48 protein-coding genes, 1 tRNA gene and 2 pseudogenes (2 of these 51 running past the window's edge) are annotated in these 57671 nt (G+C 61.3%); 16 read left to right on the forward strand and 35 right to left on the reverse strand.

Features of this window, described 5'->3' with window-relative positions; genetic code table 11:
- From NKI17_RS16445 to leuD, 4 genes are all read right to left on the reverse strand, one after another.
- Positions 1–128, reverse strand: partial view of a VOC family protein gene (locus tag NKI17_RS16445; RefSeq protein WP_352782312.1) — the beginning only. 226 nt of this gene lie to the left of the window's left edge; 128 of the gene's 354 nt are visible here — the first part of the coding sequence; the start codon lies at positions 126–128; the stop codon falls past the left edge of the window.
- Between the two features lie 48 nt (positions 129–176).
- Positions 177–560: a RidA family protein gene (locus tag NKI17_RS16450; protein WP_352470853.1), complete on the reverse strand. Its 384-nt coding sequence runs from the start codon at positions 558–560 to the stop codon at positions 177–179.
- 110 nt (positions 561–670) lie between these two features.
- Positions 671–1582, reverse strand: coding sequence for an Ivy family c-type lysozyme inhibitor (locus tag NKI17_RS16455; protein WP_352906343.1), 912 nt, complete (start codon positions 1580–1582; stop codon positions 671–673).
- Positions 1583–1638: 56 nt separating this feature from the next.
- Positions 1639–2244 carry a 3-isopropylmalate dehydratase small subunit gene (gene leuD, locus NKI17_RS16460; protein ID WP_352906344.1) on the reverse strand — a complete coding sequence of 202 codons (606 nt, stop codon included), beginning with the start codon at positions 2242–2244 and terminating at the stop codon, positions 1639–1641.
- A gap of 167 nt (positions 2245–2411) precedes the next feature.
- Here leuD and NKI17_RS16465 point away from each other — a divergent pair, with 167 nt between their 5' ends.
- From NKI17_RS16465 to NKI17_RS16480, 4 genes are all read left to right on the forward strand, one after another.
- Positions 2412–2837, forward strand: coding sequence for a GNAT family N-acetyltransferase (locus NKI17_RS16465; RefSeq protein ID WP_023680525.1), 426 nt, complete (start codon positions 2412–2414; stop codon positions 2835–2837).
- Positions 2838–2929: 92 nt separating this feature from the next.
- Positions 2930–3241, forward strand: coding sequence for an ArsR/SmtB family transcription factor (locus tag NKI17_RS16470; RefSeq protein WP_031213186.1), 312 nt, complete (start codon positions 2930–2932; stop codon positions 3239–3241).
- Positions 3241–3687: an SRPBCC family protein gene (locus NKI17_RS16475; protein WP_023680523.1), complete on the forward strand. Its 447-nt coding sequence runs from the start codon at positions 3241–3243 to the stop codon at positions 3685–3687. The genes NKI17_RS16470 and NKI17_RS16475 overlap by 1 nt, the downstream gene beginning before the upstream one ends.
- A 38-nt stretch (positions 3688–3725) precedes the next feature.
- The gene (locus NKI17_RS16480; RefSeq protein WP_023680522.1) at positions 3726–4214 is read left to right on the forward strand and encodes an SRPBCC family protein; all 489 of its coding nucleotides are present in this window, start codon (positions 3726–3728) and stop codon (positions 4212–4214) included.
- Between the two features lie 29 nt (positions 4215–4243).
- On the opposite strand, the gene NKI17_RS16485 is transcribed toward NKI17_RS16480, so the two are convergent.
- The 4 genes from NKI17_RS16485 to NKI17_RS16500 are packed head-to-tail and all read right to left on the reverse strand — an operon-like array spanning position 4244 to position 9262.
- Positions 4244–5410 carry an NAD(P)/FAD-dependent oxidoreductase gene (locus tag NKI17_RS16485; RefSeq protein ID WP_023680521.1) on the reverse strand — a complete coding sequence of 389 codons (1167 nt, stop codon included), beginning with the start codon at positions 5408–5410 and terminating at the stop codon, positions 4244–4246.
- A gap of 30 nt (positions 5411–5440) precedes the next feature.
- The gene (locus NKI17_RS16490; protein ID WP_023680520.1) at positions 5441–7027 is read right to left on the reverse strand and encodes an ATP-binding protein; all 1587 of its coding nucleotides are present in this window, start codon (positions 7025–7027) and stop codon (positions 5441–5443) included.
- Positions 7015–7707 carry a response regulator transcription factor gene (locus NKI17_RS16495; protein ID WP_023680519.1) on the reverse strand — a complete coding sequence of 231 codons (693 nt, stop codon included), beginning with the start codon at positions 7705–7707 and terminating at the stop codon, positions 7015–7017. The genes NKI17_RS16490 and NKI17_RS16495 overlap by 13 nt, the downstream gene beginning before the upstream one ends.
- Positions 7708–7711: 4 nt before the next feature.
- Positions 7712–9262: a DUF4153 domain-containing protein gene (locus tag NKI17_RS16500; RefSeq protein ID WP_352570058.1), complete on the reverse strand. Its 1551-nt coding sequence runs from the start codon at positions 9260–9262 to the stop codon at positions 7712–7714.
- A gap of 278 nt (positions 9263–9540) precedes the next feature.
- On the opposite strand from NKI17_RS16500, the gene NKI17_RS16505 reads away from it, so the two are divergent.
- Positions 9541–10422 (forward strand): HpcH/HpaI aldolase/citrate lyase family protein, encoded by an 882-nt coding sequence (locus NKI17_RS16505; RefSeq protein ID WP_352570060.1) that lies wholly within the window; start codon positions 9541–9543, stop codon positions 10420–10422.
- 28 nt (positions 10423–10450) lie between these two features.
- A complete protein-coding gene (locus NKI17_RS16510) occupies positions 10451–10657 on the forward strand; it encodes a DUF1737 domain-containing protein (RefSeq protein ID WP_352458330.1) in 207 nt (68 codons plus the stop codon).
- A gap of 243 nt (positions 10658–10900) precedes the next feature.
- Here the strand turns inward: NKI17_RS16510 and NKI17_RS16515 are convergent, their stop codons facing one another.
- The gene (locus tag NKI17_RS16515) at positions 10901–11323 is read right to left on the reverse strand and encodes a metallopeptidase family protein (RefSeq protein ID WP_023680515.1); all 423 of its coding nucleotides are present in this window, start codon (positions 11321–11323) and stop codon (positions 10901–10903) included.
- Positions 11324–11556: 233 nt separating this feature from the next.
- On the opposite strand from NKI17_RS16515, the gene NKI17_RS16520 reads away from it, so the two are divergent.
- From NKI17_RS16520 to NKI17_RS16535, 4 genes are all read left to right on the forward strand, one after another.
- Positions 11557–12309, forward strand: coding sequence for a DUF3800 domain-containing protein (locus NKI17_RS16520; protein ID WP_352570062.1), 753 nt, complete (start codon positions 11557–11559; stop codon positions 12307–12309).
- Between the two features lie 171 nt (positions 12310–12480).
- Complete coding sequence (locus NKI17_RS16525; RefSeq protein ID WP_352906345.1) at positions 12481–13563, forward strand: ImuA family protein; 1083 nt, start codon at positions 12481–12483, stop codon at positions 13561–13563.
- Positions 13496–14974, forward strand: coding sequence for a DUF6504 family protein (locus NKI17_RS16530; RefSeq protein WP_352570065.1), 1479 nt, complete (start codon positions 13496–13498; stop codon positions 14972–14974). The genes NKI17_RS16525 and NKI17_RS16530 overlap by 68 nt, the downstream gene beginning before the upstream one ends.
- Complete coding sequence (locus NKI17_RS16535) at positions 14971–18279, forward strand: error-prone DNA polymerase (protein ID WP_352906346.1); 3309 nt, start codon at positions 14971–14973, stop codon at positions 18277–18279. The genes NKI17_RS16530 and NKI17_RS16535 overlap by 4 nt, the downstream gene beginning before the upstream one ends.
- A gap of 42 nt (positions 18280–18321) precedes the next feature.
- On the opposite strand, the gene NKI17_RS16540 is transcribed toward NKI17_RS16535, so the two are convergent.
- The 4 genes from NKI17_RS16540 to NKI17_RS16555 all read right to left on the reverse strand — a co-directional run bounded on the left by NKI17_RS16540 (position 18322) and on the right by NKI17_RS16555 (position 21176).
- On the reverse strand, positions 18322–18561 hold the full coding sequence (locus NKI17_RS16540; protein WP_023675986.1) for a Trm112 family protein: 240 nt from the start codon (positions 18559–18561) through the stop codon (positions 18322–18324).
- Positions 18562–18765: 204 nt separating this feature from the next.
- Complete coding sequence (locus NKI17_RS16545; protein ID WP_352450238.1) at positions 18766–19437, reverse strand: LON peptidase substrate-binding domain-containing protein; 672 nt, start codon at positions 19435–19437, stop codon at positions 18766–18768.
- A 163-nt stretch (positions 19438–19600) separates the two neighbouring features.
- Positions 19601–20593, reverse strand: a complete 993-nt coding sequence (trxA, locus tag NKI17_RS16550; protein WP_352458335.1) for a thioredoxin — start codon at positions 20591–20593, stop codon at positions 19601–19603.
- Between the two features lie 85 nt (positions 20594–20678).
- Positions 20679–21176, reverse strand: coding sequence for a prolyl-tRNA synthetase associated domain-containing protein (locus tag NKI17_RS16555; RefSeq protein WP_352570069.1), 498 nt, complete (start codon positions 21174–21176; stop codon positions 20679–20681).
- A gap of 229 nt (positions 21177–21405) precedes the next feature.
- On the opposite strand from NKI17_RS16555, the gene NKI17_RS16560 reads away from it, so the two are divergent.
- A tRNA-Gly gene (locus NKI17_RS16560) sits at positions 21406–21480 on the forward strand.
- Positions 21481–21612: 132 nt separating this feature from the next.
- On the opposite strand, the gene NKI17_RS16565 is transcribed toward NKI17_RS16560, so the two are convergent.
- The 6 genes and pseudogenes from NKI17_RS16565 to NKI17_RS16590 form a co-directional block, all read right to left on the reverse strand.
- Complete coding sequence (locus NKI17_RS16565; RefSeq protein WP_352906347.1) at positions 21613–23838, reverse strand: mechanosensitive ion channel family protein; 2226 nt, start codon at positions 23836–23838, stop codon at positions 21613–21615.
- Positions 23839–24277: 439 nt separating this feature from the next.
- Positions 24278–25348, reverse strand: coding sequence for an adenylate/guanylate cyclase domain-containing protein (locus NKI17_RS16570; protein WP_352906348.1), 1071 nt, complete (start codon positions 25346–25348; stop codon positions 24278–24280).
- Positions 25349–25351: 3 nt separating this feature from the next.
- Positions 25352–25843: a Rab family GTPase gene (locus NKI17_RS16575; RefSeq protein ID WP_254818889.1), complete on the reverse strand. Its 492-nt coding sequence runs from the start codon at positions 25841–25843 to the stop codon at positions 25352–25354.
- A 15-nt stretch (positions 25844–25858) separates the two neighbouring features.
- On the reverse strand, positions 25859–28429 hold the full coding sequence (locus tag NKI17_RS16580; protein WP_352906349.1) for an OmpA family protein: 2571 nt from the start codon (positions 28427–28429) through the stop codon (positions 25859–25861).
- A gap of 94 nt (positions 28430–28523) precedes the next feature.
- Positions 28524–29189 (reverse strand): DUF3450 domain-containing protein, encoded by a 666-nt coding sequence (locus NKI17_RS16585; RefSeq protein WP_031211579.1) that lies wholly within the window; start codon positions 29187–29189, stop codon positions 28524–28526.
- A 612-nt stretch (positions 29190–29801) separates the two neighbouring features.
- A pseudogene (locus NKI17_RS16590) lies at positions 29802–29947 on the reverse strand (IS110 family transposase); the annotation flags it as partial.
- A 161-nt stretch (positions 29948–30108) separates the two neighbouring features.
- Here NKI17_RS16590 and NKI17_RS16595 point away from each other — a divergent pair.
- Positions 30109–33081 (forward strand): trifunctional glycosyltransferase/class I SAM-dependent methyltransferase/polysaccharide deacetylase, encoded by a 2973-nt coding sequence (locus NKI17_RS16595; RefSeq protein ID WP_352906351.1) that lies wholly within the window; start codon positions 30109–30111, stop codon positions 33079–33081.
- An 85-nt stretch (positions 33082–33166) separates the two neighbouring features.
- Here the strand turns inward: NKI17_RS16595 and NKI17_RS16600 are convergent, their stop codons facing one another.
- Both NKI17_RS16600 and NKI17_RS16605 read right to left on the reverse strand, forming a co-directional pair.
- Positions 33167–33847, reverse strand: a complete 681-nt coding sequence (locus NKI17_RS16600; protein ID WP_023675975.1) for a redoxin domain-containing protein — start codon at positions 33845–33847, stop codon at positions 33167–33169.
- 19 nt (positions 33848–33866) lie between these two features.
- The gene (locus NKI17_RS16605) at positions 33867–37166 is read right to left on the reverse strand and encodes an adenylate/guanylate cyclase domain-containing protein (protein WP_352906352.1); all 3300 of its coding nucleotides are present in this window, start codon (positions 37164–37166) and stop codon (positions 33867–33869) included.
- Positions 37167–37369: 203 nt separating this feature from the next.
- Here NKI17_RS16605 and NKI17_RS16610 point away from each other — a divergent pair.
- Positions 37370–37598 (forward strand): annotated as a pseudogene (locus NKI17_RS16610) (adenylate/guanylate cyclase domain-containing protein); the annotation flags it as partial.
- Between the two features lie 97 nt (positions 37599–37695).
- Here the strand turns inward: NKI17_RS16610 and NKI17_RS16615 are convergent.
- The 3 genes from NKI17_RS16615 to NKI17_RS16625 all read right to left on the reverse strand — a co-directional run bounded on the left by NKI17_RS16615 (position 37696) and on the right by NKI17_RS16625 (position 40707).
- The gene (locus tag NKI17_RS16615) at positions 37696–39081 is read right to left on the reverse strand and encodes a hypothetical protein (protein ID WP_352906354.1); all 1386 of its coding nucleotides are present in this window, start codon (positions 39079–39081) and stop codon (positions 37696–37698) included.
- A gap of 203 nt (positions 39082–39284) precedes the next feature.
- Positions 39285–39809, reverse strand: a complete 525-nt coding sequence (locus tag NKI17_RS16620; protein ID WP_352906355.1) for a GNAT family N-acetyltransferase — start codon at positions 39807–39809, stop codon at positions 39285–39287.
- 91 nt (positions 39810–39900) lie between these two features.
- On the reverse strand, positions 39901–40707 hold the full coding sequence (locus tag NKI17_RS16625; protein ID WP_352577334.1) for a hypothetical protein: 807 nt from the start codon (positions 40705–40707) through the stop codon (positions 39901–39903).
- Positions 40708–40911: 204 nt separating this feature from the next.
- On the opposite strand from NKI17_RS16625, the gene NKI17_RS16630 reads away from it, so the two are divergent.
- Complete coding sequence (locus NKI17_RS16630; RefSeq protein WP_023675969.1) at positions 40912–42327, forward strand: adenylate/guanylate cyclase domain-containing protein; 1416 nt, start codon at positions 40912–40914, stop codon at positions 42325–42327.
- A 37-nt stretch (positions 42328–42364) separates the two neighbouring features.
- On the opposite strand, the gene NKI17_RS16635 is transcribed toward NKI17_RS16630, so the two are convergent.
- The 8 genes from NKI17_RS16635 to NKI17_RS16670 all read right to left on the reverse strand — a co-directional run bounded on the left by NKI17_RS16635 (position 42365) and on the right by NKI17_RS16670 (position 53183).
- Positions 42365–42844, reverse strand: coding sequence for a class I SAM-dependent methyltransferase (locus tag NKI17_RS16635; protein ID WP_023675968.1), 480 nt, complete (start codon positions 42842–42844; stop codon positions 42365–42367).
- 207 nt (positions 42845–43051) lie between these two features.
- Entirely contained in the window at positions 43052–44233 is a 1182-nt protein-coding gene (locus NKI17_RS16640) for an ABC transporter permease (RefSeq protein ID WP_352594339.1), read from the reverse strand.
- Complete coding sequence (locus NKI17_RS16645; RefSeq protein WP_352570080.1) at positions 44230–45228, reverse strand: ABC transporter permease; 999 nt, start codon at positions 45226–45228, stop codon at positions 44230–44232. The genes NKI17_RS16640 and NKI17_RS16645 overlap by 4 nt, the downstream gene beginning before the upstream one ends.
- Positions 45229–45230: 2 nt before the next feature.
- Entirely contained in the window at positions 45231–47129 is a 1899-nt protein-coding gene (locus NKI17_RS16650; protein WP_352620940.1) for an ABC transporter substrate-binding protein, read from the reverse strand.
- Positions 47126–49021: an ABC transporter ATP-binding protein gene (locus tag NKI17_RS16655; protein ID WP_352570082.1), complete on the reverse strand. Its 1896-nt coding sequence runs from the start codon at positions 49019–49021 to the stop codon at positions 47126–47128. Before NKI17_RS16655 ends, NKI17_RS16650 begins: the two co-directional genes overlap by 4 nt.
- Positions 49022–49169: 148 nt before the next feature.
- Entirely contained in the window at positions 49170–50510 is a 1341-nt protein-coding gene (locus tag NKI17_RS16660) for an adenylate/guanylate cyclase domain-containing protein (RefSeq protein WP_352906357.1), read from the reverse strand.
- A 45-nt stretch (positions 50511–50555) separates the two neighbouring features.
- Positions 50556–51899: a nucleotide sugar dehydrogenase gene (locus tag NKI17_RS16665; RefSeq protein WP_352570084.1), complete on the reverse strand. Its 1344-nt coding sequence runs from the start codon at positions 51897–51899 to the stop codon at positions 50556–50558.
- Between the two features lie 105 nt (positions 51900–52004).
- Complete coding sequence (locus NKI17_RS16670) at positions 52005–53183, reverse strand: DUF3095 domain-containing protein (RefSeq protein ID WP_352457190.1); 1179 nt, start codon at positions 53181–53183, stop codon at positions 52005–52007.
- Between the two features lie 74 nt (positions 53184–53257).
- On the opposite strand from NKI17_RS16670, the gene NKI17_RS16675 reads away from it, so the two are divergent.
- Together NKI17_RS16675 and NKI17_RS16680 are read left to right on the forward strand one after the other, a co-directional pair.
- Complete coding sequence (locus NKI17_RS16675) at positions 53258–54346, forward strand: glycosyltransferase family 4 protein (RefSeq protein ID WP_352570085.1); 1089 nt, start codon at positions 53258–53260, stop codon at positions 54344–54346.
- Positions 54343–55167: a polysaccharide deacetylase family protein gene (locus NKI17_RS16680; RefSeq protein WP_352570086.1), complete on the forward strand. Its 825-nt coding sequence runs from the start codon at positions 54343–54345 to the stop codon at positions 55165–55167. Before NKI17_RS16675 ends, NKI17_RS16680 begins: the two co-directional genes overlap by 4 nt.
- Position 55168: 1 nt before the next feature.
- Here the strand turns inward: NKI17_RS16680 and NKI17_RS16685 are convergent, their stop codons facing one another.
- The 3 genes from NKI17_RS16685 to NKI17_RS16695 all read right to left on the reverse strand — a co-directional run.
- A complete protein-coding gene (locus NKI17_RS16685; protein ID WP_352570087.1) occupies positions 55169–56023 on the reverse strand; it encodes an MBL fold metallo-hydrolase in 855 nt (284 codons plus the stop codon).
- Positions 56024–56145: 122 nt separating this feature from the next.
- The gene (locus tag NKI17_RS16690; RefSeq protein ID WP_023675957.1) at positions 56146–56595 is read right to left on the reverse strand and encodes a cyclic nucleotide-binding domain-containing protein; all 450 of its coding nucleotides are present in this window, start codon (positions 56593–56595) and stop codon (positions 56146–56148) included.
- A 157-nt stretch (positions 56596–56752) separates the two neighbouring features.
- Positions 56753–57671 carry the 3' portion of an ABC transporter transmembrane domain-containing protein gene (locus NKI17_RS16695; protein WP_352570088.1) on the reverse strand. 1796 nt of this gene lie beyond the right edge of the window, so the window shows 919 of its 2715 coding nt (coding positions 1797–2715); the start codon falls outside the window, past its right edge; it ends in the stop codon at positions 56753–56755.

The raw sequence follows: 57671 nt of genomic DNA on the forward strand, positions 1-57671 counted from the left end.
GAGCCGTAGGTAGCGATCCAGCCCATATCCATCTTGAGATCGAGGCCGAGCACATCCTGATAGAAGGGTTTTGCCGCCGCGATATCTTGCGTGTCTATGTTTGCAACGATGCGCCTGACCTTAACCATGGGCCGATCCTCGTGCTGACCGTGTCGTTGTCGCAACCGTGACAGGCATCAGGCTGTGCGCCGCAGCGCCGTCACCTCGATCTCGATCTTCATCTCCGGCTTGTTGAGCTGGCACACGATCATCGTTGCCGCCGGCCTGATCTCGCCAAAGGCCTCGCCGAGGATCGGGAACACCACATCCACGAAAGCCGCATCGGTGATATAGTAATGTGCCCGCACCACATCGGCCATCTCGAAGCCGCCGTCCCCGAGCGCCTTGGCGATCGTCGCCAGGCAATTGCGCGTTTGTGCCTCTACAGTCTCCGGCATCGACATGGTCGCATAATCGTAGCCGGTCGTTCCGGACACGAAACACCAGTCGCCCTGCACCACGGCGCGCGAATAGCCGGCGGTCTTCTCGAAGGGCGAACCGGTGGAGATCAGTTTTCGCATAGGTCCTCTTTTTTTGCAGCGTAGGCGGTTTGGCGAAAGCAGCGGTGACGGCCGATCTCCCCCCAAGCGGGGATGTCCGGGGCGCGCGAAGGATCGCGGCAGAACGATTTCTAATTCGCCGACCCCAGCGCCTTGTCCAGCGCTTCCTTGACGTCGGCCGGCCATGTACTCACCGCCGGCCACGCGTCCGGCTCGGGCTTGTCGCCGCGGCGGGCGAAATACAGCTTGTGCTTGACCGGGTCGACCGCCATGAAGCCGTCATTGCCACCGCAATCATGCGGCACGCAGCCGCTGGCAAAGAAGGCACCCGACGCGGTTTTTTCCGTGCCGCCGCCGACCAGCAGGCTGGTCGCCATGTCGGGCATGTCCTTGCCGAGCAGCGTCTCGGCTAGCCTGTAGACGGCCTCGTTGTGAAAGGCATCAATGATGTTGTCGTATTTCGACGGATCGATGTCTTTCCAGTCGGTGCCCGGCTCCGGCATGTAGGTCAGATTACCGGACGTCGTCAGTCCGTCCGTCGGCGACCATTGCAGCGCCGGCTTGGAATCGCCCGGCAGCAGATAGGGTACGAAATAGACGGCGCTGTCGGAGATCGCGGCCGGCGGCGCGCCGCATTCATCCTGCTCGACCGTGGTCGTCTGGATCGCACCGCCCTCCGGCTTCCACACGATCACCTTGGCCGGGCCGCACTGGTTGCCGCCGTCGCCGACATCGACCAGCGCCACCTTGACGCCGCCGACCTCGACGATCTTGTCGAAGAAGACGTCGTAATTGCGCGCCAGTTCCTTGCCGTCGAAGGCGAGTACCCGTTCCCCGTATTCTTCCTCCTGGGTGATGGTCAGCTGGCCGCCCTCGAACGGGATCGGCGCCTGCTTGTCATCGTCGGCGGCGGCTGTGTCGCTGGCGCCTTGATCTGCCGCTGGCGCTTCCGTGGCGGGCGTCTGCGTCTGGGCATAGACGCTCGCCGGGGGCAGCAGCATCAGCGGCAGTCCGCAGGCAGCGGCAACAAGCAAGCGTGTCATCACATCCCTCCCCGGACACTTGGCGTAGAGGCTGACCGTCGGCGCGGCTTTAGAGCCTATGCCCAGGGCCGCAGCTCGGCGTTCTTCTTCTCGAACGAAGCGATGGCGCCGGCCTTCTCCATGGTCAGGCCGATATCGTCGAGGCCGTTCAAGAGGCAGTGGCGCTTGAATTCGTCGAGGTCGAACTTGACCACGCCGCCGTCCGGCCCGCGGATTTCCTTGGCTTCGAGATCGACCGACAGCGTCGCGTTGGAACCGCGCGAGGCATCGTCCATCAGCTTCTCCAGGTTTTCCGGGCTGACGGTGATCGGCAAGATGCCGTTCTTGAAGCAGTTATTGTAGAAAATGTCAGCGAACGAGCTCGAGATGACGCAGCGGATGCCGAAATCGAGCAGCGCCCACGGCGCATGTTCCCGGCTCGAGCCGCAGCCGAAATTGTCGCCGGCGACCAGGATCTGCGCCTTGCGGTAGGCCGGCTTGTTGAGCACGAAGTCCGGGTTTTCCGAGCCGTCGTCCTTGTAACGCATTTCGGCGAACAGGCCGGTGCCGAGCCCCGTGCGCTTGATCGTCTTGAGATAATCCTTGGGGATGATCATGTCGGTGTCGACATTGACGATCGGCATCGGCGCGGCGACACCGGTGAGCTTGGTGAATTTTTCCATGGTTCTTGCCCGTCTTCTTCTCGTTGCGGGGAATTGCTGGCGCTCGGTTTACACAATGCCGCGGGCAAATAAAAGACGGCTGTTTTTGGACTTCCGTCGTCGATCGAAACACAAAATCGGTACAAAACAGCTTCAAAACCACCAGCCCATGGTGCACTTTTGTCGACATGACAACGCGATCCACGATCCTTTACGCCAGCGAACCGGGCCTCGGCATCACCGAGTTCCGCCGCGTTCTGGTGGAATCCGGCCTCGGCGAGACACGGCCCGTCGATGATCATGCCCGTTTGAAGGCGATGCTCACGAGTGCCGCCCTGGTGCTCACCGCGCGCATCGATGCACCGGGCAAGCCGCTGGTTGGTGTCGCTCGCGGCGTCACCGACTTTTCCTGGGTCTGCTATATCTCCGAGCTCGCTGTTTCTGCATCGGCGCAAGGGCTGGGTATCGGCAAGGGCCTGATGGATGAGGCACGCCGGCAACTCGGACCTTCCGTTGCCATCAGCCTGATCTCCATGCCCGACGCCGTCGGCTTCTATGAGCGTATCGGCATGGAGCGCATGCCCAACGCATTCTGGTTCGGCCGCAAGCGCTGAAATCCACTCCCAGCGACCTCAACCCGCGCATTCTTGGCTAGGGTTCTGCCTCTTGACATGCAACCAAATGGTTGCATATTAGAGTCATGAGCATGGATGCCGTCTTTCGCGCCTTGGCCGACCCGACACGCCGGCGATTGCTGGACAGCCTTCATGCCAGGAACGGGCAGACGCTGAACGCGCTGTGCGGTGAGATGGACATGACGCGCCAGGCGGTGACCAAGCATCTGGCGATCCTGGAAGAAGCAAACCTCGTCACCACCATCCGCAAGGGACGCGAGAAGCAACATTATCTGAATCCGGTTCCCATCAACGAGATCGCCGAACGCTGGATCGGCAAATTCGAGCGGGGACGACTGGGCGCCCTCAGCGATTTGAAGAAACGCCTCGAAAGGGAAGACTGATGAGCAACATTTTCGTTTATGTCACCTACATCCGCACCTCGCCCGAAAAACTCTGGCAAGCACTGACCGAGCCGGAGTTCCAGCGGCAATATTTCCTCGGCGCCCAGATGCTAAGCGACTGGAAACAAGGTTCGGCGTGGAAGATGGTTTACACCGACGGCCGCGTCACCGACAGCGGCGAGGTCCTCGAGATCGATCCACCCAAGCGCATCGTGCTCAAATGGCGCAACGAGTTGATGCCCGAGGTCAAGGCGGACGGCTACACACGCTGCACCTTCGCCATCGAGCAGGAGGGCGAGATGATGAAGCTCGCCATCACACACGAAGCCGATGGACCGCACAAGCTGCTTGGCCATGTGGCGAACGGCTGGCCGCTCATCCTGTCCAGCCTGAAGAGCTTGCTCGAAACCGGCAAAGGCCTGTCGCGCCCGGCATCGAAGGCTTGAGGTCGTTTCGATAGCGAAACGTTTCTGGAGGACAGGTAATGCACGGTTCCGCGGTGCACAGCATGACCAATGGCGAGACCGTCATGGCGAGCGCCGATGTTTGCGCGCCGCCCGAGCGGATATTTGACGCGCTCGTTACACGCGAGGTCGAGCGCTGGTGGGGGTCCGCCAGGACCTACCGGATGACCGGATGGGCGGCCGACCTCCGCGTCGGCGGCCGCTGGAGCGTCACCGTCGAGACGGCGGCCGGCAGACACCTGCCCGCCAGTGGCGAATTCCTGGAGATCGAAGAGCCGCGCCGGATCGTGCAGACGCGCAGATACGACTGGGATCATCCGACGCTTGGCCGCCGCGAAACCAAAGTCGCCTGGCTGCTGGAGCCGATCGCCGGCGGCACGCGCGTCACCATCTGCCATGGCGGCTTTGCCGGCCTCGCTGACGCTGCAACAGAGCACGCGGAAGGCTGGGGTAGGGTGCTGGGCTGGCTTCAGGCGTATCTTGGTGCAGGCGGCTTGGTGGCGGCCTAACCCAACGGTAGCATCCCTTCGCGCAAGCGTTAAATTACATTCAATTCCCGGAACGGCCGCCCGTCGGCGATCCGGCTGTACCCGAACGCCGAGCAATCCACCGTGCGATAGCCGCCATGCACGATCAGTTCGGCCAGCGCCTTGCCGACCGCCGGAGCCTGCTGCAAGCCGTGGCCGGAAAACCCGTTGGCGAAGAGGAAATTGCCGACCTCGGGATGCGGGCCGATCACCGCGTTCTGGTCGAGCGTGTTGTAGTCGTAATGGCCGACCCAGGCGCGCGTCGGCTTGATCGCCTCGAAGGCTGGAATGCGGCCCGCCAGCACCGGCCAGATCACCTCTTCGAACAGCGGCCAGTCGGCGTCGAAGTCGGCGGGGTCGGCCGGTCCTTCGCCCTCTTCCGGCTCGGCGCCGCCGGTGATGTAGACCGAGCCCTCCGGCCGGACATAGATGCCGCTCGGGTCGACCAGCAGCGGCATGTCCTCATATTTTTCGCGCGCCTCGAAAACGAAGACATTGCGCTTGCGCGGCTCCACCGGCAGCGCCAGCCCGGCCATTGCCGCCACCTTGCCGGCATTCGGCCCGGCGGCGTTAACGACGGTGCCGGCCTCGAGCCGCTCGCCATTGTCGAGGGTCACACCGGCGACGCGCTTCCCCTGCCGCTCGATACCGGTCACCGACGCCGTGATGAAATCGATGTTCTTGCTTCGCAGTGCCTTGCGGAACAGCATCAGCATCGCATGCGCGTCGAACCAGCCTTCGCCGCTGCGGCCATAGGCGCCGGCGGAAATGCCCTCGACCGACAGCCACGGAAAGCGGCGGACGAGCGCCTCCGCATCCTCGAGCAGGATGTCGGCGCCCTCGGCCATCTGCGCTTCGTGGTTGGCCCGCAGGATAGGCAGCCCGTTTTCGCCGGCAAGGATGAGATAACCGCCTTCGCGAAAGCCGATATCGGCGTCCGCGCCAAACTCTTCCTTGAGCCGCCGGAACAGTTTCAGCGTGAATTGCGACAGACGGATGTTTTCCGGGATCGAAAACTGCTGGCGGATGGAGGCGCAGGACAGCGTCGTCGCGGCATGAGAAAATTGCGGGTCGCGCTCGACAAGCGCGATCGAGCCCGAAAACCCTTCCTCGCGCAGATAATAGGCGACCGAGGAGCCGACGATGGCTCCGCCGATGATGACGATGTCGTAATGCACCTTTTCGCCCTTCCGATCTGAACCGCCGAGTCACGCCGCCGGCAGGATGATCTCGAAGCGCGTGCCGCTCGCCGAGTCAACCTGCCGGATCGTGCCATCATGCGCTTTCAGGAGGGCCAGCACGATGCCGAGGCCCATGCCGGTGCCGCCGGAATCGCGGCGCGTGGTGAAGAACGGCTCGAAGATGCGGCCTCGGTTGCTGGGCGAAATGCCGGCGCCGTCGTCAGCGACCACGATGGTGGCCTTGCCGTCCGCTTTTGCGGCTGTGACCGATACCAGCGTCGCGCCGTGCCGCGCCGAATTGTCGATGAGATTGGCCAGCACGATCGCAGCGTTTTCGGCCGATATGCGCAGACCGATCTCGGTGCCCGCATCGACGCGCACCGCCAGCCTGTCGTCGGCCGGCAGCAGCGCCAGTGCCGCACCGAGCGACGTGTTTTCGCCGCTCGGCTCGAGATTTTCGGCGCGCGCCAGGTCGAGCAGGCGGCGCACCAGAAGGTTGAGCCGGCCGGCATCGGTGACGATATTGTCCGAAAACCGCCGCCGCTCGGCCTCGTCCATCGCGCTGCCCGAATCGCGCAGCAGTTCGGCGGCCCCCTGGATCGCCGTCAGCGGCGATTTGAGCTCGTGCGAGACGTGGGTGGCAAAGGTCTGGATGCCGTCGGAGCGTGCGTGCAGCTTTTCGGCCATGTCGAGGAAAGCAGCAGAGAGTTCACCCATTTCGCGCGTGCCGTGGTGATCGAGCGGCCTGATCGCCGCGCGGTCGCCGGCGGCGATGCGTTTCGTGCGTTCCATCAGCGCATAGATCGGACGGCTGACGGCGCGCAGGAAGACCAGCCCGATCAGCAGCGCGCCGCCGAGGATGGCGATTGCCGCCAGCGCCACCTTGCCGCGCTCGCCATAGAGATGCTTGACGATGTTGTTCGGCGTCCGCGACAGATAGACGACGCCGGCGACCTTGCCGGAGACCGCAACCGGCATGGCGACGAAGACGCGAACCTTGGTGCCGCGGCTGACCGAATAGAGCGGCGGCGACGGCTGGTCGGGAACCCGCAGCCTGAGCGCGCTGGCGTAGCGGCCGGCAAGCGCTGCGCGAACCTCTTCGACAGCCGCGAGCGACAGGCCGGCCTCCTCACGGCCGGCGATGACCACGCCCCTGGGATCGAGCAGCCGGAAGCCGGCGAGCGTGGTCTTCTGCGTCTCGGCAAGAATGCCCCTCAGGCGTGCGCCGATTGCAGCGAAGGCGGGATCGGCGCTGGCCGCGGTGGCCGCGGGCCGGGTCGGCAGGATCCTGTCGGACGCAAGATCGAGGCGCGGTTCGATCGGCTGGTAGGGAGAAGCCCGATCGCTGGTGTTGGGTGAAGGCACGGGTGCGCCGAGCTTTTCCGGGGCAAGGCCGGCCTCACGGACCTCTTGCGCATAGATCGCGCCAAGGGCGGCACCTTGTGCGATCAGCTCGGCCTCGGTCTGCCTGATCAGCTGGTTCTCGTAGAGCCGGAAGAAGAACAGGCCGGCCAGCGGCAGCGCCATCACCATGATCAGGATGGCAATGACGACCGTGGCAAGCCGTGGCCGCCATTTGCTGCCAATCCATTTTTGGGCGCTCAACTCCCGCATCGGCCGAGCCGGAAGCCGACGCCATGCACGGTCTCGATCGCATCAACGCAGCCGACGGCCGCCAGCTTGGCGCGGATGTTGCGGATATGACTATCGACGGTGCGGTCTGCGACATGGATATTGGCCGCATAGGCGTTGGCCATCACCATGTCGCGGCCAAGCACATGCGCCGGCCGCGCCAAAAAGCCTTTCAGGATCGCGAATTCGATCGACGTCAGCGCCAGCGGCTTGCCGTCGAAGCTGGCTGTATGGCTTGCCGGAACCAGCAACAGTCTGCCATGCGAGAATTGCCGGTCGTCGGCTGGTTCCGGCGTGGGCCGAGCGCGGCGCAGAATGACGTTGACGCGGGCGACCAGCTCGCGCGGGCTGAACGGCTTGATGACATAATCATCGCCGCCCATCTCCAGCCCGAGGACGCGGTCGATCTCTTCATCCCGCGCGGACAGGAACAGCACCGGCAGGTCGGATGTGTGGCGCAGCCGCCGGCACACTTCCAGCCCGTCCATTTCCGGCATGCCGATGTCGAGCACGACGAGATCGGGCGCATGGCGCTCTATCGCCTGCAAGGCAGCCGCGCCGTCCGGCACCGCCAGCGTTTTCATGCCGGCCTTTTCCAGCGCGAAGCAGATGATTTCGCGAATGTGCGGGTCGTCGTCGGCGACCAGTATGTGGTGCGGCATCAAATCAGCGGCCCGGCATGAAGGGTTCGGACATCGGAGGAACCACGAACGGGCCACGCCTGTCGAGGGCGCGGTTGAGCCGCCAGTCACGAAAGCTCCAGCCCCGCCAGTTTTCCTGACCGGCGCGGAAGCGTGCTTCGTCCTGTGCATACCAGCCGGCGAGTTCGCGGATGGAGGCATCCTCCGCGGAAACCGTCCTGCTCTGGTGCCGGACGAAGCGATCGAGCGCCGGCAAGGCGCCGGGCCCGAGCGAGCGCAGGTACCAGACGTCGAGATGGGTGCCTTGGCCGGTCATTTCGAAGCAATGGTCGACATTGTAGTTGGCGATCAGCGCGGCAAAGTTGATGAACGAGCAGGCATAGAGCGTCGCCGATAGCGTCAGAAGATTGGCGGAAAGCAGCCATTCGTTGGACTTTTCGCGCGCGATGCGGGCTATGATCAGGACAAGGCCCGCCGCCACCAGCCCCATCCAGACGAAGGCGGCGACACGCCAATAGGTCAGCGCATAGATACCGATATAGAGATCGAGCCGCAGGATCGACGAGATCACCAGGAGGATGTTCTGCGCCACCCAGGCATAAACCAGCCGGCGGATGAGCGGATCACCGGAGGTCGCACTTCCCGGCCGCAGCGCCGCCAGCACGAAGCCGGCGGCCAGCAGCGCCGTGACGATCAGCGGATAAGCGCCGCGATGCGCGTAGGTGGCATAGGTCAGCCCGTCGGGAAGCGCGATGCCGCCCCACAGATAGGTGGCGTCGAGTGCGCTCTGCACCGCGAACAGGATGTTGAAGACGACGAGCGCGCGGAGGATAGCGGCCTTGCCGAAGACGATGTCCTCGATGGTGGGACTTATGGCTGGCCTCGTAGGTGTGCTGGCAGGCGTTCCCAACCGGGGAATATGCCGGAGAAACCGCGGCAGGCGCGGCCGCAGAAAGGCCCATAGGCCGACGAGCACGGACAGCCAGAAGGCAAGACGCGGCAACTGCGTGAGGTTGAGCAGGGCGAAGAGATCAATCAGTGAAAACCAGTATTCGATGACCGGATTGGCGGCGCCGAACAGCGCGAGAAACACTGCGCCGAGGCCCAGCGGCATGACCCAGACGGCGATCGCCGCAAGGCGCACGCGCCGCCGGCCAAGCCGCCGCGCCGCCATGCGCCAGCGGAAGAAATCCAGGACGAGCCGAAATGGCGTTGCAAGCAGGAACAGCGAGAGTTGGCCGGCAATACGGGCAAGGCCGCGCCGCAACCGTCCGGCCAGTGAAAGCGCGAAGATGGCCGTCGCCGCCAGCGCGATCGAGACGGACAGTGCGCTGACATTTTCCACAAGCGGCAGCAGCGCCATAAACAGCGCAACCGGCTTGAACCAGAACCTGCCATCGTTGAAGGCGCCGAGAGGATGGAGAGCCATGCTCGCCGCTGCAATCGCAACGCCGAACAGGAAAAGCGTGATGCCCGCCGGTTGGCCATAGAAGAAAAAATCGGCCAGCGCGACGAGCAGGACGGCAACGCCGAAGCGGTTGCAATAGCTCGGCGCCGCCGAGAGGAATACTGTCATGATCGGGCTTTCTCGGCGGCTTTGATGCGGCCGGTGGGCGGGGATTTCCGGACGAAAGGGAGGAGGTTTACCGAAGTCCGGGGCGGATCGACGAGCCACCAGCTTTCGCGGCGAAGCCGGTATGGCAGGGACCAACGGGAGTTCGTTCGCTCTTGCATGCCGCCCTTGTCGCATCCGGTCGGGTGGCAAGCGGGGCGGAGACGAGGAGATTTTCCGAAATTGCGTGCAGTTTTTATGCACGGCTTGCCTCGGCCGGCTGCAGACGGCATAGATCGGAGATGACCACCGAAAGCTACCGCCCGCGCCGCTCGGTGCTTTACGTCCCGGCTTCGAACGACAAGGCGCTGGCCAAGATCCAATCGCTGGCCTGCGATACCGTCGTCATCGATCTCGAGGACGCCGTCGCCCCGGCCGACAAGCCTTCCGCGCGCGAAAAGCTGGCGGCGATTTTCGCCGGCCATTCCAACCGGCGCTGCGAGATGGTGGTGCGCATCAATGCGCTGTCGAGCGAATGGGGCGCCGACGATCTGCCGGCCGCGGCAAAATGCACGCCCGACGCCATCCTGCTGCCCAAGGTCGACACGCCGCGCGACATCCTCGAGGCCGGCGACGTGCTCGACGACAATTTTATCGCGGACGAGGTCAAGCTGTGGGCGATGATCGAGACGCCCAAGGCGCTGCTCAATATCGGGCCGATCGCCGAGCTCGGCCGCGACCCAGCCTCTCGCCTGGTTTGTTTCGTTGCCGGAACGAACGACCTGATCAAGGACACCGGCATTCTCGCCACGCCCGATCGGCGCTATCTCGTGCCATGGCTGATGCAAATGGTGCTCGCGGCGCGTGCCGGCGGCCTCGACCTGCTCGATGGCGTCTTCAATGATTTTCGCGATATGGACGGGTTTGCGCGCGAGTGCACGGAAGCGGCCGCCATGGGTTTTGACGGCAAGTCGCTGATCCACCCAGCTCAGATCGAAGCCGCGAACCGCGCCTTTGCACCGTCGCCCGAAGCAATAGCCGAGGCGCGCGCGGTCAAGGATGCCTTCGCGTTCGCCGAAAATGCCGGTAGGGCGGTAGTTGCGCTGAACGGCAAGATGGTCGAGCGGCTGCATCTGGCGCAGGCCGAAAAACTGCTGGCGAAGGCCGCCGCTGTTCGCGCATGACTAACGTAACTGACGACAGGATTGAAGAATGAAACTCTACCGCTTTCTGTCCGGCCCGGACGATGCCAGCTTCTGCCACAAGGTGACGGCGGCGCTGAACAAGGGCTGGCACCTGTTCGGCTCGCCGACCTATGCCTATGACAAGGAGGCCAAGACCATGCGCTGCGGCCAGGCGGTGGTGAAGGATATCGAGGGCCAGGAATACGGCCCCGACACCAAGCTCAGCGATTGGTAGACGCTGAAATCGCGGCGAGATGTCCGCGGGACAGCGCCCCCCTCTGTCCTGCCGGACATCTCCCCCACGCGGGGGGAGATCGGCCATCATCCCGGGCTTCGCCAAATCTCAATGTTAGAAAGAGGGCGCGGTCGGCGAAGCTGCCAATCTCCCCCCAAGTGGGGGAGATGTCCGGCAGGACAGAGGGGGGCGCGAAGGAATGAGACGTCGGACTGTTGCGTAACCTCAGCCGATCGGCACCCCCTACTCCGCCGCTTCTTCGATCTTCTCCATGTCGTCGTCCGACAGGCCGAAATGGTGGCCGATCTCGTGGATCAGCACATGGGTGACGATGTCGCCCAGCGTTTCCTCGTTCTCGGCCCAATAGTCGAGGATGGCGCGGCGATAGAGCGTGATGCGGTTCGGCCCCTCGCCGGTCTGCGGGTTCCAGCGCTCGGCGATGCCGCGCCCCTCGAACAGGCCGAGCAGGTCGAAGGGCGTTTCCAGCGAAAGGTCGTCCATGATCTCGTCGGTCGGGAATTCGGCGATCTGAATGACGATCTCGCCGGTCAACTTGCGAAAGTCCTCCGGCAGATGGGCATAGGCCTCCAGCGCCAAGAGCTCAATTTCCTCCATCGTTGGCGAAAGCTGGTCGTGCCAGATGCGTGTTTGGTAGATGCGAGCCATGCTTTGTCCTTTGATCCCGGCATATAGGCTTTCAGGCCGGACTCGGCAAATAGCGGGGCTGCCGCCTTTGCCCCAGGATCATAAGCAGGAATAAATTCAGCGTGTCGTAATTCGCGTACGCGCTAAGGAGGTGGTACCGTGCTGAACAAATTTCGAGCCGATGAGTCGGCGGAAATGGTGGAAGGCGCGTCCTAGAGTTCCGCGACACCTTTCTTGCCCCTCGGGAAGGTTTGGTGGTGGTGATTGAGGTCTACCTAGACGAATCTGGCACTGACCATGACTCGCAAATTCTTTCCGTATCCGCCGTTTGGGCTTCAAAAGAAGACTGGCAGATCTGGACCCTCGATTGGATCGTGGCGAAGGCGCCGATAAAAATTCACCACTCGGTCGATTGCCATAACAGGCATGGGGAGTACGAAGGGTGGACCCGCGAAAAGCGAGATAGACACGTCAAGTGCATCCTGCCGGTAGTCAAAAACCACTACATTCGGGGCATTATCGCCGCCGTCGACAGGCGGAAACTGAGCGAGGTCTTGGCTCACAAACATAGCTTAGCCATCAAGCCGGAAGACATGGTACGCGGCTGGTACTACATCTGCCTGCAATGGGCCCTTCGCAGCACGTGGGAGAAACTCGCATCGGAAGGCCACGATAACATCGCATTCGTCCATGAAGCCAACCAGTACAGCGCGGCGGCGACTGAGGCGTTCCAGCAAGTCCAGCGGCATTTTCCGGGAAAATCGGCGACTTTCAATTTCGGCTCAAAAACCAGGCACCCACCGCTTCAATGCGCAGACGTATTGGCATATGAGGGGAACCATCAAATGAGGAATTTTCGCGGTCCCCTACGAAAACCCCTCCAAGCTATCGACCCTAGCTTCAGCCGCTTTAGCTTTCGCAAATATGACGATGAAGAAGTCGATCAAATCGCCGACTTTACCGCCCAATATTTGAGACGTGTCGCTTCAGAATTGGCTTCAGGCTAGAGTCAAAAGCCGCCCCTTTTTTATGAACCCAGCCTCCCGAGCGGTTTCCTTGAAAAGCTCGGGTTGCTCTTTCTGGGAATAAATTCCCCATGACTCCGCTTGACTCTTCGAGCGGCCTCTGGAATCTATAGGGAACATAACAGGAACAATTGTGAGTGGAAGCTGACCGTCATGGCGACAAGCGCCGTGGCGCGGGAGACTGTTTTTGCCCTGCGCCGCCAGATCGCGAAGATCGAAGGGACCTTGCCCGAGCGCCTGGAGGCGCCGGCCAGTTCGTCGTTTGACGCGGATGTCCCTCGTCAGAGTCTGACACCCTCTCGGCATCCGACACCCGCTCGGAATCTGACCATTGTCCGGCGCGGCCTCGCCGTGGCGCCGCCCGATGCGTTTTTGCGCACCGGCGCCGAGCGCCTCGATGCTGCGCTGAGCGGCGGCCTGCCGAAGGCGGCGGTGAGCGAGTTTCATGGCGCCGCGACCCGCGATGCCGGGGCCGTTGCCGGTTTTGCCTTGTCGCTCGTCAGCCTGATCCTCAGCCAGGGGCCGCGATTGCCGGTGCTGTGGATCGGCACATCCGAGGTTTTCCGCGAGGCCGGCTTTCCCTATGCCAGGGGGCTTCACGCCTTCTTCGGCATCGAGCCGGAGCAATTGCTGTTTTCCGAGGCGCCAAGGCTGCTCGATGCGCTGTGGATCGCCGAGGAGGCTGCCCGGATGACGGCGCTGGCCGCCGTCATCCTCGAAATCCGCGGCAGCCCGCAGCGGCTTGACCTCACCGCGACGCGGCGGCTGCACGCCCGCGCGCAGAGTGCGGGCCGGCCGCTGTTCCTGCTGCGCCAGGCCGGCGAGCCCGAACCGACGGCAGCGCCCGTCCGCCTCATCCTGTCGGCGGCACCGGCGGCAACGCGTAAGACGCTTGCCGGGCCGCTCGCCGGCTCGATCGGCCGATCCGCCTTCACCGTCGCCATCGGCAAGAGCCGCACGGCCTTGCCCGGAAAATTCACACTGGAGTGGAACCCCGATGAACGCATATTCGAAGAAAGACGGGGCGAGCAAGGAAGGTCTCAGGAATGGGCCCCAGAACGGCCAAAGAATCCTATCCCTGTGGTTTCCGCATCTCGCCGCCGAGAGGATCCTGCGGCAGCGTCTGGGGCGGTCCTGGCGTTCCCGGCCGTCGGATCACCTGCCGCTGGTGATCAGTCACCGCGACCGGAACGCCCAGCGCATCGCCGCCCTCGACGAGCGGGCCGAGGCGCTTAATCTGAAGCGCGGCATGGGCATAGCCGACGCACGCGCCATGCATCCCTCGATCGACATCGTGGAGGCCGATCCGGAGGCCGACCGGCGCCTGCTCGAAGGCCTCGCCGACTGGTGCGACCGCTATACCCCGCTGGTGGCGCTTGACGGGACCGACGGCCTCTATCTCGACGTCACCGGCTGCACCCATCTTTTCGGCGGCGAACGCTCGATGCTGGACGATATCCTGTCGCGTTTTTTCCATCAGGGCTTCGATGTCCGCGCCGGGCTTGCCGCCACGCCTGGTGCTGCCTGGGCGGCGGCGCGGTTTGCTGGCGACCGCATCGTGCCCGATGGTGAGGAGGAAGCGCTTCTCGCGCCCTTGCCGCTGGCGGCGCTGCGCATCGACCCGGAGGTACGCGCCAGCCTCGAAAGCGTCGGCCTGCGCACGGCGGGCGCCGTCATGGCGGCACCGCGCGCGCCGCTGGCCCGCCGCTTCGGCGCATCGCTGCTCTTGCGCCTCGACCAGGCGCTTGGCCGCCTCGAGGAGGCCGTGTCGCCGCGCCTGCCGGTGGCACCGCTTTCGGTCGAGCGTCACCTTGCCGAGCCGATCATGCTGACCGAGGACATCGAGCGGCTGACCGGCATGCTGGCGACCACCTTGAAGAGCGACCTCGAGCGTCGCGGCGAGGGCGCAAGGCGGCTGGCGCTGCTGCTTTTCCGCGTCGATGGCGGCGTCAGCCGCATCGCCGTCGGCACCTCGCGGCCTCTGCGCGAGCCGCGGCTGATCCAGAAATTGTTCCACGAAAGGCTTGCCGCGCTCGAACAGGATATCGACGCCGGCTATGGCTTCGATCTTGTGCGCCTTTCGGTGCTGACCGCCGCCGCCTTCGACATGCAGCAGGCCGACCTTGCCGGCGAGACGAGCGACGACGGTGCCGATATCGCGCTTTTTGCCGACCGCATTCGCGCCCGGCTCGGCGAAGGCGCGGTCTTGAAGACGGTCGCCGTCGAGAGCCATTTGCCGGAGCGCGCCGTCGCCACCCTTCCCTTCACGGAGGCGCCGCAGAGAAGCTCGCCGCCGAAGCAGCCGGACAAGGCGAAGGACGCTCCCACGACCGTCTTCCAGCCGGAACGGCCGATCCGGCTTTTCCGTTCGCCCGAGCCGATCGAGGTGCCGGCCACCGAAATGCCGGAAGGCCCGCCTTTGAACTTCCGCTGGCGGCGCGCGCTCTATCGGGTCGCGCGCGCCGAAGGGCCGGAGCGCATCGCGCCGGAATGGTGGCGAGGGGCGGCGGGACGAGAAGATGCCCCGACCCGGGATTATTTCCGCATCGAGGATGCCGACGGCCGCCGTTACTGGCTCTATCGCCAGGGCCTTTACGGCGCCTCGCAGCCCTCGCCGCGCTGGTTCATGCATGGGATCTTCGCATGAATGCGCTGACGGCCAACCCCTATGCCGAATTCGGCATCCAGTCGAACTTCTCGTTTCTGCGCGGTGCCTCGAAACCGGAGGAGCTGGTGGTCGCGGCAAAATTCCTGGGGTTTTCGGCGATCGGTCTCGCCGACCGCAACACGGTGGCGGGCGTGGTGCGCGCCTGGCAGCAGGCCAAGGTGGAGGGTGTTTCCTATCATCCCGGCTGCCGCCTGGTTTTTTGCGACGGCACGCCGGACATCCTCGCCTACCCGCAGGATCGCAAGGGTTGGGGTCATCTCTGCCGCATGCTGACGCGGGCCAATCTGCGAGACGAGAACGAAAAAGGGGCGACGCTCCTCAAACAGAACGATCTTCTCGAATGGGGCGATCTCCTGTCGCTCGCCATACTGCCGGATGTGTCGGCGGACGCGGAAACCAGCCTCGCACTCCTTAGCCGGCTCAAGGATCGTTTCGGTGAAAACCTGCGGCTTGCGGTTTCGCCGGATTACCGCGGCAACGACCGCTTCCGTATCGAGCAGGCGGCGGCGATGGCGGAGCTGGCCGGCATCCCGTTGATGGCGACCAACGATGTTCTCTACCATACGTCGGAACGGCGCCCGCTGCAGGACGTGCTGACGGCGATCCGCCTCAATGTGCCCGTCGCCGAGGTGGGGCTGGAGTTGGCGGCCAATGCCGAGCGTCACTTAAAGCCGCCGCTGGAGATGGCACGGCTTTTCCGCAGGCATCCGCAAGCGCTGGCGGAAACGCTGCGTTTTGCCGGCGAGCTGACCTTCTCGCTCAGTGACCTGCAATACAACTATCCCGACGAGCCGACGGAATCGGGTCTTGGGCCGCAGGCCGAACTGGAAAGGCTGGCCAAGGAGGGAGCCGCCATCCGCTACCCCTCGGGCGTGCCCGCTTTTGTGACGCAGCGCATCGAGGAGGAGCTCGCTCTGATCGAGCGTCTGAACTACGCGCGCTATTTCCTGACTGTCCACGACATCGTCAAATTCGCCCGCAGCCAGAACATTCTCTGCCAGGGGCGCGGCTCTGCCGCCAACTCGATCGTCTGCTTCTGCATTGGCATCACCGAAGTCGGCCCGGACAAGATCGAAACGCTTTTCGAACGCTTCATTTCCGAGGAAAGAAACGAGCCGCCCGACATCGACGTCGATTTCGAGCATGAAAAGCGCGAGGAGGTCATCCAGTACATCTATTCCAAATACAGCACCAAGCGCACCGCGCTGGCCGCCGCCGTCGTCAGCTACCGGGGCCGCTCGGCGATGCGCGAAGTGGCCAAGGCGATGGGCCTGTCGGACGACGTCCGGGGCGCGCTGTCCAGTTCGATCTGGGGCTGGTCGACCTCGGAGCTCGGCGAAAAGGAGACAAAGGCCGGCGGCCTCGATCAGACCGATCCATCGACAAGGCATGTGATCGAATGCGCCAACGAGATCATGGGCTTTCCCCGTCATTTGTCGCAGCATGTCGGCGGTTTCGTCATCACCCGCGACCGGCTCGACGAGATCGTGCCCATCGTCAAGACGGCGATGGACGAGCGCAAGATGGTCGAGTGGGACAAGGACGATCTCGACGCGGTGAAAATCCTTAAAGTGGACGTGCTGGCGCTCGGCATGCTGACCTGCCTGCAGCGCGCCTTCACGCTGCTCCAGGATCATTACCCGCAGGCGCGAGACGCGTATGGCCGGCCCTATGTGCTGGCCACGCTGCCTGCCGAGGACAGGCACGTCTACGACATGATCTGCCGTGCCGACACGATCGGCGTCTTCCAGATCGAATCGCGCGCGCAGATGTCGATGCTGCCGCGGCTGCGGCCGAAAAGCTTTTACGACCTCGTCATCGAGGTGGCGATCGTGCGGCCCGGCCCGATCCAAGGCGACATGGTCCACCCTTATCTGCGCCGCCGGCAAGGCAAGGAAAAACCCGAATATCCCAAGCCGGAACTGGAAAAAATACTCGGCAGGACGCTGGGCGTGCCGCTGTTCCAGGAGCAGGCGATGAAGATCGCCATCGTTGCTGGCGGCTTCAGGCCGGGCGAGGCCGATGAACTGCGCCGCGCCATGGCGACATTCAAGCGCACCGGCACGATCGGCAATTACCGCAAGAGAATGGTCGACGGCATGGTCGCCAAGGGCTACGAAAAAGACTTCGCCGAGCGCTGCTTCAAGCAGATCGAGGGTTTTGGCGAATACGGCTTTCCCGAGAGCCACGCCGCCTCCTTCGCCCTGCTGGTCTATGCCTCCTGCTGGTTCAAGACCTTCTATCCCGACCTGTTCTGCGCCGCGATCCTGAATTCCCAGCCGATGGGGTTTTACCAGCCGGCCCAGCTTGTCCGCGACGCGCATGACCACGGCGTCGAGATCCGCGAGGTCGACGTCAATTTTTCCGGCTGGGATTGCGCCTTGGAGAAATCGCCTTTCGATCCGGATCGTATCCTTGACCGCCATGCCCAGATGCGCGGCGTCATCCGGACCAGCCGTGCCGTCCGGCTCGGCTTTCGCCAGGTCAAGGGCCTGTCGAAGGAGCGCATGGAAGCGTTTGTGTCGAGGCGCGGCGCCGGCTATGCATCCGTACGCGACGTCTGGCTGCGCTCGGGCCTCAACGTCGACGAGATCGAAAAACTGGCGCAGGCCGACGCTTTCCGGTCGCTTGGATTGAACCGTCGCGACGCTCTATGGGCGGTCCGCGCGCTCGACGGCAAGAGTGCCGCCGAAAAGCTGCCGCTGTTCGACCAGCCGGCGATCCGCTTTCGCGACCTCGAGCCCCAAACCAGGCTCCCGACAATGCCGCTCGGCGAGCACGTCGTCCACGACTACCGCTCGCTTGGCCTGTCGCTGAAGGCGCACCCGGTCGCCTTCCTGCGTCAAAGGCTGGATCGTTCCGGCGTCACGCCCAATGTGCGGCTCGGCCAGGTGCGGGACGGCCGGCGCGTTTCGGTCGCCGGCCTCGTGCTGGTGCGGCAGCGGCCGGGCAATGGCAAGGCGATTTTCCTGACGCTGGAAGACGAGAATGCGGTCGCCAACATCATTTTCTGGGAAAGGACTTTTGACCGCTTCCGCCCCATCGTCATGGGCGCGCGTCTCATCCGCGTCACCGGCAAGCTGCAATCGGAATCGGACGTCATCCATATCGTCGCCGAGAAGGTCGAGGATCTGACGCCGTGGCTGTCGGTGCTGCTTGAGCAGGCAAGGCCTGCGGACAGACCGTCGAGCAGTGCAGACGAGGCTCAGCCTGGCAGCATCGCGCAAACGGAACTAATGGGAAAGGCAGAGAAGGTCATGCCCAAAGGGCGCAATTTTCAATAGAGGCGCGAAAGATCGCGACGGAGCGGCTCTGAACCGCAGCACTCAGGGCGTTCCACCCAGGCGCGGCGGCGGTGGCATGGCATCATCTATGGTGATGACACGCGCTTCCGATGGCAGCATGATCGGAATGCCGTCCCGCACCGGATAGGCAAGCTTTGCCACCCGCGAGATAAGCTCGCCGCGCTCCGGATCCCAGGCAAGCGGCCCCTTGGTCAGCGGGCAGGCCAAGAGTTCCAGCAGCTTGGGGTCGACAGTCCTGTTCCCGTCACGTCCATCCGCCATTTGGTTTGTCCTTCCACAGGGCAATCGGGTTAAGGTTTCGAGCGCGAACTTCCTTCTCCCCTTGTGGGAGAAGGTGGCCGAGCGAAGCTCGGTCGGATGAGGGGTGTTCCAGCTTGGCACCGACGACACTCCGTCCAGCACCCCTCAACCGTCTTGGCGTTGCGCGCCAATCCACCTTCTCCCACAAGGGGAGAAGGCAAGAACCTACTGCAAACTCGAACCGAAATCCTCATTGTCGCGCGCCAGCGCCATTTCGGTGATGGCGATCAGGGTCTCGGCGCGTGTCTTCAGATCGGCCGCTTCGAGCAGCGCCTGTTTCTCGGCCGGCCCGTAGGGCGCCATCATCGACAGTGCGTTGACCAGCATGGCGTTTTCGGCGCGGCTGACGCTTTCCCAGTCGGCCTCCAGATCGTTAGCCTGCAGATAGGCGCGAAACGCTTTGAGCAGCGCCGGCCGGTCGATCTCGGCGTCTGCCTGCTCCTCGTCGAGATCGGCGAGAAAGGGTGCCAACCGGCACTGCCGGAACGGTGTTTTGACCGTGAGCTCCTGGACAATACGGAACCGGCACACGCCCTGCAGCGAAATCAGGTAACGGCCGTCGCCGCTCTCGGACAGCGCAATGATGCGCCCGGCGCAGCCGACATTGCAGAGCTCCGGCTCGCCGTTGGGACGCAGCGCACCGTCAAGGCTGGGCTGGATCATGCCGATCAGCCGCGGCCCGGCGATCGCCTCGTCGACCATCTGCAGATAGCGCGGCTCGAAGATGTTGAGCGGCATGCGGCCTCCCGGCAGCAGCAATGCGCCCTCAAGCGGAAAGATCGGCATGGTCGACGGTAAGTCCGCAGCGAGCCGGTAATGCGCGTTTCCCGCCTGCACCTCAATCCTCCGATCGCTTTGTCAGGAAGCGCACCAAATCCGTCTCCTCCCGGCCGGCACAAGGCGCAACACCGGAAACCTGAAATCGAACGCCGTCCGAAAACCTAATCTGGCGCAGCCGCGGCCCACCGCAAGCCCGCGCGACAAAACAGTCTGCGCCGGCTCAGGAAAACAGCAGCGACGACAGTTTGCGCCGTGCCGACAGCGTTGCTTCGTCGGTCATGCCCCATGCCTCGAAGAGCTGCAGCAACTGGGTTCTGGCGCCGTCGTCGTTCCACGAGCGGTCGGCCTTGATGATCGCCAGCAGATTGTCGGCCGCCGCCATGCGATCACCCTTGGCGTTCTGGATCATGGCAAGCTCGAACCGTGCCTGGTGATCCCCGGGATTTTCGGCCAGCCGCCGTTCCAGTTCCGCCGGATTGCCGAGCACTGCTGCTTGCGCGGCGAGCGCCATCTTGGCCCGCAGCGCGGCGAGCTGGGGCGCATCCTTCTTTGCTTCCGGCGCCCGCGCCAGCACCGCCTCGGCACCTTCGGCATCGCCGGCCTCGAACAGCAGATCGCCCAAGCCAGCGATCGCCTCGATCGTCTCCGGCGCCTGTTCCAGGATGGCATCGTAAATGTCGGCCGCCGTCTGCACGTCCCCGGCGTCGCGCGCTTCGGCGGCCGCGGCCAGCGCCTCGGCCACTTGCGGCGCGCCACCGTTCTTGCCGCCGACCTTCTGGATGAATTGCGTGATCTGGCTCTCGGGAATGGCGCCCATGAAGCCGTCGACCGGCTGGCCGTCCTTGAAGGCAATGACCGCCGGGATCGACTGGATGCCAAGCTGGCCGGCGATCGATGGATGGTCGTCGATATTCATCTTGACCAGCTTGACCTTGCCACCGGCGGCTTTCACCGCCTTCTCCAGCAGCGGCGTCAATTGCTTGCAAGGGCCGCACCACGGCGCCCAGAAATCGACCAGCACCGGCTGGTGACGCGATTCCTGGATCACGTCGGCGGCAAATCCAGCGGTCGTTGTGTCCTTGATGACGTCGGCCGGCGCCTCAGCAAGCGCGACCTTCTCACGCGCGGCATCGGTGCCGCCATATTGCACGGTGGTGGCATACCGGCCGCCATTGCTGCCAAATGGGCCGCCAAAGGGGTTGCTATCACTCATCTCGTCGCCTTTCGGTCGCGCCGCCGGCCAAGGGACGGGCGCAACATCCTTCTTTAGAACCCGGTTTCAGTCACCCATGTGGCGATCATGCCGAGACTTTCAAGATAACAGCATCATGTCCGGTTGCCTCGACGAATTTGACCAGGTCCGCGGCAGCGATGGAAGTCGTCGCTTCGTTGGTCAGCGGGTGGGCATTGACCACCGCATGGCTCATCAGCTCCTCGTCCAACACGACCTTGATCCTTCGCTCGGTGTCGTTGATCAGCCCGAACACCGTGACCGCGCCCGGGACGACGCCGAGAAGCTCCATCAGCATCTCCGGCCGGCCGAAAGACACGCGCCCGGCAGCGCCGATCAGATGGTGGATATGCTTGAGATCGACCACCGCCTCCTCGCCGACGCTGACCAGGAAGAAATTGTCCTTCTTGTCCTTGAGGAACAGGTTCTTGGTATGGCCGCCGGCAATCTCGCCGCGCAGCGCCTGCGAATCGGCGACCGTGAACAGCGGCGGATGCCGCCGCGTCGATACCTCGATCCCGAGTCCGGCAAGAAAGGCGAAAAGTTCGGCTTCGGTCTTCGGCATCGGTCTTTCTTCTGATGGCCCGCTTTCAACGGCTTGTTCGGCTAACGCCGTTTACGGCCAATGATGCGGCCAAGACAAGCCCGTCGCGCAACGCGGGGGCGATTGCCTTGCGACGTCTCGCAGGAGGCTTGTTCGCATTGCCGACGAAGCAAAAAGCCTGCGAATTCCCTGTTGCAATCGCCGCGCTCTTCAGCCATATAGGCGCGGCTTGCGGCCCAAAGCCGCGCGAGCGGGTGTAGCTCAGGGGTAGAGCACAACCTTGCCAAGGTTGGGGTCGAGCGTTCGAATCGCTTCACCCGCTCCAGTTTCCTTGAGGGGAACCAAGCGATTAAGAGGCGCCTTTCGGGGCGCCTTTTGCTTACATGGCGAAAAGAGTGTCCCTGCCATGGGCGATGCGCGGAAAGCCGCACTGTGACCAGCAGGTGTCGCAGCTTTTCTATTCCGTTGTGCTAGCTTTTTTTCTGCGCCGAATAGTGTGCGACTGCGCGACGGCCATTTTCAACTCGGGCGTGATCTCCAACGGTGCATTCTCTGCCCCATGTTGGTTCTGTAGCCCCTGGACCTGGACGGTCGGCAATGGGAGTTCGATTCCCTGCTCCTTGAAGACCTGGCGGAGGCGTACATAGAATTTGCGTTTCATACCGAAGGCGCCTCCCGGCTTGGTTGTGGCCTTGACCCTCAATACGATGCCGTATTCGCCGAACTCCTGTACGCCCTGCATCTTGATCGGGTCGAGCACCCAGTGTTTGAACTCGGGATCTTCCGCCAGTTCGAGGCCGATCCGCTTGATCAGCTTGCGAGCGAAGTCGATATCAGTGTCATAACCAACGGTGATGTTGAATTTGTCGATAACCCAGTCACGGCTCTGGTTCTGGACTGCCCCGAGTTCACCGAAAGGTATCGTGAACAGCGGACCACGATGGTGGCGCAGCTTCACCGAGCGCAGCGAAAAGCTTTCCACAGTACCCTTGTAATTGCCCGATGAAATGTATTCGCCAACACGGAACGCATCATCGAGCAGAAAAAACACGCCTGAAATGACGTCCTTGACAATGGTTTGTGCCCCAAAGCCCACGGCGACGCCGACGACGCCAGCGCCGGCGATCAATGGGCCGATCTGGATACCCAGCGAGGCGAGCATCATAAGCACCGCCATCACGATGATCGATGCGAGCAGAATATTCTGGAGGATCGGCAAGAGCGTGTGCAGCCGCGCCTGCTGCGGATCGAGGATCGGGACGTCCTCGTCGCTGATCACAGGGTGCGGTGTTTCGATGCCCAGCTTTCGTTCGATCAAAGCTTTGATGATCGACCAGCCGAAGTCGGCGGCGAGGGCAATGACTACGACATTGATCAAGCCGCGCAATATGAACGTCGTCGTCGTATCGCTGTCCCGCATGGATTGCATGTCCAGACCCCAGACACGTGCGAGAAGGTAAGCCGCCGCCAGGATGAAAATCATTCGGATTCCGCGATCGATGACAGCGATCGTCACCGCCGGGATCGTGGGCCGGCCGACATCTTCCGAACCTGGCCGCAGAACGAAATTAACCCCGCGCTGCGTCACCACGATTGCCAAAGGCAGGAAGAATGCGGCGAAGGTGAACCAGAAGTATGTATAAAGGCCGGCGATACGCTGCAGGAACAGGACGACGAAATAAGCAGTCAATAGCCATGTCGCTTCCGTGTGACCGATGTGGCGCGCACCGTCTCGCTGCGTTCTTGGCCGACGCCAAATGGCGAGCAGCAGGAGCAACAGCAGCACGAAATCGGCGCCCAGTGACAGGACCATCATTCCGTCCTGATCGATGCCGAGACCTGGCAAGAGGATAAACGCGGCGCCGAAGAAGGCGAGGACGCCGACGATCCGGGGTAGCCAGTAGGACCAATGGTCAGCCGCTTCGTTGGTGATCGGCAAAGCACGAACCTCGACGGCGTTCTCGACGTTCATGAAGGAAGGGACGAGCATGGCCATGACGTACATGCGCACACCCCATGTAACGACTGCCGCCATCAGAAATGTCAGTACAATCTCGCGGATAAGCATCGGCCAGTCGAACAACATGAACGCGCCGGCGCTGCCCAGTGCGAAAGAGACTATCAGGATGCTGGAATAAAGCAGGCGGCCACCAATCTTCTTGGCTCGCCCAACAGGCGTATCCTTCGGTTGCGCGATAATCCAAAGACGAAATGGACGGGTGAGCTTGAATGTTGCCCAAGTGAGTGCCAGGCCGGCAGCGATGAACATTGCAATCAGCACAAATACGCCGGCAGGCCCCTTGCTGGACATATCCTCCATCGTCTCTGCCCGAACGCGCGCGAACTGGCCTGGCAGCAAGGGCAAAGTTCGCACGATTCTTTCGATATGATGCCTGATCCCATCGAGCGTCGAGGATGCCATCGTATTCATCTGGCCTGGTGCGGCCACGGCGCCGGACGATGCGTCGGTCGGCGAAGCCCCTCTCTCGGCGGGCGCTCCCGTTGACCCGGCGTCCTGATTTCGCTGTTCGGCCACCCAGGCCTTCACTGACGGATCGTCGAGAAGCTCGAACAGCTGGTTGACCTTTTCAGGCGGGATGGTCGCCGGCGCTTGCGCCTGTGCCGGACCGGCCAACATGAGGGCGATCCCAAAGACGAGCGGCCTGGCAATCAGGGCAAACATCGCCGTCAGGTCTCCGAGACGCCGTGCCGGGCGCGCCAGGTTCCTGGCTCCCAATCGTCGAGTCATGAGTGGCATCGTGCTGTTAACCTTCCGGTCAGATCGGCGAGTAACGACATCTATGTCCGTTGTTGCCCTACCTTGAAGAAACCGATGTTGCGGTGCAAGATGTCATCGTTCCGAGCCAGACCGTTGCGCCGGGTACTTGGCGGTGTTTATTTAGCCGCGGGGGCAGGGCATTCCGACCTCGGCCCAGGCCTCCGGCCGTTCTATGAACTGGGCATCGACGTTAAATCTCAGGAACTGATTTCGTGAGTTGACCAGGACAGACCTTTGGCGGTCGCTCGGTGGTCAACTGCTTCGCGCACCGCTGCGGACATTCGAAACCATGATGTTGCTTGAGATGCAATGCGCTTCCGGGTCGGCACTGCCATGCGGCAAATCAGGCCGGGAGCCGCCACATTCGCACACGACCTGTACCACGCAATTCCGTTTCCTTGAGTGGGTCGCAAGCAAAATTTGGTCCAAGCAGTTGATGAGTTGCATCCGAAATACGGATTTCATCGGGCTCCGCGGACGTTTGGATACGTGCGGCGAGATTAACGGTGTCGCCCCATAGGTCATAGGCAAACCGCCTTTTGCCTATGACGCCCGCCACGATTGGTCCTGAGTGAATTCCAATTCTGAGTCTTATCGGTTCTCCTGCGAAGCGTTCGAGCTTAACCGCCTTCCGCAGTTCAAGCGCATAGTGCGCAAGGGCTTCCGCATGATCGGATCGCGCGGCGGGCAGGCCAGCGACCACCATCACACAATCGCCGATTGTTTTGATCTTTTCGCAGCCGTATCGCTCCGAGAGCAGATCCGCCGCTTTGAAGAAGTAATTTAAAATAGCGAGCGTCGTCACGGCTCCGACGTTCCGCGCTCGTTCCGTAAAACCGACGATGTCGGCAAAAAGCACACTCACCTCTGCGTAGTTGTCTGCAATTTCTTCGTGCGCTTTTAGCCGCTCCGCGATAGACGCCGGAAGAATGTTGAGGAGCAGGGCTTCGGCGCGCTGGTATTCACGCGACAATCCCTCTTGGCTCGCCCTCAACGCCTCGTTCATCGATTGTAATTTCTCGTTGAGTTGACGCTCCCTCTCTTGCAGGAGCGTCATTTCATAAGCCTTCTGTTGAAGTCGCTGCCTATTGTCGCGTTCGGCAGTGGCGTCAAGAAAGAGCAGCCACACGCAGGCATTGTCAGCAAAAAGATGGAGGTCCGCGACACGCCCGCTGGGCAGTTCGACCATGGCCATATCATATGGAAGCTCCGGGCAGGGCAGCAAACCTTCCATGAATTCAAGCTGCTCGGCAACAGGCTTACCTATGCGAACTGATGAGAGTCCGTAATGTTTAACGTTACCGCCCTTCGCAGCTATGCAAAGCTGGGCGTCGATTTTCAGATATGCGACCGAGCGCTCGTTGTAGAAGAAATCGTAAATCCAGCTTCTAACTTCTCTTGGCAAGACATGCATGGTTTATTTGCTGACCATCGAAGCAAGTTGACGAAAAGCATCATCAACATGTTCACCCGAAAGCGCACTTGTTAGATAGATTTGCCATCCAAGTTGCCTCAGTTCGTCAATTTCACTATCCGATATTGCCCACCGATCGGCCAGATCGGATTTGTTGAACAGCAATACAAACGGCATAGCGCCGAATTCAGCCTCGGCCCGCTCGCGCAACGTGAGCGCCACGGCAAGAGTAGCAGCGCGTGTTCCATCGACGACAAGCACGAGCCCACTCGCACCTCGCACATAGCTGACGCGGAATGAGCCGATATCGTCTTCGCCGGCCAAATCCCACAAAATCAGATCCACGGTTTTGTCCGGGAATGCGACACTCTTCTTGTCGATTTTCACTCCCACCGTGGTCAAGTAGGTTTCTGAAAAGATGCTTTGCACAAACCTGCGAACCAGACTGGTCTTTCCGACAGCGAACCCGCCCAACATGCAGATCTTCTTTTGCAATATCCTGGGCTCCGCCTAGTGGAAGTTTACCGTAACCGAAACTCTGCGGTTGGCGGAGTTCCCGGTTCGGCTATTTTCAATCTCCGCTGGCTCAAAGGTGCCCGCGCCGCGAACCAAGAGCAACTCCGGATCGACGCCGCGCTTCTTGAGAAGCGCACGAACTGTTTCCGCGCGCGCGGCGCTGATCGACAACTTGGCCGTTTCACGGCCCGTCTCGTCCGAATGGCCGGTCAACATGAACTGTGCTGTTACGCCTGCCTTGCGGGCGGCCTTGGCCAATTCCTTCAACTGATTCGCCAATTTGTCGAGAACCGGCAGTTGCTCCGGTCCCGGTACAGCCTTGCCAGAATCGAACAAAATGTCGACCGCTTGAATAGCCCCCCTCAAATGCGTGAGTTGCGGAGGGGTCAACTCACGCAGCTCGGAGATTTCTAGAGAGAGTCCGTCCGCGGACAGCTGTTGGGCGGCGACCCGCGCCCGATCTATCCAGGCGGCAGGAGCTTCACCCTGGGCAACGATGCGATCCTTGATGATCGAAAGCCGTACTGAATCCGGCGGAGTCAGCGACGCCATCAGCCGCTTCACCACGAACTTCGGATCAAGGCTTTGATAGAATTGCCACTGTGAATGAACGCGAGCAGGATCGACCCCTGTTCCGGACAGCAGAGCCTTCGGGTCGGCGGCCTGCGGGTCTCTCAGGCCGGAAATATAGAAATGTCCGCCCCTCGCCGTTTGTTGGGCGACGATGATTCCCGCTTGGGCCTCCAGTCGCGACACATAAGTCTGCCAGTGCTCCGCCGCGCGTGCTTCGGGGCTCACATCACGAACCTTGGAGATGTCGAATTCCGGTCCGCCTGCCGAAAGCTGTCGGGCCGCTGCGCGTGCGCGATCTATCCAGGTGTCGGGAGCCTCACCCTCGGCAACGATGCGATCATTGACGATCGAAAGTCGTACTGAATCCGGCGGAACCAGCGACACCATCAGCCGCTTCAGGACGAACTTCGGATCAAGGCTCTGATAGAATTGCCACTGCGAATGAACGCGGGCGGGATCGACCTGCGTTCCGGACAGCAGAGCCTGCGGGTCGGCGGCAAGCGGGTCTCTCAGGCCGGAAATATAGAAATGTCCGCCCCTCACCGTTTGTTGGGCGACGATGATTCCCGCTTGGGCCTCCAGTCGCGACACATAGGCCTGCCAGCGCTCCGCCGCGCGTGCTTCGGGGCTCACGTCACGAACCTTGGAGATATCGAATTCCGGTCCGCCTGCCGAAAGTTGTTGGGCCGCTGCGCGCGCCCGATCTATCCAGGTGTCGGGAGCCTCCCCCTCGGCAACGATGCGATCATTGACGATCGAAAGTCGTACTGAATCCGGCGGAACCAGCGACGCCGTTAGCCGCTTCAACACGAACTCCGGATCAAGACTCTGATAGAATTGCCACTGCGAATGAACGCGAGCGGGATCGACCTGCGTTCCGGCCAACAGAGCCTGCGGGTCGGCGGCAAGCGGGTCTCTCAGGCCGGCAATATAGAATTGGCCATCGCGCACCTTTTGTTCGGCAACGATGATGCCCGGCTGGGTCCCCAGTCGCGACACATAGGCCTGCCAGCGCTGCCCGGATTGCCAGGAAAGAAAGAACCAACCGCCTGCCGGAATCAAAACCAGCAGGACTGCAGCCACGACCAGCCACGGAAATCCCTGGTTTGATTCCTCCTGCTTCAGTTCAACACAGGTCTGCAACTGCGTCTCTACGCCGGCCAACTGCGAACTGTCGCCGTCAAACTGCTCTAGAGCCTGTGAGCATTCATCATGGATGCCAAGCAATACATCGCGAATTATTTCATGTAATTCCTCCGGCGGATTTCCCCGGATCACCGCAACCAAGGTCGCAAACGGTCCAACTTCCGACCAGAGACGAAGCTCCCCGAAACGAATGGTGTCCAGGCCGCTCTGTTCTTTCTCGTTAAATGAGTCTTTTACAAAATCTTGAATTGCACTAAGCATAGAAGAAATGAGTTGAGGATCTTCGCTAGTTGCATTATCGGCAGTTACATGCGCTATCAAAAGCCCGGAATTGCGATTGATTAGAAAGACGTGTTCTACACGATAGACAAGAGAATGCTTAAGAACAACTTCTGAGAAGCTTGCTCCTGTTCTCCAGGCTTCAAGTCTCCACTTGAGCCCATGCCAGGTAAATATATGTCTTAAAGTTTCATTCAGCGATTGAAAGGTCTGGTCGATCTTTTCGCCGATCGACTTGCGAATAGCCGGCAGAAACACCGGGTACAATATATCCGTCAGCGTACGCGGGCTCTTCTGGATGGACCGTTGCACGGCCCTCTCGACAGCTGGCGCAAGGGCCTCTCCGAGTTGCGCATGAGGCGCACGTGCGGCTGCACTGGGGAGAACGCTCCCCACTGCAGCCGCAAGCTGCTCGGGTTCGTCGAGCAGGTGCGTAACTCGTGAAAGCTCCGAAATTTCGCGGCCGACCAGCAACTGGCGCAGCGTTTCCATGCGAGGGTCGGCGGTTGGGATTCCGTCGAGACGCGCACGATAGTCCGGATCAACGTTCCGGGCAATTTCGATCAAAAGGCGAGCCAGAGCCTCGCGATCAATCTCTGTATCGTTCGAAGCTGCTCTTTGAGGGAGGCTGATTGGGTCGACAGTCGACGTCAAGTTCCGATCAACTCACTTTCCAGGTACGCTCCGAGTTGTTCTTGCTGCCGACGGGATCCTGATTTAGACATTTTGCAACCTCGACAAACAGGCCAGCCAAAAGATTTCTGTCGGTCTTGACATTGCCAAGATCGGAAAACATTTTCTCCATCAGCATCTGAATGCTTTCATTCTTTTGCTTGATTTCCTCACGCAGCAAATGATCGTTTCGATTTATCCGGTCCGCAACTTCCCGCTCAAGCTCGCTCAACTGATCCGACAACGCGCGCACCTGCTTTTCGAGCGCCTGATTTTGCTCGCGAAGATTCCGGTCAATCTCCTTGTCGGCGTCGGCTCGCGCGTCTTTTTCGTTCCGCAATTGCGCCGCAAGCGAGTCGACCTGCTTCTTTGCATTTGACTCGTACATTTCAAGATTGCGCTTGGCCTCGGATTCGACATCCTTGAAGCGCTGCAAGACCCGTTCTTCAAGCTTGGAAAAGCGGCGGTCATAGTCCTGCATCTGGTTGCCGAACAGCAGATCACGTATCTTGTCGACACCTACAGCGTCGCCGGGGGCCCCGCTCTCGCGAGCCTGGCCCGCCATGAAGGTCAGCCCGCTTCCGTCTGCATTACTTATCAGATTTGCGTCCGCTTTATTTGCTGAAGAAGCGGTATTCGAAGATTCCTTGGCCATCTTTATGCCCCCTTCTTTGAACAATTGCCACAGTGCACCACTCAGAAACCAGCAAGCATGCCAGCAAAATACCCGGCTCGCAAGCCGGAATCTTCTTGGCTTAAGCCAATTCGTGCCTCCCTTTTACATCTCTTGGACTAGCAGCAAATGCACGAGTTCCGATTGATGTCGCTCTCGCATCTCTTTGTGATAGCAGCCATAACCGGCTAATCTAATCGATCATTGGACGCAATCTACTATCGAAATGAGTAATACAATGTCAGGCTATAGCTACTGGAGCGCAATTAAGTAGCGCAGATTTATTAGAAGTGTCTAAAGTAGCTGGTCTGGCGGTGCACGTACCGTCTCGCACCCGACTGTATACTGCGACGATCAGCTTCCGATGCGGGCCCAACGGTAGAAGGAAGGTCTTCTTTCGCACGGAGAATGGCTGTTCGAGAATGCACCTCGGAATCGAGGCGTTTCGGTCGATAGGAGGGGAGCGACAGTCCCAATAACTGCAGTCATTCACACCAAAGCTTCAGTGGGCGGCATTTGTTGCGCCCCCAATTGCAAAAGACGTCAGGTTGCCATAGCTATTGCACTCATACGGTGCCCGGGACCGCCGCCTGTGGTCATGGCGCCGACTCCGGGGATCGACATGAGTATGCGGCATGCTTGGCTTTGACGTGCATCTGCGACAGCTGGCGCCCAAGCTCGGCGGCACGGATGCGAATGCTGTGCCAGGCTTCCAACTTCGGTAGCACGACAGGAGCAAGCTCGCTCTGCAGCCAAATGGCGGCGTCGCGGCGGCTCGGAAGAGTTCGCAGGAGACTGTTTGGACGCAGCGTCCCTGAGGACCGTTTCCTTTGGCAGGAAATCGCCGGCTATGTTTCGGGACTCTTGTTCTACCTTCGAACCAACGCGCGGGTTACACGGCGTGGCGCATAATCCCTTGGTTTCAATCGTGGTTCCTGCGCACAACGCGGAGGTAACGCTGGCGCGCGCACTCGATTGCCTTCTCGATCAGGAAATAGTGGATTGGGAGGCGATCATCGTCGACGACGCCTCCACGGACCGCACCCCCGCGATCATCGCCGGTTATGTGGAGCACGATGCCCGGTTTCGGACGTTGAGCTCTTGCGCGTATAGCGCCGCCGGCGCGCGCAATATCGGGATGTCGACAGCGCGCGGCCACTGGCTCATGTTTCTGGATGCGGACGATTGGGTGGATGCCAGCTTCCTTGCCAAAATGCTGGCCGCACTGAAATCCGCTCCCGATGCAGTGGCTGCCTATTGCGGTTCCCGACGCGTGATGCCCGATGGCGAACTCACGGCGTCGAGCATCGCGACGGAGGTTGCGATCCAGCCCTTCGAAACATTCGCCCGCCGGTGTGCCGTCCGCACTCACGCGCTGCTGGTCGATCGGGAGATAATTGTCGAGTTGGGCGGTTTCGACGTGTCGCTGCGCACCTGCGAGGACTGGGATCTGTGGCAGCGCCTCGCACGTCTAGGCAAAAATTGGGTGATGGTCGACGAGCCGCTCGCTTTTTATCGGGTCAGCCCCAACTCGCTCAGCCGCAATTCGACGCAGGTGCTGGCAGATGCGGAAATCGTGATCGCCCGCGGCTTTTCCGCCGATCCCAGGGTCAAACACCCGGCATCGGCTCACGCCAATGGAGCGACCGACGCGAACGGCCACACCGCTTCAGAAGCACTCGCGTGGTTCGCGTTGTGGAACGCCGCATCGGATTGCGGCTGCGGCTCGCGCTCGATCAACCCGCAGTCCCTGCGCACGCTCCCGGCAGGACGTAAGTGGGCGCGTGAGATCGCCAAGGTGGCCGTCGATGGCCTTATGGTAGGAAGCCTGTCGGTGCCAGCGCAATTGGCTGCCAGGTGGGACAGGTTCGGCGGCTCCCTCACCGAGTTGATCATCGAACTCGGCAAGGTCTGGAATAATCCCGACGCGGCTCGCCGCGTGCAGTATCACCTTGAGCAAATGCTGCTCGATGTCGACGATCTTGCCGCGCCGCGCAGGCTGGCGCGGACACTTGGAATTCGTGTCGACGCGCGAAATCCGGCCTCGATCGAAGTACCGGAAGGAATCGATCAAATCTATGCCCATCTGATAATGGATGGCCAGATCGAGGCTCTCGTGCAGTTCGGCGTACTCGGGAGAGTGACAAGGCGTCATTGGATTGAATTGATCCTGAATTTCGTGCCCCCTGAGCGGCCTATGCACAGTGCCGCGCGACTTGCGAGGCGATCGCCTGTAGATGCACCGCAAAAGGGCGCCGGTGCCGACAAGTCAAACATGTTTGCAGCCGAGGCATTGTTGTCCATGGCGGGACGCCGGTCTGATCGGGACAGCCATTTCGGCAAACTCGCGGGATTGGCCGCGGAAGCGCAGGCGCTGGTTCGGTCGAGCGCCGAAACTAAAGAGCCTTTTACAGCGCCGCGCCGTGCACGGGCCGCGGATGGGCGCGACAATGATCGCACATCTTTTTGGAATCGCCATTTCGCGACCGAGGATCCCTGGAACTATGGTTCGCCCTATGAGCAGGAAAAATATGAGCGGCAGCTCGAAATTCTGCCTGCCGGTCCCATCGGACGGGCGCTTGAGCTGGCCTGCGCGGAGGGCCACTTCACGCGGCAGCTGGCGCCGCGCGTGGGCCATTTGACCGCAACTGACATCTCCGCCGTAGCCGTCGGACGGGCGCGCGCGCGATGCAGCGATCAGCCGAATGTTGAGTTCGGCGTACTGGATTTCTCTGCGGACACGCTGCCGGGCGAAATGGATCTGATTGTGTGTTCGGAAGTGCTCTACTACCTGGATGATCTCGCCGATGTGCGGCGCATCGCCAAAAAACTCATTGAGGCGTTGGCGCCTGGCGGCAGTTTCATCAGCGCACACGCATTCGTGCTACGAGACAATGTTGGAAGGACGGGCTTCGACTGGAACACATTCGGTGCACAAGCGATCTCAGAGACGCTGGCAGCGACCGACGGCCTCGTCCTCGAGCAATCGATCCAGACCGAGCTCTATCGCATAGACCGCTTCCGCCGCCTGTCACCAGGCGACGTGGCGACGGAACCGATGGTAGATCATATGCCAATCCGCGCACCCGTTGAAATCGGGGTAGCGCGAAATATCGTCTGGGGCGGGGCGCGGGCCTTGCGCCGCGACGTGGCACGTAGCGAGCGGCGGCAGCGTATCCCCGTCCTCATGTATCACAGCGTCGCCGATGATGGTCCGGCCGCGCTCGCCCGTTTTCGGCTCGCGCCCGCCGCATTCGCCAGCCAAATGGCATGGCTGCGCGCCAATGGCTTTCACGCGATTAGGTCCGAGCAGCTGGAATGGTTCATCGTCAACCGTCAGCCTTTCGTTGGCCGCCCAGTGCTCATCACGTTCGATGACGGCTTCCAGAACTTTGCCGACCATGCCTGGCCGGCCTTGCGCACGAACGATCTGACCGCGGAAGTGTTCCTGGTGACGGACCTGGTGGGTGAAAGTGCACAATGGGACGCCTACAGCGGCCCGCCGACGCAGCTTATGGACGCCGGGACGGTGCGACGCCTCGTCGGCGAAGGTGCGTTCTTCGGAAGCCATCTGGCGACGCATCGCGCGATCGATGGTCTGTCGAGCTCTGACCTGGCCGCCGAGCTCCTGCGCTCTCGTATGTTCATCGAACGATGGACCGGTCGGCCAACCACGGCGTTCGCGGCACCCTTCTCTGTCACCGACCGACGGCTTGGCAGGCTGGCCAAGGAGTGCGGCTATCGAATCGGCTTCGGCGGCAGACACGGGCCGGCGGACCTCGATTGCGATCCCATCGACCTTCCGCGCATCGAGATTCGCGGAGATCACTCGCTCGATGACTTTGTTGGCAAAGTCGAGGCCGTGCTCGCATGAACGGTGAACTTGTCAGTATCTAGATTTGTAACAAATTGGTTCCGCTTTTTATTCGGTGTCCCGCCCGCTTACCTCGTTCGCAAGTCTATTGGGCGACTTGGGATACGGCTGACATCAGCTCCTGCGGGCTTGGCGCCCCAAACATGTATCGCCCACCCTCTGGAACCTCCGTGAAGCTCCAGCGGACGATCCCCTGCCGGTCCAGCAGGAACTGACCGACCAATTGTCCGTGTCCCGTTGCTAGCATCTGCTCGTCGGCTTCGGTCAGCTCGTAATGGTCCCTCTTGTTAAGGATTTCGCTGGCCGCAAGAGGATCCATAGGACCGGGCAACTCGCCTGGTATGTCGACCCGCATATCCTTTGCCGCTGCCATCGAGACCTTGTATGGCCAGTTCGTCTCGTTTTGGGTGAATTCGAGATTGGGCAGTCCAAAAGCACGATGTGAAGCGCGTTCAGGATCGGAGGCCGCAAGCAGATTCGGCATCGGATGGTAGCGGAAATAGAGACGCGCCCGTTCGATCGGCGTGTTGACCACCGTCAGGCTCTCCACGCCCTTTTCGCGCAGCTCCGGATCAAGCCGCGCCTGGGCGGCGATATGGCGCCGGCAAAACGCGCAATGCAGACCTCGAAACAGGCCGACCAGCACCGGTTTTTGGCCGCGAAAATCGTCAAGCGCGATCTTGCCTTCCTGGGTAATGGCGTCGAGTACCACGTTTGGCGCACGGTCGCCCGGTTGAAGCGGCACCAAGTCACTACGCGCGGACATTTCCAACCTCCAACCCCGGCTAGTCGAGAAAAGGCAGCACCACAAGCGCTTCCGGGTCGAGCCCGTGCTGGGCGCATATACCCTGCGCCAGGGAAAAGTAGCGTTCGGCCTCGGCCAGATTGTCGAGGTCGAGATTAAGCGTTGCAAGACCATCATAACACGGAAACAGCAGTTGGGGTTCGCCCGTTTCGCGAGCTACGTCCAGTGCTTCGTGGAACAACCCAACCGCCAGGTCCGGACGGCCGTTGCACTGATGGATCTGCCCAAGCACGATCAACGGCACCGGCAGGTGCTCGCGCTGGTCGAGCGCCCGGTCGATCTCGATGGCCTTCTCGGCAGCAGGCACGCCCTCCGTTGGACAGCGATCCGTGAAAGTACAACAAGCGACCGCCAGATTGGCGAGGAGGCGCGCCTGGAAACCCAAATCACCAATACGGCGCGCCACTTCAAGACCGCGCCGACAGACCTCCATCGCCTTTGCGGGATCGATGGTCGTGTAAAGCACGCCGAGATTGGTGTAGCCGCGGCAGGCCGCTCCCAGCAGACCGGCGGCTTCGGCCAATTCAATGCTACGCTCAACCTGACGCACGGCCTCACGGTTTCGCCCAAGGCGAGCCAGCGCGACAGCCTTGGTATTGAGTGCCTCGGCGGTCACAAGAGTGGCATCACACCTTACCTCGGAGACATGCTCCGTTGTCAGTGTGCCTACGCAATCCAGCGCCGCGTCTGCCCATTTTGCCGCGAGAGCGTGATCTCCGCTACGGAACGCCTGTCGGCCACGTTCTTGCCACAGATGCGCCTGCTCGATCGGGGCATCCGCTCCATCGAGGAGCGCTGCCGCCTCAGCATAGCGGGGTTCTGCCTTGTCCCGCTTGCCGACATCCCAGAGTAGCCGACCGATCTTACGCAAAACTCGCGCCGAGGCGACGCGATTGGCCGACTCGCGGTATGCCTGCAACACCGTCTCGTAGTGGTGGTGCGCGATCTCGCGGCGGCCTGCCGGGCCGCTCAAATCGGCAATGCGCTCTGCAATTGCCAGTTTGAGCGGTGTTTGCCCGATCGCGCCCAACGCAGTCAGTGCTCGCTCGTAGAAACGAAGGGCGTCGTCGTTGGCATATATCATGCGAGCGCGATCGCCTGCCGCCTGCAGGTAATGCGCGCCCTTCTCCCGCTCGGCGCTCTGTGCAAAATGATGACCGAGCACGGTCAAATCCTCGAGCCGTTCCGGCTCGTCGCCGCACAGTTGCTCCAAGGCAGCACCGATCCGCCCGTGGATTTCGGTCCGGCGTTGCAGGAGCAGATTCTGGTAGATCACGTCCTGCAGCAATGTTTGCGTAAAGCGGTAGCTTTGAGACGAGACCGAGCCTGATCCAGCAACTTCCTCGATGATTTCCGCATCGCAAAGCAGTTCGCAGCCGGCTTCGAGCCGGCCGGGGTCGGCTGTCACGGTTTTCAGAAGTGTGGCATCGAAGCGCGGGCCGATTACCGCGGCCTCCTGGGCCAACCGGCGCACCTCTTGGGGCAGCCGGTCGACGCGGGCAAGCAACATTGCCTGGATAGTGGCGGGGATGCCGGTTGCGACTTCGCCTGCCACAGTCCGCCATCGCTGGCCCTCTCGCATCAGTACACCGCGATCGATAAGCCCGCGAACGATTTCCTCTACAAAAAGGGGGTTGCCGCCCGCGCGCTCGAGGATCTGGTCGAGAAGCCCTCCCGCGGAGCTTACCCAGCTCTCGCCGAAAAGCGCTGCCAGCAGGCTGCGTCCGTCATCATTGTTGAGTGGCGGAAGCCTGAGCGCTGTGTGACTGACCCGACTTGAGTCGAGCTGGTCGTTGTCCGGCGCCGGACGATGCGTGACCAGCAACATCAACCGCGTGCGTTCCAACCTGTCCATCACGAAACGTAGTGCCTCGAGCGACACGGCGTCGGCCCAGTGTAGGTCTTCGACGACAATCAATAGCGGCGACAACGCAAGCCGCCGTTCGATGATTGTGCGGACTGCGTAGAGAATTTGCCGCCGCAGCTGCTCGGGCTCGACATGCTGCAAGGTGGCATCGGGGTCGCCAAGGCCAAGCACATGGTAGAGCAAAGGCATCAGCCGCTTCGCCTCCTCGCCCTGCAGGCCGAGATCGGCAAGCAAGCCTGCGAGCTTCCCCCGCATTTCGTCCCCATTGTCGTTTTGCATCATCCCGGCAGCGCTGCGCACCACTGCGCCCAAGGCGCCAAAAGATTGTTCACCCAGCGGTGAGCACGTGGCCTGCCGCACGGCGACGTTGCGAAAACGCTCCTCGTCGCCGACGCGGGCGACGAACTCACTCACCAGCCGCGATTTCCCGATGCCGGCTTCTCCGACGAGGCGGACAAGTTGGGCCGAGCCGCCACACGCCTGGTCAAGGCTCGCCATCATTCTATTGAGCTCCGCACCACGACCTATTAGCGGCGCACTGAGGCCGAGCGCCTCGAGCCCGCGCGCTGCACGCGGCACCGCTAGCGGTGCGTCCAGTCGATGAACGAGCACGCTGCCAGCCTTGCCGCGAAACACGACATCACCCAGCGACTCGTAAGAGAAGGCATGCCGGGTCAGCCTGTGAGTGAGCTCGCCTACCAGCACCTCACCCGGTGCGGCCAGCGATTGCAGGCGTTGCGCCGTATTCACTGTGTCGCCGGTCACGGAATAGGATCTGGCGGTGCCGATGCCCAATCCGCCAGTAACGACCGGACCAGTGTTTATGCCGATGTGGAGTAACAGAGGCGAGCCGGAGTGGGGGGTGCTTTCGCCGAGCCGCGCCGTCCGGGCGATCATGTCGAGAGCGGCGCGAAGCGCACGTTCCGGATCGTCCTCATGCGCGACCGGCGCACCGAACAAAGCGAGCAGTGCATCGCCGATGAATTTGTCGACGAAACCACCAAAGTTTCGCACGGCCGCCGTCAATTCCTTGAACAGTTTGTTCTGCAGCGCTTGCATGACCTCGGGGTCGAGCTGCTCGCTGAGAGTCGTAAAGCCGCAAAGGTCGGCGAACAGGACCGTTACCGTCCGGCGATCGGCGTCAGAGACGGGATGCAGCCCTTCTTCGCTTTCCATGTTCGGAAGCAGCGACGGAGTTCGAGAAGGCGGCACAATGGTCCGGCTTGGTGCCGGAGCAGGCCGTTCGACGGCTTTTGCGGGCGCACCGACGCTTGCCCCACATTTCGGACAGAACTCGAAATCAGGTGCGCAGGTGTAGCCGCAACTGGCGCATGGCACGGGCTGGCGCCTGCCACACCTCGGACAGAAGGCGTAACCGCCCTCAATCTCGAAACCGCAGCCCGAGCAGTCCATCGAACAAGACCTCACTAGTGGCCGTGACGGCGTGATCTCGCCCGCACTTCACGGCCAGGCTATTCACAAGGATGCACCGATAGTCGTCGACGGGCAAGCGGCAGCGAGCGATCCGTGTGGGTCCGGTGGCAGAGCGCTGCCCTGCGTGGCCGTCGTCTGCGAAAGTTCCCTCTTACCCTCCGTCTTCCTGCTATCATGAAGATGAGGAGGCCGTTGACCTCTTGATGCAACGGGCTGACTCGCAACGCTGTCACCGACGTCTCGCGCGCTTCCGGCCCGCAGCTACGGCCATCTGGGCCGTTTCGCCGAAGCCCGCGCGGCATGGCAGGAGGCGCTTCGCGTCAATCCCGACTATTCGTTGGAATACCGTCGCAAAGTCTTGCCCTACAAGAACCGGTCGATTTCGAACACGTGGTGGATGGGCTCCGCAAGGGGCGGTGCGGTGCAATGACAGGTGAGGCCTATGCGGCCGGATCAGACGCCAGAGGCTCCCCGATAGATCGCCGTCGCTTGCGGTTGCGCACTAGTCTCAGGTCGGCTTGATCTCTGCCTGGCCGATCTTGCGCCATCTGGCGTTTTCGCGAACCAGTTTCAGGTCGTCGGTCGTCTCGGCAAATGTCCGCAATCGGTATTGCCGGAGCAGGTTTGGGAAGAGCGCCACTTCCGGCAGGCCGGCAAGCTGCTCGCGGACTGAGATCTTTTCATCGATGACCCGCATGCCCCAGGCATTTTCCCGAACCTGCAGCTCCGCGGCCAGATCGCGCTCTTCCGGCGCGTTTTCGTCCAGCACGGCCAGAAGGATCGAGTGGAAAAGCGCTACGTAGCCAATCTGTCTCAGGCCGCCCACGACCCGCACGCGCGGCAATATGGCAAGGACGAGGAACGTCAGGAACAAGTTCGGCAGCAGCACGCCTTCCAGCAGCGCCCGCCTGAGATGTGGCCGCTCGAACGGGATGGAAAGACCTTGCGGCCTGTCAGGCTCGATCAGGTGCCCGTTCTCGAGAACGAGCTTGCGCACGCGCTCCTCGCGGATGCCCCAAAAATAGTCCGTGGCATTGGGCAGGAATCTGCCAAATGGGCTCGATGCGGCCTCTTGCCAGGCATGTTCGAGACGCTGGCGTCTTGCGGGTTCAATGAGCAGCCTGGAAAGAAGGCTGCCGTCATATTCCAGATGCCGCGCCATGGCAGCCGCGGCGGCCCGATCATCGGTGAAAACCGGCAGGGCCATGCCGGCACGATCCCAATTGGCGACCAGATCCTGGTTCATGGCAGTCAGCGCATCGGCGGCGGTTTCAAACACCTTGTCCTGGCTGGCAAGCAGTGTGCCCAGCCAGCGGCTGCCATCCGTTTCGTCGCCCACCGCTTCGAGCGCGCGCTTGTTGAGTGAGACGGGACCGGCCACGCAGGCGCTTTTGCGGCACAGTTTGTGGCGCCCCATGCCAAAGAGGTTGATCTTGTCGTCGCCGACGTCGAGCCATCCCGGCCCCTCCCGGCCAACTGTCTCCATGGTCATCGTCGTTCCCATGAAGCCGACGAAGGCCGACAGCCCGTTTTCGACCGCGCCGAGCCAGGCAAGCAGGAGGGCATCGAAGGTGATCCGGTCCATCAGAAGCAGGCAGTGCAGGCCGGACTGAATCACCGGTCTGTGCTCGAACTCGTCGAGGGCTTTGCCGATCTTCTCAGGCTGCATGATCATACCGAGGCGCTGATGCAGGATTTCGCGCAGGATCGAGCGGGCAGCGATCGCCGGGCCCGATGCAGGCCTTGCCACCGGCCGCCAAAGATGGCGGGCGTAGTCGGAAACCGGTGCATTCCAGTTCTGCTCGATGTCGCGCACGACCTCCGGGCAGAGCAGCGACAGCACAGCCAGAATTTCCACCGGAGGCGTAGGGTTAGGATCAAAGACGGCGGTCATTGGTCCCGTCTAGCCGCTTGCGGTGCAAACGCCAAGCGAGACCAGACTTGCTGGATGCGGCCGGCCCACACATAGATCGTCAACTCGATTAAGATGGCGTGAGACGAAATGGCCGTATCCTACGCAGCTCTCCATGAGCAATCACCTGTTCGCTCGGCACGAATTGTCAGACTGGCTAAACAGCTAACGCCAAACAGCGGATCTTAGAACCGCAGCCGGGCCATGCTCAGGAGGTCGTGGTACTGCCCGTCGGTAAAGCCGGCCTTCACATGCCGGCCTTCGACCTCAAAGCCGTGGCTTTTGTAGAGACGGAGAGCCGCTTCGTTGTCGGCATAGACGGTCAATTCGACCCGCTTCAGGGCGCGCCAGTTGTCGGCCACGTCAAGCAGCGCGCCAAGTATGGCAGAGCCGATACCTTTGCCGACAAAGGCATCGTCAAGGCCAATATTGATCTCGCCGATATGCGAACGGCGCGGTGAACCCTGCACGACCAGGCTGCCATGGCCGACGACCTTGCCGTCCAGCTCGGCAACGATCCAGGTGGTTTCCTGGCCGGACTTGGCAATGCGCCGCGCCACCTGCTCCACCATCTCGAAAGGCATCCTGAGCGTGCCCCAGCGGAAGCCCGGCATGTTGAAGATAGCGCAAAGCGCCTCCGCATCGCTTGGCCGGACGGACCGCAGCAGCGGCTGGATTTTCTCGGAGGGTGGCGAGGTCGTGCTGGTCATGGCGTTCCCGGCGAAGGCAATCGGCCCGGTACGATGCACCGGACGCCACCTGAAAATCCAGCCGTCTCTGACCTATGATGCCGATTGCGAGCTAAAAATACCGGGAGGCGGCGTAGAGTTTGAAGACGCCGCTGATGCCTATCCAGCCGAAAAGGGCGAGCCAGCACAATGTCCCGGTCGCCGTCCAGTCGATCCGGTGCACAGCAGCGTCGGTGATGACGACGCCGAGGATGGCAAGCAGGCCAACCAGAAACTGCGCCAACCCGAGCACCAGCAGTTCCTCGCGCGGCGCGCTTCTCCAGACGAGATATATACCGCCCGCACCGGCGAGGAAGATGGCGCTGTAGACCTGAGCGTGGAAGGCATCGATCGGCCATGGCCAGATGCCACTGAATGTCAGGGGAAACAGCAACAGGCCGACGCCATAGAGCCCAAGGATCGCGGATTCCGCCGGCATGTAGCCGCTCCATGCGGGATTTAAGGTCACGCCTTTTGCAGAAGGACGGGCCCTGGCCCGCCACAGGAACAGCCCGGATACCGCGACCGAAGCAAGATAGACCAAAAACCACAGCCAGGGTGCTTTGCGCTCGAAGTTGAAATAGCCGAGATTGATGAACGAAGCCACCGACACGATGACGGTGAAGATGAAGGCCATGACGAGCACGAGCCTGCCGGGCGACCAGCGATTCCAGACCAGCAGTGCCGCCATCACGACCATTTCGGCGGTGTAGAAGCCACCGAGGAAGCGCGCATTGAACGGCGTGACGGCCCAAGGCCAGCCCGGTTTCACCAGCGCAGGCATGAAAAACAGGCCGGCGCCTACGATCAGGACGATGATGACCACCGCAGAAAAAAGGCGCAGGGCCGCGGGAAATGGCGGATTGTCGGATGTCGGCATGGGAGAAAATCCCAAAGATGAATGCTCCATGGACCATCATAGTGCTGCTTGCGGCCGGTTAAAATCCGCCGAATGGAAATTGAACGGTCACCAGGCTTATCCATTCGAATGGCCGTACGGTCCGTTTCGAAGTAAGATGGAGCACTCGGACCAAAGACCGGTCCGGTCAAAACGCCTCGGGGTGCATTTTCCGGAGCCTGCACGATGAACGAAGCTCAGGATCTGTTCTCACTTCTGCGACAATCGGCCGATGTCGATCCGCAGGCGATCGACGCGATCAAGCGAACCATCGCGGAGGGCGAGGACCGCGAACTTTGCCGCATCAATGCGCCAGCCTTCGCCAGCAAGCATGGCCTCGACGAGGAGCGCGCAATAAGCGCCTTTCTCCATGCGGCGCGGGTGGGTATCTTCGACATTTCCTGGAATGTACTGTGCCCCGGCTGTGGCGGCGTGCTCGACACCAACGCCACGCTGAAAACCCTGCAAAAGGACGAATACACCTGCGCGCTGTGCTCCGAGGGCTATTCACCGACCCTCGACGAGATGGTCGAGGTGACATTCACCGTCAGTCCCCGCGTGCGCAGGATTGCCGCCCACAATCCACACGAACTGCCGGTGGCGGAATATTTCCGCCAAATCTACTGGGCGTCCGGCGTCGATCTGCCGGAAGAGGATTTCGCGAAAAAGCTAGAAGCGTTCTCGCTGGAGGATATCGAGCTTGCGCCCGGTGAAAAGGCGGTTCTGCCCATACAGCTTCCGTCCGAATTCATCATCGTCTTCGAGCCGGTCACCCATTCAGCGCAGTTCATCGACGGGAAGGGCGAACCAACAAAGGAGCGCCGGAGCCTCTCTTTGGCCTTCGACCGCGACCATGTCCAGAACCAGACGCTGGAGATGCAACCCGGCCCGTTGCGCATTTCGCTGGAAAACCGGACCGACACCCGCGTGCTGCCGACGGTCTTCATCGCCGGCCAGGCATTGCATGATTTCCTGGGAAAACGCCGGCCCTTCCTGACCGCCAAGCGCCTGCTCACCAACCAGACGTTCCGCGATCTCTATCGCACGGATACACTCGACATCAACCAGCGCCTGAAGATCACCAGCCTGACGTTCCTGTTCACCGACCTGCGCGGATCGACCGAGCTTTACGAGCGGGTGGGCGACCTTTCAGCCTTCGATCTCGTGCGCGAGCATTTCCAGGTTCTGCACGAGATCGTCACGGCGGAGGCAGGCGCGGTGGTGAAGACGATCGGTGATGCGGTGATGGCGACCTTCGCGACGCCTGATCGTGCGATTGCTGCAGCCCTCAGGATGCGCGATGCCATGCGTACGCTCAACGACAAGAGCGGGCGCGAGGATCTGCTGCTCAAGATCGGAGTCCATGCCGGCCCCTGCATCGCCGTGTCTATGAATGAGCGACAGGACTATTTCGGCCAGACGGTCAACATTGCTTCGCGGGTCCAGAACCTTGCCAACGCACAGGCGATCTTCGCCACTCGAGCGGTGGTCGACGACAATCTCACCGCCGATCTCTTACACAGGAACGCGCTGACGCCCGTGCCCCACGAGGTCTCGCTGCGCGGCATTGGCCGGGAGATAGCAGTATACACGATCCCCTGAAGGCTTGGCCCCTGAAGATTTGGCTCGTCCCGGCCCCTCACACGCGCCTACAGATAAAATAACGATCGGCGGGAACCGAAGGTGGCGGCGGGAGGCGTTGCAACTGCGGGTGATCTAGCGGCGTGCCGCTGACCGCGATGCCGCCGACGCGAAGCAGGCGCGCGGTCAGATCGGGAAGCCAGGTAGAGGTCACTGCATCGCAATCTTCATAGCCGGTGCCGATGTCGGCATGAACAAGAGCGGCGTCGATGCCAATGAACCTGCTCGCCGTCTCGCGTATTTCGCCGAGCACGAGGTTTTCAGCTTCGGGAATTGAGCTGGCGTGTGCGGCAAGTGCGCGGTCGAACGCTACGATCCGGCGTCCGGGCAGGCGCTCGCGCAGATGGTGGAACGTCCGGCCATTGCCGAGGCCGAGCTCGAGCACAGGCCCCTCCATCTTCGCCACCTCGGCGCAGACATGATCAAGTATGTCGCGCTGTGCGGTCATCCTCCGGATGAAACTGTCAAGGCGACTCATGTGCGATTGTATGTCCAGAACCAGTTCACGAAATCAACTGCCCCCGACCAGAGCGTTTCGCGGCTGAAACCCGAGGCCGACGTGTTAAGCCCCGATCGAGTCTTGCCGCGTGTAGAGGCGGACGATGAACACTGCAACAAGCGAACAGTTGCCGACAAGGATCATACGGGTGGAGTCGGCGGCACTGCGCGCGGCGGAATAGCGCTGTCACTTGTAGGGGTCCGCGGCGTCCCGCAACCCGTCGCCGAGGAAGTTGAACGCCAAGATGACGAGAACGACGGGGAGCATCGGCAAAAGCAGCCATGGATAGAACGCGATCACGCTGACGCTGCGCGCCTCGGTGAGCAGGATGCCCCAGCTGGTTATCGGCGCCCTCAGGCCGAGCCCGAGGAAGCTCAGCGCCGTCTCGCCCAGGATCATGCCGGGTATGGAGATCGTCGCCGTCGCGATCAGATGCGACATGAAGCCGGGAATGAGATGCCGCCCGATGATGCGGCTGCTTCTGGCGCCCATCAATTGCGCGGCCAGAACGTAATCCTCCTCGCGCAAGGCTAGAAGCTTTGAACGCACGGCCCGCGCCAGTCCGGTCCAGTCGAGCAGCCCGAGGATGACGGTGATGCCGAAATAGATCAGGATCGGACTCCAGGTTATCGGCATGATCGCCGCCAGAGCCAGCCATAGCGGAATGCTGGGGATCGATTGCAGAACTTCGATTATCCGTTGGACGATCAGGTCGAAGATACCGCCGTGATAGCCGGCCAGTCCGCCGATGACAATGCCGAGCAGGAAGCTGAAACTGATGCCGACGAGGCCGATTGTCAGTGAAATGCGTGCGCCATAGATGATGCGCGAGAGCACATCGCGCCCCAGCCTGTCAGTGCCGGCCAGAAAGAGCTGGCCGTTTTCGGCGGGGCAGACAAAATGCCTGTCACCATCGATAAGGCCCCAGAACCGGTAACTGTCGCCCTTGCAGAAGAAACGGATCCGCTGAACATCATCCTGTTTCTCGACGTAGTTCCGCTTGAGCGTGTCCATATCCAGCGTCATCTGGCGGCCATAGACGAACGGCCCGACGAACTGGCCGTTGTGGAACAGGTGCACCCGCTGCGGCGGCGAATAGATGTAGTCCATGTTGCGCGTGTGCAGATCGTAGGGTGCCAGGAACTCGCAGATCAGTATCCCGAAATAGAGCGCTGCCAGGAATATGCCGGATACAAGGGCAAGCCTGTGCCGACGAAATTTCCACCACATCAGCCGCAGCTGCGACGCCTGAAAGACCTTCGACTGCTCCGGCGTCATCGCCTCGACCGACTGCAGGTCAAAGGGCGCGATGGAAACGTAGTGTTGCAGTGGGGCGCCCGGAGCGGGCAGCGGCGATTGCGTGTTCATTTGGTGCTGCCGCCTTGCAAACGAATTCGCGGATCAAGTAGCGCCAGCGCCAGGTCGGAAATCAGGACGCCGATGACCGTCAGGAAGGCGAGGAACATCAGGAACGACCCTGCCAGATACATGTCCTGGCTTTGCAGCGCCTTGATCAGCATCGGCCCGGTCGTCTCCAAAGACAGCACGATTGCCGTGATTTCGGCGCCGGAGATGATGGCCGGCAGGATAGAGCCGATATCTGAAATGAAGAAATTGAGCGCCATGCGCAGCGGATATTTGACCAGCGCCCTGAAGGGATGAAGGCCTTTGGCCCGCGCGGTCACGACATATTGCTTATGTAGCTCATCGAGCAGATTGGCGCGCAGCCGCCGGATCATGCTTGCCGTGCCCCCGGTGCCGATGATCAAGACCGGAATCCAGAGATGGGCGAGGATCGACTTCGCCTTGGCCCAGCTCATCGGCTCGCCGAGATATTGCTGGTCCATGAGATGGCCGATAGACGTGCCGAACCAGATGTTGGCGAAATACATCAGGATCAGCGCCAGCATGAAGTTCGGAATCGCAAGGCCGAGAAGGCCGAAGAAAGTCAGGCCGTAGTCGCCCCAGCTGTATTGATGCGTGGCGGAGTACATGCCGATCGGAAAGGCGATGAGCCAGGTAAAGATGATCGTGACGAAGGAAACCAGCACCGTCAGCCACATTCGGTCCCCGACGACGTCGCGAACCGGCAGCTCATATTCGAAGGAATAGCCGAAATCGCCGTGCAGCATCCCGCCGACCCAGTAGAAGTAGCGAATGACCGGTGGCTTGTCGAAACCATATTCCTTGCGCATCATCTCGATGCGATCGGAATCCACCGCTTCGCCCTGAGCCCGAAGCTCGGCAACATAGCTGTCGAAATAGTCGCCTGGGGGAAGTTCGATGATCGTGAACACCAGTGCCGATATGACCAGCAGCGTTGGAACCATCACGGCGATGCGCCAGACAAAATATCGAAGCACGCTCAGGACTCTCCAAGCCAGAATGTATCCGGCATATAGACACCGAAATAGGCGGTCGGGTCGTAGCCGTAGAGCGCCTTGTCAGGCAGATTGCGCAGCCGCGAGGATGCCAGAACCGGCTGATGCGTTCCGTTTACCGTGCCGATCGAAAACACCTGATCGGTATAGATCGACAGCATTGAATTCCAGATCTCGGCGCGCTCCGTGGCTTCGGTCGATGCGTTCCAGCGCTTGAGTAAAGCCATCAACTCGACCACGGGCGGAAGATCGGGCGCTTCGCCGACCTTGCCACGGGACAAGTAGTGAGCACCCCAGAGCGGCCATTGCAGCTGGTCATCGACGGTTGGGGCCAGTTGGTAGGGGTTCATGTCGGCGGTCGGCACGCCATTGTCGATGCCCGACCACATCGACATCATGATCTGGCCACCAAGCGCGCGGCTGCGGAAGATGTCGCGCTGCGAAGTCCGGATGAACAGGGCGATGCCGATCTTGCGCCAGTGATCGGTGATGAGCTCGAGCGCGTCGGTTTCCAGCGTGCTTTCGCCGGCCGTTTCCACTACGAGCTGCGCCGAGCGTCCGTCGGGAAGTATCCGCAGGCCGTCATCGTCACGCGCCTGAAGCCCGACCTCGTCGAGCAGGGCATTGGCCTGGTCGGGATCATGGGCGACCCAGGCTTTCGCGAATTCCGGCCGGTAGAGCGGGCTCTCCGGCAGGACCGTATCGGCACTTTCCTGCGCCAATCCGTAGAACACAGCCAAATTGATCTCGCGCCTGTCCACAGCGAGCGAAAGTGCGCGGCGCACGCGCACGTCACGAAAAAGGCCACGCCACACCTGGTCGGCACAATTCAGATTGGGCAGCAGCGCCAGCCGCGAACCTTGTGTGCGTTTCCAGAGATGCATCTTCACCGGGTAGCGCTTCTCCGCATCCTTCAGGAAGGAGTAATCGGTGAAGTCAATTCCCATGCCTTGCAGGTCGCTCTCGCCCGCACCGGTCTTGGCGGAAATGATCGCCGACGAGCTGACATTCATGACAATCCGGTCGACATAGGGCAGTTGCCGGCCATTCTCGTCTATTCGATGAAAGAACGGGTTCCGCTCGAAGACGAACTGCTCAGCCGGCGGCTTGGTCCGGTTCTGCCAGGGATCGAGCGTCGGCAGTTCCGGGTTCTCCGGGCGATACTGCCGCGACATGCGGATATGCAAGAGCGTCCATTTCTGGGCCCGGTTCTCCTTCATTAGGCCGGCGAGCCGGAATGGATCCTGGTATTTCTTGTGGAACTGCTTGAGATAGGCGGCCGGCAGAACAAGCGATAGGGGCGAAGCAGCGGCGAGCTTGGGCAGGAAGTCGGGATTGGGCGCATCCCAACTATAGCGGACCGTCAACGGATCGACGATCTCGAAGCGTGGCGGCTTGCCGTCCGCCAGCAGGGCCGGGGCAAGCCCGCCTTGCGAAAGCTCATCGTTCAGCCAGACATCTTCCCAGCAATAGCGAAAATCCTCCGACGTCAGCAGGCTACCGTCAGACCATTTATGTCCTTCTCGTATCTTGAAAGTGAAGACACGATCATCCGCTACATCGAAACTTTCGAGAATGTCGGCTTGCAGGTTAAGCTTTTCGTCATAGCCGACCAGGCGAGCGTACCCGTAGATCGTCATCATCCGGATATCTTTCTGGCTGCCGATGATCGTGCGCAGCGTGCCGCCATATTGGCCGGGCTGCCGGCCCATCGCAGCGAGATTCAACGCGCGCGGGCGCTTGGGCAGGCGTTCGGCGAGTGCCGGCAGCGCTCTGGCCTTCAGCTGCGGCTCAAGAAATTCCGGCTCCAGATCGCCGGCGCGCAACGTGCCCGGCAGAAATGCCGAAGCCATGAGTCCAAGGACGGTGCGCCGGCTGATCAATGGCGTAGCTCGCTGACATCGGCCGAACTTCGGGCCAGCACGAGGTGGCCGCCGCCAAGATCGAGCGGCGACAGCATGTCCTCGTCGCCCTCGTCGCGGAATTGCGGTCCCCATGCGCTGGTGTCGGAAGCGCCGCTGAGTTTCAGCGTCTTGAAATCCATCGGCCTGTCGAGATCGGGGAAAGGTACTGCGGCGACCAGTGAGCGCGTGTAGGGGTGGACCGGTTTCCTAAGCAGAATTTCGCGCGGCGCGAGCTCGACGATACGCCCGCCGCACATCACCGCGATGCGGTCTGCCATGTAGTCCACCACCGCCAGGTTGTGGGATATGAACAGGTAGGTCAGGCCCAGTTCCTTCTGCAGGTCCTTCAGAAGGTTCAGGATCTGCGCCTGGACAGAGACATCGAGTGCCGAAACCGGCTCGTCGCAGATCAGGAGTTCAGGCCCCAACGCCAACGCGCGCGCGATGCCGATACGCTGACGCTGCCCGCCGGAGAAACTATGCGGATAACGCTTTATGAAGCGCGGGTCGAGCCCGATTGCCTGCATCAGGCTCTTGACCGTGGCGAGTCGGGACGCGGCATTGCCACGTCGATGGATTTCCAGCGGCTCGCTCAAAATGTTCTCCACCGTCATGCGGGGTGAAAGCGACGAAACCGGATCCTGGAAGACCATCTGGATTTTCGCGCGCAGCATGCGCAGGGCGTCTCCCTCGGCTTCCAAGACGTCGATCGGACCATCGCGGCCATTGAAGATCACAGAGCCGCCGCTAGGGGTGACAGCCCGCATGAGGATCTTGCTGACGGTGGTTTTGCCGGAGCCGCTTTCGCCGACAAGACCCAGGCACTCACCCCGCCTGATATCAAAGCTCACGCCGTCCACGGCGCGAACAGAGGTTTGATGATCTCCGCCGAACCATCCGGACTTGCGGATCGTGAAGGTCTTTGTCAGATCCCTGACCGACAGCAGGATGTCGTCCGGCCCCTTCGATGCCGGCGCCGTCTGCTTGCCGAGCAGGTTCCCGACATTCACCGGCACCTCGCGGAGCGCCTTTAGCCTTTCGCCGGGCTTCAGGTCGAAATGCGGAACGGCTGCCATCAGGCCCTTCAGGTAAGGGTGGCCCGGCCGGCGGAATATCGCCTCCACAGGTCCCGCTTCCATGATCTCGCCATGGTACATGACCACCACCTCGTCGGCGACGTTGGCGACTACGCCAAGGTCGTGCGTGATCAGCAGCATCGCCATGTTCAGCTTCGTCTGAAGCTCGCGCAGCAATTGCAGGATTTGCGCCTGGATGGTGACGTCCAACGCCGTCGTCGGCTCGTCGGCGATCAACAGCGCGGGCCGGCAGATAAGCGCCATGGCGATCATGGCGCGTTGACGCAATCCTCCCGAAAGTTCAAAGGGATACATGTCATAGGCGCGCTTGGGGTTGGGAAAGCCGACAAGTCCGAGCATTTCCTCGGTCCGCGCCTTGCGCTCCACCCAAGCCATGGGCGTATGAATCTGCAGGGATTCGCTCACCTGATTGCCGATCGTATGCAGCGGCGACAGTGATGTCATCGGCTCCTGAAATATTTTGCCGATGCGGCTGCCTCTCAACGCCCGGATTTCGAGTCCGTCACGCGGCATCTGCAGGATATCCTGCGTCGTGCCGGGCTTTTCAGGATCGGAAAACAGGATACGGCCGCGAACATGGGCTGTGTTCGGCAAAATGCCCATCACTGCCTGGCTGAGAACCGATTTTCCGGAACCGGACTCGCCCACAAGCGCGGTAACCTTGCCGGGCAGGACGCGAAGATTTGCACGCCTGACGGCATGCAACGGTCCCCCTATAATGGCAAAAGAGATGCCAACATCCTCGATCCGCAGCAGATCAACGCCCAAATTCATTCTCACACCAGCCCCCACTCTGGCAGGTCCAGAAGGCGAGACTATCGCATTGCCAGCCTAGAGCAACTTGGATTCGAACAGTCGCCAGTTCCCTGGCGGAACCGGCGACCGGACTGTTACCAAACGCGTTCGGATCAGATCGTGGCGGTTACTGGAGCTTCCTCGGGTCGCCCGCGGACGGCCGCGCGGCATTGCGATGAAGCAGCATGACCTGCTCGGCGTCCGATATTCGGTCGTAAATCGGCTCCAGCGCACCGTCTTCGTCGAGCGAGAGAGTACCCGACAAATCGGGTGAAAGCACCGTTAGCTTCTGCCTGATGCCCGCCAGTTCCTCCATGCCGAGCGCCAGCCAGTTGTTGGCGCCGCAATAGCTGGCGAAATCTTTGCTGGCGAGAACGCTGTGCGGATATTTCTTGGTCAGGGTCTGGAGGCGCTGGACCTCGTTTACAGCCGAGCCGAAGACAGAGAATGTGAGCCGGTCGGTAAGCCCGACATTGCCGAACATCACATTGCCGACATGCAGGCCGATACCATAGTTTATGTCGCTCAATCCCTGCTGCTTTCTGCGCAGATTGAGATCCATCATGCGCGCGGTGGCCTGGTGCGCTGCTGCAAGAGCAGCCTGGCAGGCGATCTCGGACTGTGAACGGTGCCTTGCGCAAGGGTAGACGGCAATGAAGCCATCACCTATGAAACTCATGATCTGCCCGCCCTTGCGATTGAAAGGTGCAGCAGCGGCGTCGAAAAACTGGTTCAGCGTATCGATATAGACTTCGCGGCCGGAGGTTTCGGCAAGTCTTGACGACCCGCGCATGTCGCCCATGACCAGTGCCGCCCGGATTGTATCACCCTCGCCGCGCTTGATCTGGCCGTCGAGCACGCGCCTGCCGGCGTCGCCGCCGAGATAAGTGGTCATCATGTTGTCGGCAAGCTTGGTGAGCACCGCCATCTTGGTTGCGATAGCGAGATGGTTCTGGATGCGCAGCAGCGCCGAAATCATGCTGTCGCTGAAGCCTGCAGCACTGTCGGTGGACCAAGACCCGATCATGCCCTGACTGGTGTTGCCGCTGAAGGGATGGACGAAAGCCATGTAATCGGTGACGCCCATCAGCTTGAGGTCATCGAAAACAGGAAATTCCGACGGCACCGACGGGTCGAGCCGGCGCCGCAGATGGTCGAGCTTGTGGCTGAGCAGATGGTAGTATGGGCTGGTCAGGAATCTGTCGGAATGAACGCCGTTCTCCTTGCGGAAGCCTTCCACTTCCAGGCCCTGGCCGCGGAGCCAGGTGAAGCCGAGCGCGTCATAAAGCGGATGAAGCATCGAAAAGCTCAAATGCACCCGCTTCAACGGCAGGCCGGCAGCAGCCAGCCGTTCACAAAAGCCCCTTACCAATGTTTCCAGGTCGTCGCCCGCCAACGCCGATTGGGTCAGCCAATCGGCAACCTTATCCATGAGAATGGCAGAAATTTCTGCTTGCGCTGTGCTCATGCTATCTCGAAATCTCCTTGCACAAATTCGCCGGCTCGGACGCCGTCAGGCCTTCACCACCGTCTCTCGGGCTAGCCCGAGGCGGCCAAAAATATTGCGTGTGTCGACGATCAGTAGAGCGTGATCCGCGATCGCCTGATAGTCGATCGCGTCGTGGTCGGTTGCAACGACGACAGCGTCGAAATCCTTCAAGGCCACATCGGTCAATTCGACCGAGCGACGCCCCTTGATCGCCATATGCTCCCGTGTGGCCGGGATTTCGGTAACATGCGGATCGTGGAATTCCGCCTTGCCGCCCCATTCCTCGATGAGTTCAATGAGCCGCAATGAGGGGCTTTCGCGGATGTCGGGCACATTCTTCTTATAGGCGAGCCCGATGATGAGAATGCGCGAGCGGCTGAGCGCCTTGCCGCAGCGCCGGTCCAGCGCCTTCGCCAGTTCATCGACCACATGACGCGGCATGGCCGTGTTGATCTCTGCCGCCAGCTCGATGAAGCGGGTCGGCAGTTCGTATTCGCGAGCCTTCCACGTCAGGTAGAAGGGATCGATCGGAACGCAGTGCCCGCCAAGTCCAGGGCCAGGATAGAACGGCATGTAGCCGAAGGGCTTGGTCTTTGCCGCCTCGATCACCTCCCAGATGTCGATTCCCATCGCACCGAGCACGATCTTCAACTCGTTGACGAGGGCTATGTTGACCGAGCGGAAGATGTTTTCCGTCAGCTTGACCGCCTCGGCGGTCGCCGTGGTGGAAACCGGAACGACGGTCTTGACCACGCCATGGTAGAAAGCCTGCACGAGCGTCGCCGCTTCAATGCCGTCACCTGCCACGACCTTGGGGATCGTCGCGACTTCAAAGCTGCGGTTGCCGGGATCCTCGCGTTCGGGCGAGAAGCCGAGGAAGAAGTCTATCCTCGACTGCAAGCCGATTTTTTCCAGGATGGGCTTGATCACGTCGTCGGTGGTGCCGGGATAGGTGGTCGATTCCAGCACGATCAGCTGGCCGAGACGCAGATGCTTCGCGATGGTGCCGGCGGTGTTCCTGACAAAGGAGAGATCCGGCTCGCGGTGTTTCGTCAGTGGTGTCGGAACGCAGATGATGATGACATCGCAGACGGCCAGTTCGGCAAAATCCGCAGTGGCGCGGAACCGTCCGCTCGCCACCTGGCCGGCAAGGGCTGTCGACGTCACCGCCTCGATGTAGGATTGTCCGTTGTTCAGGCTCTCGACCTTTTGGGCTTCGATGTCGAAGCCGCAAACAGGGAAGCCGGCGCGTGCGATCGCAACCGCCAGCGGCAACCCGACATAGCCCAGTCCGATCACGCCGACTTGCGCGGCACGCGTCGAAATCCGGTTCAGAAGACGGTCATATGTCGATCGTGAGGCGTCCAAAAATCTGCTTCCCGTCAATTCGGACAGGCCGTCCGCTTCCATGGTGAGGCTCACCGCTCACAAGAGCCCCGAGGCATATTGCGGAAAATCGATGTCCGCAAGCCGTCAGACCGGCACCTTCGCCTTAAGGCTTGCGGCAGCCATCGCATAGCCGCCGGCGGCGCCATCGATGAAATGAACGTGATCGCGCTGCAGCGGCGATGCGACGAGGCATGTCATCAAGGCCGATTTCTGGCGGTGCAGGCCATAGTTGCAGATGCCCGCCTCTTCCGCCTGTTTCAGCCGGTTCTCGATCCGTTGCAACACATCCGCGTCAACGTCGATGGTCATCTTTAAGCCATCGTCGAACTTCCGGAAATCCGAATTGCTGGCCACTTCGCGTTTGTAGATCTTCGGATCGAATCTGCCGATCGTCCAGCCATATCTATCCGTAACAGCCGTAAGCGTCATCAGGAACACTATCCACAGCTTCGACAGCCATCGCCGTCCTGCCGGCGCCGTGGCCCGCGCCTCGATATCGAGGCCGGCGGGCAGCAAACTGTAGTCCGGCCCGTTCACCGGCACCGGGTGGCCATCGCGTTCCTGCCTGCCGGCAAGGGCGATGATGTCGGAAACCAGAAACTGAAAACCGCGCAAGTCGCGCGACGCCCCCGGTATGGCTATGATCGAGACGATTTCGCCATGCCGGGCTTCGATCGGGTTCCAGCGGCACGAGAGGCCGGTCAGGTCCGGCCGCGCGCCGGCCGGCGCAGGATCGATGCGGTAGCGCCCCGCTTTCATCTCGGCTTCCGCCCAACTGCCGCCACCTCCGGCGAACATGGCATAGAAGACCGCATCGGAGGCCTGGAACCTCGCCACGCGAACGTCGAGGCCTTGCGCTCTTATATCCTTTATCGGCACGATTGCGGCACGCAAGGTCAGATCCAGTTCGTCCGCCACCCATCTCTGGACAGCCGCCAGCGCGTTGCGGGTGATCTCCAGCGCCGAGCCGGGAAACGCCACGAGCGCGCCGTCGCCGCCGAAGACAAAGGGAAGATCTTGCCTACCCAGCGCATTGAGCAGCGCCGAAATGACGCTGGCACCGGCCATATTGACGGTTTTATAGCGCCCCGCCTCGATCGCCTTGGTCGAGCCGACGATGTCTGCGGTGGCCAGCGCCCAGCCATCGGGGAGAGGCCGATAGTTATCAATATCGGCAACGCTTTCAAACTTTGCGAAGACCGGCAGAGAAGCAACAAACGGATCGGACGCGGCAGCTGTTTCCATGAGCATCAGATAGCACATTCCAGTGCTTGAGGGTGAAGTCGATCATGCTTCGAAATTGACTTGCGCAGGCTTTCCGATGATAGGGTCCGGCGATGCGAATTGCCTTCTATGCGCCGCTGAAGTCGCCCAATCATCCCGTTGCCTCCGGCGACCGCCAGATGGCACGGATGCTGGTCAAGGCGCTGGAGCATGGAGGACATAGCGTCGAACTGGCATCCGAATTGCGCTTCTATCTACGCGAACCGGATTGGAAAAGTTTCGATGCGCTCAAGATCGAGGCCCGGGAGGAAGCCGCGCGGCTGGCAAGGCTTTGGGATCGTGACGGCAAGCCCGATCTGTGGTTCACCTATCATCCCTATTACAAGGCGCCCGACCTGATCGGGCCCGAACTGGCGTTGGCCTTTGGTGTCCCCTATGTGACAGCGGAAGCCTCCCATTCGAGGCGGCGCAACACCGGTTTGTGGGCCGATACGCAAGCGTTGGTGGCGCGAGCCGTCGAACAGGCGGTGCTGAACATCTGCTTCACGCAAAGGGATCGTCAGGGACTGGCAGATGCGGTACCCGACGCCGCTTTCGGCATGCTTTCGCCCTTCATCGACACCTCGCTATTCCGGGAAACGCCGGCACGGGGTTGTCCGACGCGCCTCGTTACCGTCGCCATGATGCGCCCGGGCGACAAAGTCGAAAGCTATCGCATGCTGGCGCAGGCGCTCGGTTCGATCGGTCACCTGCCCTGGACCATGTCGGTCGTCGGGGACGGACCTGCCCGCGAGGAGATCAAAGCGCAATTCGCCGGCTTGCCCGCCGAGCGTATCGAATGGCTTGGCGCGATTGAGCCAGCCGCCGTGCCGGATGTCCTCTACAGTGGGGGAATTTACGTCTGGCCGGGTTTCGGCGAGGCCTATGGCGTTGCCTATCTTGAAGCACAGGCCGCCGGCCTTCCGGTTGTGGCTCAGGACGTCGCCGGCGTGCCGGAGGTCGTCCGGAATGGCCAGGCCGGGTTTCTCACCCCGCCGGACGATGTGGCGGCGTTCGCTTCTGCCATTGAAAGGCTTCTGGCCCGTAACGACGAAAGATCCATCATGGCCGCAGAAGCCAGACGTTTCATCCTCGAAGAACGTTCTCTCGGTGCTGCAGCGGCGCGTCTGGCCGAACTTCTTGCGAAGATCCCGGTCTCATGACATCCGATCAAATCTGGCAACCCTTGGTGGAGGAACTGGCGAGCCGGCAGCGGGCGGACCGTAAGGCAGAGTTCTGGCTGCGCGACGATGACGCCGTGGATCCGACGCCTGCGCTTGATCGGTTGCTCGACCTCACCGGTGAATTCGCGGTTCCGGTGACTCTGGCCGTCATTCCCGCCCTGACTGACGAGAAGCTTGTCGTTCGGCTTGACGAGGCGCCGCATGCCACGGTCGCCATCCATGGCTGGGCGCACCGAAATCATGCGCCCGAGGGCCAGAAGAAGCAGGAGCTCGGCGCGCATCGGCCACGCGAGGCGGTGCTCGATGATCTGGCTCGCGGGCTGGCGCACGTAACCGGCCTGCACGGCGCACGTGCCGTTCCGATGCTGGTGCCACCCTGGAACAGGATCGACGCCGGCTTGGTATCCGACCTTGGATCGATAGGATTTTCGGCATTGTCGGTCTATGGGCCGCCAAGGCCGGCTTCACTTGCGGTCATCAACAGCAATGTCGACATCATGGATTGGCATGGCACGCGCGGCTGCCGCGATCATGGCCTATTGGTTCAGGCTATCATCGCGCAATTGCAGCATGCATTCGATGGGGGCGAACCGGTGGGCCTGCTCACCCACCATCTCGTACATGATGAATCGGCCTGGCTCTTCCTCGAACGGCTGTTCACAGTCACCGCACAGACTGAAGCCTGCGCATGGCTTCCGATCAGGACATTGATCGGGCGCAGCGCCGGTAGAACAATTCCAGGAAAGTATGAACGGTTTCCGTCCGGAATTGCGTCAAAACAAAGAGATAGAGGAAAATAGCTCAGCGCCTTTTGCGCAATGAGACTGGAAGTTTGAGCGTCTGGCCATCCCGCGCGGCAAAAGCGCCGGTAAACCTGTCCTTGGCCAGTTTCTGGATCTTGTCCAGTTCCTTGTCGGTGCGTGTCGGATCGTGGTGAAACAGCGCAAGCCTCCGCGCACCGGCCGCCTCACAGAGCTTGACGCCCTGTTGCCAAGTCGAGTGCCCGTAACCGCGGCGGCGTTCCATTTCCTCCTCGGTGTAGGTGCAATCGTAAATGACGAGGTCGGCATCTTCGATCAGGCCGAGCACCGCCTGATCGAGTTTGTCCGGCTCGTGCTCAGTGTCTGTGATCACCGCCACGACGCCGCCGCCCCATTCGACCCGGTAGCCTATGCAGCCGCCCGGATGCATAAGACTGCCGGTTCGGACCACCACCCCTTCGCGCGGGCGAAGCACGTCTCCGGATACGAAATCGCGATAGTCGAGGCTTGCCTTGCAGGCCTCCAGTTTCACCGGAAACCACGGCGGCCGCATGAACTCATCGACCATCTGCCGGGTCGTCATGTGTCCTGCAAGATGCCCGGACCAAAGCGTAACCTTGGCGCCCCGGTCATAGATCGGCGCAAAAGACGGCAGCCCGATGATGTGATCGTAATGGCAATGGGTGAAAAGCAGGTCGAAATCGGTCACGCCCAACGCCTGAAGCGCCGCGCCGGCAGGCCGTAGGCCAGAGCCTGCGTCGAACAGAAGCGTATGCTTACCGCATCGCATCTCGACGCAGATTGAGTTGCCGCCATAGCGAGAGAATTCTGGCCCTGATACCGAAATGCTGCCGCGGACACCCCAAAACCTGACCAGGAAAACGTTGTCGTCCATGCTACCCCTTCGCCCATCATATCCAAACAACTGCTGCTAGGCGAGACAGGCTTTCTCCGGGTGATCTTCTCAGCGAGAGGACAGTGCCGTCACGACGGCGAGGATCGAGCGCACGTCCTTCGTTATTTGGCGCTTCGTGCGTCGATCAGATCCGCGGTCGTATGGCTTAGGCGATCGGCAAGAACCCGCAATATCTCGATGGTCATTTCCGGGAACTCCCTCATAAGCCTCAGGAAATGATCCTTGCGGATTCTCAGGGCTTCCAGCGGACTTGCCGCTCTGACGGTGGCAGTGCGGGAGCTGTTGCACAATATGGCGATCTCGCCAACGATCGAATTTGGCTCCAGTTCGGCAACTTTTATCGGTCCGCTGTCGGAATCGACAAGAATATCCGCCCTGCCTGAAAGGATGACATAGGCGGCGTCTCCCTCGTCGCCCTGCCGGAAAAGGATCTGGCCGGCGCTGTAGCTCACACGATCGGATGTGAACGCAAGCAGCTTGAGCTTTGTCGGCTCGATGGCAGAGAACAAGGGAACGCGTTGCAGCATTCCAACTTCATCCTTGAGCAGCATTGTCGCAAACCTTCCAAAATTCGCGTTTGCCAGACTAGAGCAACGGACGCCCAGATGGAATCAATTCTCTTTCCGGGATGGCGAGACAAACCACGCGAAAGGTGGCGAGCCCGATATCGTGCACCGGCAGAATGATCCCATTTGAATGTCCGTTGCTCTATGACAACAGTTCCTTGAAGATACCGTTCCCTGCCAAAAGTGTCTCGTGTGTTCCGTCTTCCGCCAATTGACCCGAGTCGAAGACGATAACGCGATCGAACATCATCGCCATTGCCGGATTCGTCACGACCCACACAATTGCCGGCGAATGGCCGTCGCGCCTGGCTTCCTCGAGCACATTTCGCAGCACCTTATCCTGCATGCGCTGGTCTAGCGCCGACAGCGGCCGGTTGAGAATGAGAAAATCGGGACGCTTGAGCAAGGCCCGGGCAACATCGAGCTTCTGTCGCTGTCCACCGGTCAGCCGCCTGCCGCCGGAGCCGACGTTGAAGTCCAGGCCGACATCCAGAAGTTCGCCATAAAGCCCCAGTTCGTCAAGAATGTCATAGACGATGGAGCGTATGCGGTCGGGCGCGTCGGGATGATTGTTGCCCACACGCCCGAACAGGACATTATCCATGACGGTGGCCGCGGCAATGTATTTGGCAGGATCATACCGTTCGACCGCATTGTGCAGCTCGGGCGGCAGGTCTTCATAGAACCGGTTGCGTGCAGCGACGATCTTGCTCATCAGCTCGTCGCTCAGCAGGCCGAAGCGGTGCCGGGGCTCGATGTAGGCAAAGCTCAAGGTGACGATCATGGCGCGATCGTTCTCCGAAACCGCCTCGTAGGGACGGTTCTTGAGCCGTTGCAGCAAGGTTTCGTAGGCGGGTATCTCCTCCGCGCTCATGAAGGCGAGCTGCTGGAAGAACTGGTGATCGGGCGGCAGGTCGGCAAACAGCTCGATCGCCTGTTTGGCGATCTCCAAGCCCATTTCGTAGAGCGTGCGGTCGAGGCCGGCTTGCCTCAGCACGGAAGCAAAATAGGGATTGGCCGCCAGGGCCCTATCGGCCAGTTCGGGGCCGGCGGCAGCGCCG

Source organism: Mesorhizobium sp. M0816, assembly GCF_040320005.1.
Taxonomy (GTDB): Bacteria; Pseudomonadota; Alphaproteobacteria; order Rhizobiales; family Rhizobiaceae; genus Mesorhizobium.

Excerpts from the sequence above, each read along its gene's own strand:
- NKI17_RS16535 (WP_352906346.1), top strand. The coding sequence starts at position 14,971 with ATGAATGCGCTGACGGCCAACCCCTATGCCGAATTCGGCATCCAGTCG.
- NKI17_RS16675 (WP_352570085.1), top strand. The coding sequence starts at position 53,258 with ATGCGAATTGCCTTCTATGCGCCGCTGAAGTCGCCCAATCATCCCGTT.
- NKI17_RS16475 (WP_023680523.1), top strand. The coding sequence starts at position 3,241 with ATGAGCAACATTTTCGTTTATGTCACCTACATCCGCACCTCGCCCGAA.
- NKI17_RS16470 (WP_031213186.1), top strand. The coding sequence starts at position 2,930 with ATGGATGCCGTCTTTCGCGCCTTGGCCGACCCGACACGCCGGCGATTG.
- NKI17_RS16605 (WP_352906352.1), bottom strand. The coding sequence starts at position 37,166 with ATGGACTGCTCGGGCTGCGGTTTCGAGATTGAGGGCGGTTACGCCTTC.
- trxA (WP_352458335.1), bottom strand. The coding sequence starts at position 20,593 with ATGAGTGATAGCAACCCCTTTGGCGGCCCATTTGGCAGCAATGGCGGC.
- NKI17_RS16570 (WP_352906348.1), bottom strand. The coding sequence starts at position 25,348 with ATGCATGTCTTGCCAAGAGAAGTTAGAAGCTGGATTTACGATTTCTTC.
- NKI17_RS16480 (WP_023680522.1), top strand. The coding sequence starts at position 3,726 with ATGCACGGTTCCGCGGTGCACAGCATGACCAATGGCGAGACCGTCATG.
- NKI17_RS16455 (WP_352906343.1), bottom strand. The coding sequence starts at position 1,582 with ATGACACGCTTGCTTGTTGCCGCTGCCTGCGGACTGCCGCTGATGCTG.
- NKI17_RS16635 (WP_023675968.1), bottom strand. The coding sequence starts at position 42,844 with ATGAGTCGCCTTGACAGTTTCATCCGGAGGATGACCGCACAGCGCGAC.
- leuD (WP_352906344.1), bottom strand. The coding sequence starts at position 2,244 with ATGGAAAAATTCACCAAGCTCACCGGTGTCGCCGCGCCGATGCCGATC.
- NKI17_RS16615 (WP_352906354.1), bottom strand. The coding sequence starts at position 39,081 with ATGACCGCCGTCTTTGATCCTAACCCTACGCCTCCGGTGGAAATTCTG.
- NKI17_RS16500 (WP_352570058.1), bottom strand. The coding sequence starts at position 9,262 with ATGACAGTATTCCTCTCGGCGGCGCCGAGCTATTGCAACCGCTTCGGC.
- NKI17_RS16600 (WP_023675975.1), bottom strand. The coding sequence starts at position 33,847 with ATGTCCGCGCGTAGTGACTTGGTGCCGCTTCAACCGGGCGACCGTGCG.
- NKI17_RS16495 (WP_023680519.1), bottom strand. The coding sequence starts at position 7,707 with ATGCCGCACCACATACTGGTCGCCGACGACGACCCGCACATTCGCGAA.
- NKI17_RS16625 (WP_352577334.1), bottom strand. The coding sequence starts at position 40,707 with ATGCCGACATCCGACAATCCGCCATTTCCCGCGGCCCTGCGCCTTTTT.
- NKI17_RS16585 (WP_031211579.1), bottom strand. The coding sequence starts at position 29,189 with ATGGCCAAGGAATCTTCGAATACCGCTTCTTCAGCAAATAAAGCGGAC.
- NKI17_RS16630 (WP_023675969.1), top strand. The coding sequence starts at position 40,912 with ATGAACGAAGCTCAGGATCTGTTCTCACTTCTGCGACAATCGGCCGAT.
- NKI17_RS16525 (WP_352906345.1), top strand. The coding sequence starts at position 12,481 with ATGGCGACAAGCGCCGTGGCGCGGGAGACTGTTTTTGCCCTGCGCCGC.
- NKI17_RS16465 (WP_023680525.1), top strand. The coding sequence starts at position 2,412 with ATGACAACGCGATCCACGATCCTTTACGCCAGCGAACCGGGCCTCGGC.
- NKI17_RS16565 (WP_352906347.1), bottom strand. The coding sequence starts at position 23,838 with ATGTTTGCCCTGATTGCCAGGCCGCTCGTCTTTGGGATCGCCCTCATG.
- NKI17_RS16660 (WP_352906357.1), bottom strand. The coding sequence starts at position 50,510 with ATGAGCACAGCGCAAGCAGAAATTTCTGCCATTCTCATGGATAAGGTT.
- NKI17_RS16505 (WP_352570060.1), top strand. The coding sequence starts at position 9,541 with ATGACCACCGAAAGCTACCGCCCGCGCCGCTCGGTGCTTTACGTCCCG.
- NKI17_RS16690 (WP_023675957.1), bottom strand. The coding sequence starts at position 56,595 with ATGCTGCTCAAGGATGAAGTTGGAATGCTGCAACGCGTTCCCTTGTTC.
- NKI17_RS16655 (WP_352570082.1), bottom strand. The coding sequence starts at position 49,021 with ATGAATTTGGGCGTTGATCTGCTGCGGATCGAGGATGTTGGCATCTCT.
- NKI17_RS16450 (WP_352470853.1), bottom strand. The coding sequence starts at position 560 with ATGCGAAAACTGATCTCCACCGGTTCGCCCTTCGAGAAGACCGCCGGC.
- NKI17_RS16490 (WP_023680520.1), bottom strand. The coding sequence starts at position 7,027 with ATGCGGGAGTTGAGCGCCCAAAAATGGATTGGCAGCAAATGGCGGCCA.
- NKI17_RS16515 (WP_023680515.1), bottom strand. The coding sequence starts at position 11,323 with ATGGCTCGCATCTACCAAACACGCATCTGGCACGACCAGCTTTCGCCA.
- NKI17_RS16685 (WP_352570087.1), bottom strand. The coding sequence starts at position 56,023 with ATGGACGACAACGTTTTCCTGGTCAGGTTTTGGGGTGTCCGCGGCAGC.
- NKI17_RS16555 (WP_352570069.1), bottom strand. The coding sequence starts at position 21,176 with ATGCCGAAGACCGAAGCCGAACTTTTCGCCTTTCTTGCCGGACTCGGG.
- NKI17_RS16680 (WP_352570086.1), top strand. The coding sequence starts at position 54,343 with ATGACATCCGATCAAATCTGGCAACCCTTGGTGGAGGAACTGGCGAGC.
- NKI17_RS16540 (WP_023675986.1), bottom strand. The coding sequence starts at position 18,561 with ATGGCGGATGGACGTGACGGGAACAGGACTGTCGACCCCAAGCTGCTG.
- NKI17_RS16670 (WP_352457190.1), bottom strand. The coding sequence starts at position 53,183 with ATGTGCTATCTGATGCTCATGGAAACAGCTGCCGCGTCCGATCCGTTT.
- NKI17_RS16640 (WP_352594339.1), bottom strand. The coding sequence starts at position 44,233 with ATGAACACGCAATCGCCGCTGCCCGCTCCGGGCGCCCCACTGCAACAC.
- NKI17_RS16510 (WP_352458330.1), top strand. The coding sequence starts at position 10,451 with ATGAAACTCTACCGCTTTCTGTCCGGCCCGGACGATGCCAGCTTCTGC.
- NKI17_RS16620 (WP_352906355.1), bottom strand. The coding sequence starts at position 39,809 with ATGACCAGCACGACCTCGCCACCCTCCGAGAAAATCCAGCCGCTGCTG.